Annotated in this window: 42 protein-coding genes and 3 pseudogenes (1 of these 45 running past the window's edge); 25 read left to right on the plus strand and 20 right to left on the minus strand. The window is 44.8% G+C overall.

All coding sequences use genetic code 11. From position 1 onward, the window contains the following. Positions 1 to 181: 181 nt before the first annotated feature. Together AB4323_RS03575 and AB4323_RS03580 are read right to left on the minus strand one after the other, a co-directional pair. Complete coding sequence (locus AB4323_RS03575) at positions 182 to 574, minus strand: RidA family protein (protein ID WP_017065166.1); 393 nt, start codon at positions 572 to 574, stop codon at positions 182 to 184. 103 nt (positions 575 to 677) lie between these two features. Beyond that, positions 678 to 2,111 (minus strand): amidohydrolase family protein, encoded by a 1,434-nt coding sequence (locus AB4323_RS03580; protein ID WP_017065165.1) that lies wholly within the window; start codon positions 2,109 to 2,111, stop codon positions 678 to 680. A 176-nt stretch (positions 2,112 to 2,287) separates the two neighbouring features. Here AB4323_RS03580 and AB4323_RS03585 point away from each other — a divergent pair, with 176 nt between their 5' ends. After that, positions 2,288 to 3,562 carry an amino acid deaminase gene (locus AB4323_RS03585; RefSeq protein WP_372151642.1) on the plus strand — a complete coding sequence of 425 codons (1,275 nt, stop codon included), beginning with the start codon at positions 2,288 to 2,290 and terminating at the stop codon, positions 3,560 to 3,562. Positions 3,563 to 3,735: 173 nt separating this feature from the next. Beyond that, positions 3,736 to 4,599, plus strand: a complete 864-nt coding sequence (locus tag AB4323_RS03590) for a MurR/RpiR family transcriptional regulator (protein ID WP_017062019.1) — start codon at positions 3,736 to 3,738, stop codon at positions 4,597 to 4,599. Here AB4323_RS03590 and AB4323_RS03595 read toward each other — a convergent pair. Next, positions 4,596 to 5,135: a hydrolase gene (locus AB4323_RS03595; RefSeq protein ID WP_372106675.1), complete on the minus strand. Its 540-nt coding sequence runs from the start codon at positions 5,133 to 5,135 to the stop codon at positions 4,596 to 4,598. The two genes, AB4323_RS03590 and AB4323_RS03595, sit on opposite strands and share 4 nt — an antisense overlap. Before the next feature lie 192 nt (positions 5,136 to 5,327). On the opposite strand from AB4323_RS03595, the gene AB4323_RS03600 reads away from it, so the two are divergent. The 6 genes and pseudogenes from AB4323_RS03600 (at position 5,328) to AB4323_RS03625 (ending at position 10,589) form a co-directional block, all read left to right on the plus strand. Beyond that, complete coding sequence (locus tag AB4323_RS03600) at positions 5,328 to 5,912, plus strand: porin family protein (RefSeq protein WP_372151644.1); 585 nt, start codon at positions 5,328 to 5,330, stop codon at positions 5,910 to 5,912. 232 nt (positions 5,913 to 6,144) lie between these two features. Then, complete coding sequence (locus AB4323_RS03605; RefSeq protein WP_372129510.1) at positions 6,145 to 7,767, plus strand: phosphoethanolamine transferase; 1,623 nt, start codon at positions 6,145 to 6,147, stop codon at positions 7,765 to 7,767. Positions 7,768 to 8,093: 326 nt separating this feature from the next. After that, positions 8,094 to 9,029 (plus strand): CorA family divalent cation transporter, encoded by a 936-nt coding sequence (locus AB4323_RS03610; RefSeq protein WP_017062015.1) that lies wholly within the window; start codon positions 8,094 to 8,096, stop codon positions 9,027 to 9,029. Continuing rightward, positions 9,029 to 9,604, plus strand: coding sequence for a mechanosensitive ion channel family protein (locus AB4323_RS03615; protein WP_017070158.1), 576 nt, complete (start codon positions 9,029 to 9,031; stop codon positions 9,602 to 9,604). The genes AB4323_RS03610 and AB4323_RS03615 overlap by 1 nt, the downstream gene beginning before the upstream one ends. Before the next feature lie 18 nt (positions 9,605 to 9,622). Continuing rightward, positions 9,623 to 9,822: pseudogene (locus tag AB4323_RS03620) on the plus strand (AraC family transcriptional regulator); the annotation flags it as partial. Positions 9,823 to 9,956: 134 nt separating this feature from the next. Beyond that, entirely contained in the window at positions 9,957 to 10,589 is a 633-nt protein-coding gene (locus AB4323_RS03625; protein ID WP_050647609.1) for a triacylglycerol lipase, read from the plus strand. Positions 10,590 to 10,722: 133 nt separating this feature from the next. Here AB4323_RS03625 and AB4323_RS03630 read toward each other — a convergent pair whose 3' ends face one another. Next, on the minus strand, positions 10,723 to 11,697 hold the full coding sequence (locus AB4323_RS03630) for an arginine deiminase-related protein (RefSeq protein ID WP_017061193.1): 975 nt from the start codon (positions 11,695 to 11,697) through the stop codon (positions 10,723 to 10,725). A gap of 586 nt (positions 11,698 to 12,283) precedes the next feature. Here AB4323_RS03630 and AB4323_RS03635 point away from each other — a divergent pair. Both AB4323_RS03635 and AB4323_RS03640 read left to right on the plus strand, forming a co-directional pair. Next, positions 12,284 to 14,134, plus strand: coding sequence for an ABC transporter ATP-binding protein (locus tag AB4323_RS03635; RefSeq protein ID WP_372151646.1), 1,851 nt, complete (start codon positions 12,284 to 12,286; stop codon positions 14,132 to 14,134). Between the two features lie 286 nt (positions 14,135 to 14,420). Beyond that, positions 14,421 to 15,125 carry a hypothetical protein gene (locus AB4323_RS03640; RefSeq protein ID WP_017065155.1) on the plus strand — a complete coding sequence of 235 codons (705 nt, stop codon included), beginning with the start codon at positions 14,421 to 14,423 and terminating at the stop codon, positions 15,123 to 15,125. Between the two features lie 108 nt (positions 15,126 to 15,233). Here the strand turns inward: AB4323_RS03640 and AB4323_RS03645 are convergent, their stop codons facing one another. Continuing rightward, a complete protein-coding gene (locus AB4323_RS03645) occupies positions 15,234 to 15,722 on the minus strand; it encodes an Lrp/AsnC family transcriptional regulator (RefSeq protein WP_004732526.1) in 489 nt (162 codons plus the stop codon). A 278-nt stretch (positions 15,723 to 16,000) separates the two neighbouring features. On the opposite strand from AB4323_RS03645, the gene AB4323_RS03650 reads away from it, so the two are divergent. Next, positions 16,001 to 16,171: a hypothetical protein gene (locus tag AB4323_RS03650; RefSeq protein ID WP_017061196.1), complete on the plus strand. Its 171-nt coding sequence runs from the start codon at positions 16,001 to 16,003 to the stop codon at positions 16,169 to 16,171. Between the two features lie 638 nt (positions 16,172 to 16,809). Here AB4323_RS03650 and putP read toward each other — a convergent pair. The 4 genes from putP to AB4323_RS03670 all read right to left on the minus strand — a co-directional run bounded on the left by putP (position 16,810) and on the right by AB4323_RS03670 (position 23,343). After that, positions 16,810 to 18,300, minus strand: coding sequence for a sodium/proline symporter PutP (gene putP / locus AB4323_RS03655; protein ID WP_065584497.1), 1,491 nt, complete (start codon positions 18,298 to 18,300; stop codon positions 16,810 to 16,812). Positions 18,301 to 18,483: 183 nt separating this feature from the next. After that, on the minus strand, positions 18,484 to 19,188 hold the full coding sequence (locus AB4323_RS03660) for a 1-pyrroline-5-carboxylate dehydrogenase (protein ID WP_017065152.1): 705 nt from the start codon (positions 19,186 to 19,188) through the stop codon (positions 18,484 to 18,486). An 11-nt stretch (positions 19,189 to 19,199) separates the two neighbouring features. Beyond that, entirely contained in the window at positions 19,200 to 22,337 is a 3,138-nt protein-coding gene (gene putA / locus AB4323_RS03665) for a bifunctional proline dehydrogenase/L-glutamate gamma-semialdehyde dehydrogenase PutA (RefSeq protein WP_372151648.1), read from the minus strand. Between the two features lie 181 nt (positions 22,338 to 22,518). Beyond that, positions 22,519 to 23,343 carry an AraC family transcriptional regulator gene (locus tag AB4323_RS03670; protein WP_017065150.1) on the minus strand — a complete coding sequence of 275 codons (825 nt, stop codon included), beginning with the start codon at positions 23,341 to 23,343 and terminating at the stop codon, positions 22,519 to 22,521. 240 nt (positions 23,344 to 23,583) lie between these two features. On the opposite strand from AB4323_RS03670, the pseudogene AB4323_RS03675 reads away from it, so the two are divergent. Next, positions 23,584 to 23,760 (plus strand): annotated as a pseudogene (locus tag AB4323_RS03675) (SUMF1/EgtB/PvdO family nonheme iron enzyme); the annotation flags it as partial. A gap of 364 nt (positions 23,761 to 24,124) precedes the next feature. After that, positions 24,125 to 24,907: a PAS domain-containing protein gene (locus tag AB4323_RS03680; RefSeq protein ID WP_372151650.1), complete on the plus strand. Its 783-nt coding sequence runs from the start codon at positions 24,125 to 24,127 to the stop codon at positions 24,905 to 24,907. 102 nt (positions 24,908 to 25,009) lie between these two features. On the opposite strand, the gene pdxH is transcribed toward AB4323_RS03680, so the two are convergent. After that, entirely contained in the window at positions 25,010 to 25,645 is a 636-nt protein-coding gene (gene pdxH / locus AB4323_RS03685) for a pyridoxamine 5'-phosphate oxidase (protein ID WP_017061203.1), read from the minus strand. A 167-nt stretch (positions 25,646 to 25,812) separates the two neighbouring features. On the opposite strand from pdxH, the gene AB4323_RS03690 reads away from it, so the two are divergent. The 6 genes from AB4323_RS03690 to AB4323_RS03715 all read left to right on the plus strand — a co-directional run bounded on the left by AB4323_RS03690 (position 25,813) and on the right by AB4323_RS03715 (position 35,387). Next, a complete protein-coding gene (locus AB4323_RS03690) occupies positions 25,813 to 27,735 on the plus strand; it encodes an ATP-binding protein (protein WP_372110384.1) in 1,923 nt (640 codons plus the stop codon). 84 nt (positions 27,736 to 27,819) lie between these two features. Then, on the plus strand, positions 27,820 to 29,106 hold the full coding sequence (locus tag AB4323_RS03695) for a sigma-54 dependent transcriptional regulator (RefSeq protein ID WP_017066341.1): 1,287 nt from the start codon (positions 27,820 to 27,822) through the stop codon (positions 29,104 to 29,106). A gap of 112 nt (positions 29,107 to 29,218) precedes the next feature. Then, positions 29,219 to 30,610: an HlyD family type I secretion periplasmic adaptor subunit gene (locus AB4323_RS03700; RefSeq protein WP_017061206.1), complete on the plus strand. Its 1,392-nt coding sequence runs from the start codon at positions 29,219 to 29,221 to the stop codon at positions 30,608 to 30,610. A 59-nt stretch (positions 30,611 to 30,669) separates the two neighbouring features. Then, positions 30,670 to 31,338, plus strand: a complete 669-nt coding sequence (locus tag AB4323_RS03705; RefSeq protein ID WP_019823329.1) for a transglutaminase-like cysteine peptidase — start codon at positions 30,670 to 30,672, stop codon at positions 31,336 to 31,338. Between the two features lie 5 nt (positions 31,339 to 31,343). Further along, complete coding sequence (locus tag AB4323_RS03710) at positions 31,344 to 33,254, plus strand: LapD/MoxY N-terminal periplasmic domain-containing protein (RefSeq protein ID WP_017061208.1); 1,911 nt, start codon at positions 31,344 to 31,346, stop codon at positions 33,252 to 33,254. Positions 33,255 to 33,272: 18 nt separating this feature from the next. Next, positions 33,273 to 35,387: a type I secretion system permease/ATPase gene (locus AB4323_RS03715; protein WP_372123608.1), complete on the plus strand. Its 2,115-nt coding sequence runs from the start codon at positions 33,273 to 33,275 to the stop codon at positions 35,385 to 35,387. Positions 35,388 to 35,510: 123 nt separating this feature from the next. Here the strand turns inward: AB4323_RS03715 and AB4323_RS03720 are convergent, their stop codons facing one another. The 4 genes from AB4323_RS03720 to AB4323_RS03735 form a co-directional block, all read right to left on the minus strand. Continuing rightward, complete coding sequence (locus AB4323_RS03720) at positions 35,511 to 37,181, minus strand: DUF342 domain-containing protein (RefSeq protein ID WP_372151651.1); 1,671 nt, start codon at positions 37,179 to 37,181, stop codon at positions 35,511 to 35,513. A gap of 419 nt (positions 37,182 to 37,600) precedes the next feature. Next, positions 37,601 to 39,694 (minus strand): GNAT family N-acetyltransferase, encoded by a 2,094-nt coding sequence (locus AB4323_RS03725; protein WP_372151653.1) that lies wholly within the window; start codon positions 39,692 to 39,694, stop codon positions 37,601 to 37,603. Positions 39,695 to 39,787: 93 nt separating this feature from the next. Then, the gene (locus AB4323_RS03730; RefSeq protein ID WP_017061212.1) at positions 39,788 to 40,762 is read right to left on the minus strand and encodes a ParB/RepB/Spo0J family partition protein; all 975 of its coding nucleotides are present in this window, start codon (positions 40,760 to 40,762) and stop codon (positions 39,788 to 39,790) included. A gap of 5 nt (positions 40,763 to 40,767) precedes the next feature. Continuing rightward, a complete protein-coding gene (locus tag AB4323_RS03735; protein ID WP_372151655.1) occupies positions 40,768 to 41,985 on the minus strand; it encodes a ParA family protein in 1,218 nt (405 codons plus the stop codon). A 1,265-nt stretch (positions 41,986 to 43,250) separates the two neighbouring features. Here AB4323_RS03735 and AB4323_RS03740 point away from each other — a divergent pair. Next, positions 43,251 to 45,230 (plus strand): replication initiator protein RctB domain-containing protein, encoded by a 1,980-nt coding sequence (locus AB4323_RS03740; RefSeq protein ID WP_102332336.1) that lies wholly within the window; start codon positions 43,251 to 43,253, stop codon positions 45,228 to 45,230. 380 nt (positions 45,231 to 45,610) lie between these two features. Here the strand turns inward: AB4323_RS03740 and AB4323_RS03745 are convergent, their stop codons facing one another. Together AB4323_RS03745 and AB4323_RS03750 are read right to left on the minus strand one after the other, a co-directional pair. Beyond that, positions 45,611 to 46,129, minus strand: a complete 519-nt coding sequence (locus AB4323_RS03745; RefSeq protein ID WP_102320933.1) for a transcriptional regulator — start codon at positions 46,127 to 46,129, stop codon at positions 45,611 to 45,613. Continuing rightward, positions 46,126 to 46,971, minus strand: a pseudogene (locus AB4323_RS03750) (ABC transporter ATP-binding protein). Before AB4323_RS03750 ends, AB4323_RS03745 begins: the two are co-directional and overlap by 4 nt. Before the next feature lie 227 nt (positions 46,972 to 47,198). On the opposite strand from AB4323_RS03750, the gene AB4323_RS03755 reads away from it, so the two are divergent. Both AB4323_RS03755 and AB4323_RS03760 read left to right on the plus strand, forming a co-directional pair. Further along, entirely contained in the window at positions 47,199 to 47,393 is a 195-nt protein-coding gene (locus tag AB4323_RS03755; protein ID WP_017061218.1) for a hypothetical protein, read from the plus strand. A 189-nt stretch (positions 47,394 to 47,582) separates the two neighbouring features. Continuing rightward, the gene (locus AB4323_RS03760; protein WP_032546895.1) at positions 47,583 to 48,143 is read left to right on the plus strand and encodes an NADAR family protein; all 561 of its coding nucleotides are present in this window, start codon (positions 47,583 to 47,585) and stop codon (positions 48,141 to 48,143) included. 174 nt (positions 48,144 to 48,317) lie between these two features. On the opposite strand, the gene AB4323_RS03765 is transcribed toward AB4323_RS03760, so the two are convergent. Then, positions 48,318 to 49,076 (minus strand): ABC transporter substrate-binding protein, encoded by a 759-nt coding sequence (locus tag AB4323_RS03765; protein WP_102332335.1) that lies wholly within the window; start codon positions 49,074 to 49,076, stop codon positions 48,318 to 48,320. An 88-nt stretch (positions 49,077 to 49,164) separates the two neighbouring features. Between AB4323_RS03765 and AB4323_RS03770 the strand changes: the two genes are divergently transcribed. Beyond that, positions 49,165 to 51,597, plus strand: coding sequence for a response regulator (locus AB4323_RS03770; protein WP_229647583.1), 2,433 nt, complete (start codon positions 49,165 to 49,167; stop codon positions 51,595 to 51,597). 151 nt (positions 51,598 to 51,748) lie between these two features. On the opposite strand, the gene AB4323_RS03775 is transcribed toward AB4323_RS03770, so the two are convergent. Together AB4323_RS03775 and AB4323_RS03780 are read right to left on the minus strand one after the other, a co-directional pair. Then, positions 51,749 to 52,501 carry an SDR family NAD(P)-dependent oxidoreductase gene (locus AB4323_RS03775; RefSeq protein ID WP_017061222.1) on the minus strand — a complete coding sequence of 251 codons (753 nt, stop codon included), beginning with the start codon at positions 52,499 to 52,501 and terminating at the stop codon, positions 51,749 to 51,751. Positions 52,502 to 52,513: 12 nt separating this feature from the next. After that, positions 52,514 to 53,209 (minus strand): sulfite exporter TauE/SafE family protein, encoded by a 696-nt coding sequence (locus tag AB4323_RS03780; RefSeq protein ID WP_017061223.1) that lies wholly within the window; start codon positions 53,207 to 53,209, stop codon positions 52,514 to 52,516. A gap of 362 nt (positions 53,210 to 53,571) precedes the next feature. On the opposite strand from AB4323_RS03780, the gene AB4323_RS03785 reads away from it, so the two are divergent. Next, on the plus strand, positions 53,572 to 54,888 hold the full coding sequence (locus tag AB4323_RS03785; protein WP_017066353.1) for an aspartate aminotransferase family protein: 1,317 nt from the start codon (positions 53,572 to 53,574) through the stop codon (positions 54,886 to 54,888). Between the two features lie 167 nt (positions 54,889 to 55,055). On the opposite strand, the gene AB4323_RS03790 is transcribed toward AB4323_RS03785, so the two are convergent. Continuing rightward, complete coding sequence (locus tag AB4323_RS03790) at positions 55,056 to 56,570, minus strand: PLP-dependent aminotransferase family protein (RefSeq protein WP_372151657.1); 1,515 nt, start codon at positions 56,568 to 56,570, stop codon at positions 55,056 to 55,058. A gap of 239 nt (positions 56,571 to 56,809) precedes the next feature. Between AB4323_RS03790 and AB4323_RS03795 the strand changes: the two genes are divergently transcribed. Beyond that, positions 56,810 to 57,671 carry the 5' portion of a transporter substrate-binding domain-containing protein gene (locus AB4323_RS03795; RefSeq protein WP_372151659.1) on the plus strand. It continues 5 nt past the right edge of the window, so the window shows 862 of its 867 coding nt (coding positions 1–862); the start codon lies at positions 56,810 to 56,812; the stop codon falls past the right edge of the window.

Here is a 57,671-nt window from a genome sequence, read left to right on the forward strand (position 1 = left end):
GTTCATTCTTGAACTTTATTTATGATTCATTCATTTTTATATTTCATATAATTACTTTATTGATTTTATCTATTTTAATTAAAGTAATTTTTATAAATGTAGGGTGAGAGTATTAAAGGATAATAACAGGGATGACTAACCCCTAATACTCTCTAAGTAGGTAATTGTGATTAGGTTATTACTAAACGCGATCCGCGCGGTAGCAAGTCACATCTACTTCAACCTTCACGTCTACCACTAGGTCACAGACCATGCAGATACGAGCCGGTGGGTTAGCACCGAAGAACTCTTTGAATACCTTATTAAAAGATTGGAAGTAACGAGAATCCGTTAGCACAACCTTTACGTGCATTACGTCTTCTAGGCCGTAGCCCGCTTCAGTCATGATATCGACACAGTTTTGGATCGCTAGGCGAGACTGGTCAACAATGCCACCCTCTACCACTTCACCATCTGTCATCGGTGTCTGGCCAGAAACGTATAGGAAACCACCCGCTTCAGTTGCGCGTGCAAATGGTAAATGTTGTCCGCCTGTACCTGTACCGCCTTCAACACCGTAACGTTTAATAGTCATTTTTTAACTCCACTTCTTTATAGATAATATTGGTTCTGTTCCAATATATTTAAATTAATTCGTCGTTTTCTTATTACTGTATATTTAATAAAATAATTAAATTCTAATTACGGTAAATAAAAACGCCTGAACGATTATTTTTTACTTTTCCTTTTTGGTAAGTTAACTCACCATTTACAAATACACTTTCGATTCCCTCAGCAACTGAAATAGGGTTTTCAAATGTTGCTGTGTCTTTAATATTCTTTGGATCAAATAAAACTAAGTCGGCAAATGCGTCTTGGCGAATCTCACCTCTTCCCGCGAGGTTGTAGCGCTTCGCAGACATTCCGGTCATTTTGTGAATCGCTTCTGGCAGCGCAAACAGTTTTTCATCTCGGCAGTAGTGGCCTAAGACTTTCGGGAAAGTGCCCCACAATCTTGGATGTGGATGCGGGTCATTTGGTAAACCATCAGAACCAACCATGGTCAGCTTGTATTTCAATACGCGCTTTACGTCGTTCTCATCCATGCAGTGGTAAACCGCACCGGCTGGTTGAAGCGCTTTTGCTGCGTCCATCAGTGGTAGGTTCATCTCATCAGCAATCTGCTTAAGCGTTTTGCCTGCATGTTCAGGCTTTGCTTTAGACCAAGTGATGAAGATGTCGAAATCGTCTGTCACCTGTTTCAGATCTAATGTCGAAGAGCTCGCTGAGTATGGATAGCAGTCGCAAGACACATCTTGGTGCTCTGAAACCTTGTCCATCAAATCAAGCACTTCAACAGTTCTGCCCCAGTTGCCTGCACCTGCACATTTAAGGTGAGAGATAACAACGGGTACTTTCGCGTATTGCCCGGTCTCAAACGCTTCTTCCATCGCGCTTAAGATCTCTTCGAATTCAGTACGCATATGCGTGGTATAGATACCGCCATGACTAGACAGCACTTTCGCTAACTGCATCACCTCATTCGCGTTGGCTTGCTTCGCACTTGCGTAAGCCAAACCTGAACTCAAACCCAGTGCACCCTGCTCCATCGCTAAATCAAGGTTGCTTTGCATTGCCGCGATTTCTTCTTCGCTTGCGGTGCGTTGCAGGTCGTCCATCACTTGGTTACGCAGTGTAGTGTGGCCAACTAATGCTGCTACGTTCACCGCTGGTTGCGCTTGCTCTACCGCTTGTGCATACGCCGCAAAAGTTGGGTATTTAAAATCAGCCTGCGCACCTAAAAGATTCATTGGGTCAGGTGGATCGCCAGCCAAAACCGTTGGCGATGCGCTGATGCCACAGTTGCCAACAATCACGGTTGTCACACCTTGGCTGATCTTAGGTAGGCAGTCTGGGTAACGAATTACGTTGGTATCGTCATGTGTATGTACATCGATAAATCCAGGAGCCAATGCTAAGCCTGCTCCCTCAACCAACTGGCCACAATCTTCGTGATCGATTTGACCAATTTCGGCGATTTTTCCATCAAGGATTGCTACATCGGCACAAAACGATTGTTCGCCGGTGCCGTCAAACACCTCTACATTTTTGATTATCGTATCGAACAACATTTTTCACTCTCTCAATCCACTGTGTTGATGGAGCTATATTAGAAATCCAGCCGATTATTTTCAGTGACAAAACACACATAATATTTTAATTTGTGTGATAGTTTCTATCACAAAACACATTATAGATATATTTAAACATTAAATAACAACCACTTAAATCATGTTAGGAATCAGCAATGAAACATAACCCTGCACAAAAATATGTTATAAAGTATCAAAAAGATAGTTTCATCTTGACTGAAAAAGGCCAAAAAGGGAGAGCAGTATCACAATCTGAGAACGGTGTTTATCGACTGGTTGATGAAGACATTTCGCTTCCGGTAGCAATTATCAAACAATCAGCGTTGACCAATAACCTGAATTGGATGCAATCATTCGCCGATCATCATCAGGTTAAATTGTCGCCACATGGCAAAACATCGATGACGCCTGATTTCTTCCGTCAACAGCTAGAAAATGGCGCTTGGGGAATTACCGTTGCGACACCTGCACAAGCAGAAATTGCAGCAATGGCAGGCGCAAAAAGAATCATCATGGCTAACCAATTGGTAGGTAAAACCAACATGGCGATCATCGAACAGCTTATTAGTGAGTTCGACGTTGATTTCTATTGCTGTGTGGATTCATCGGTAAACGTGCAGCAACTCAACCAATACTTCGCCAACAAAAAGCAGACGCTAAAAGCTCTAATCGAGTTTGGTGTTCCGGGTGGCCGTTGTGGTTGTCGTTCACCTCAAGAAGTTTTAGAACTGGCTCAAACCATTCAAGATACGCCTGCACTTTCGCTAGCGGGTATTGAGGTGTATGAGGGCGTGATTCATGGCGACAATGCCGAGCAAGACATTCGTACCTTCTTAAACCAAGCGCTGACCTCGGTCGAAAGCCTCGCATCAGACGGTTTAATTACCGGTCAACCTATCATCACTGGTGCAGGTTCGGCTTGGTATGACGTGGTTGCAGAATGTTTAGCGAACCTAACCGATTACTTGGCGATCATCCGCCCGGGCTGTTACGCGATTCACGACACAGGTATCTACCTAGACGCTCAAAGCAAGGTGTTGCAGCGTGCCCAAGTAAACCAAGGTTACGCGTGCGAATTGGGTGGAGATCTCGAATCGGCACTTGAGGTATGGGCGTATGTAATCTCTCGCCCAGAACCGACCAAACTAGTTGTTGGGCTAGGCAAGCGTGATGTTGCCTTTGATGCGGGGTTACCTATTGCCGAACGCGGCTATCGCAATGGCGAAGCTATCTCTGTGAAAGGGCTGACTGCGACCGCCGTGATGGATCAGCATACCTTTGTTGAAACGGACGGCTCTTCTGAAATTGAAGTGGGCGACATGATTGCATTCTCAACCTCACACCCGTGTTTAACCTTCGATAAGTGGCGCTACATTGCCATCAGCGATGACGACCATCAGGTAACAAACTGGGTGGAAACCTGCTTCTAGTTCGATTTTTCAATAAGCTAGAATCAGCGAAGCAATAAGATATACTAACGGGGCTAAGGCTTAGTTTTTAATGGATTAGTGCTCATAAAAAGCTAAAGAGCTTGCTTCTTACGAGCTAGATTCTTAATAACTAGGTAATAACGATTAGCCCCATCAACAAAGGATCAGGATTCTTGAGTTTAGAAGTAGATATCATTTCACAGATAACGGAGCGTTTTCCCGCTCTTCGTGATGCAGAGAAAAAAGTCGCTAAGCTGATCATGGACGACATTGATTTTGCTGCCAATGCCAGCATCACAGAGCTTGCTGAAAGCGCTCAAGTGAGTGAAGCCACCATTACACGTTTTGCTAAAGCGATCGGTTGCAGCAACGTACGTGATATGAAGATTAAGTTGGCTCAGACGCTAACCGTTGGCCAGCGCTTTATCCTCGAACCGGTTGACCAAACGGGTTATCAAGGTATCTACGAATCGATCAAGCAAAGCCTAGACATCAACCGCACCTTGTTCAAAGAGCAAGACGTTGAAACCGCAGTCAGCTGGCTGCATAACGCCAGACAGATCATTGCTATTGGTATGGGTGGTGGTTCAACCATTGCTTCTCAAGAGCTGCAACATCGACTGTTTCGTTTAGGCTACCCAGTGGTGTCGTACAACGATGGCTTGATGTCACGTATGGTTGCTGCTACGGCAGATGCTAATGACGTAATGGTGATGATCTCTGCGACTGGCTTTACACCAGTGATCACAGAAACGGCAGAGCTGGCTAAGCAGTACGGACTTAAGATCATTGCGATTACCCCACAAGATACACCGCTAGCAAAAATTGCCGATATCTTGTTACCCATCAAGCATATGGAAACCGACTTCATCTACAAGCCGTCGGCTTCTCGCTACGCTATGTTGGCGTTAGTGGATGTGCTTTCTATGGGAATCGCAGTCAATCACAAGAACCGTTCGCGCGACAAACTGCGTCGCTTGAAAGTTGCGCTCGATTCTTACCGAGGCGGTGGCGATAGACAGCCTCTCGGTGATTAACGAATCAAGGATAGAATGAGCTTAAATTCACGCGCGCGGCAGTCTTTCACAAGCTCGTATAAGCTCATTTCTAATCCTGTGATTTGGATACCAGCATCCATTAGTCGACGGATTGCCAGATCTTTGTTGAGTGCCGTTCGTGAGCTAACACAGTCGCCAACTACCTGAACCTTGTACCCAAGTTCCAACAACCCCATTGCGGTTTGATAAACACAAATATGAGCCTCAATACCACACACTAACCAAGTCTCTACATCCTTGGCTTGAACCGCCTCAACAAACTTGGGCTCATCACACGCGTTAAACGTGAATTTAGGTATTGGTTTAACATCACTCAAAAGGTCATTGAGTTCATCAACCGTCGCACCTAGCTTCTCTGGATTCTGCTCCAAACGAATAATTGGCAGACCCAAAACCTGTGCGCCCTTAATCAACTTTCCACAGTTAGAAATAAGTGTCTCATTCTCATCAACAAGGCGTGCAAGCTTACCTTGCACGTCCACAACCACCAAACCTGTGTTTTGTTTCATTAGCATGTGTATTCCTTGTTTTTGGCAGCCTAACTCACTACGCAACCGGATGAGCATTTTTTCTACTATGTAACGATTCAACTTACAAAGCCATACAGTAATAGCTACAAGACTACGGAATAATACTCACCAACGGTCGAAAGGTCGCAAAACAAAAATAATTGATACTGGCATGACATTTAAGAGTGAGTAACAAAAATGAACAAGATAACAAAATCAGCATTAGCACTGGGTTTAATCAGCGCAGTTTCTCTTCCAGCTTTAGCAGCAAGTACTGACGGCGGTGCGTACATTGGTGGCGGACTTAGTGTCTACCAAGATTCTGACACAGACGGTCACGGTAGCTTAGATTCAGATGGCATGGGCTACAACCTATACGGCGGCTACCAATTCAACCGTATCGTAGGTGTTGAACTTGGCTACACAGATTACGCAAACTACAAAAATAGCGCTGAAAAGCTGTCTCCGACGTCTGTTTCTTTGTCAGCAAATCTTGGTTACACATTCGACAACACAATCCGCCCATTCGTATTGGCTGGTTTAAGCTCTGTTGACCTAAACGCAAATAAGAGTGCTGGTTACGCTGATGACAGCGGTACGGGTTTCCACTTTGGTGTAGGTGTTGAATACACGCCAATCGAACACCTAACGCTACGCTTAATCTCGCAAGCGGATGCAGTAAGCGTAGACGACACGGTCCAATTTAAGAACTCTCAGATATCAGCTGGTGACCACACGCTTGCCTTCAAAAGCATTAGCTTCGGTGGTTCATACAACTTCTAATGTGATTGAACCACATAGAATAAGCTGAACATACTAATTCACTTTGCTGTTCCACCTTGTCATGAAGGTCACTCAGTAAAGTAAATTTTTTGTATCTACACACCTTAGCGTCATTTCACTTTAGCCAGTTTATCGCTCAGCGCCTTCTATTTGAGCTTTATGCATTGATATTAGAGCTTTCTTGGTAGCGAGACTAAAATAAAGGGATAAGTGACACAGGAAGACAAGACCTATGAATCTACCACGCTTAAACATGTCGATAAACAAACTCCCTTTCGTTTTGGCAGTGTATTACCTGCTTGTCATTAACTTGCCTATCTCACGCGAACTGTTCAATATTCTTAGTGCCTCACAAGCCGAAAGCATTGGGTTTATCATCTCGATCCCATTTTTCTTTCTCGCCGCATTCAACTTTATCTTTCAAGTATTCAACTGGCCGATATTCGCCAAAGCTTTTTTTATCTTGTTACTACTTACTTCCTCTTTAGTCAGCTACAGCATGTTCAACTACGGCATTTTTGTAGACTATGGAATGATAGAAAACGTCTTCGAAACCAACAGCGGAGAGGCTGCTAGCTACCTAAGCAGCTATTCTATTTTATGGTTTGTTCTGATGGGAGGAGTCCCGTCACTGCTGCTTTTATTTACGGATCTTGAAAGAGAATCTTGGAAAGATTTTGCTATTGGGAAGGCGATTGGATTGCTCTCTTCGTTGATCGTCATTGCCATCATTGCCGGGTTGTTTTACAAAGATTATGTGTCGATTGGTCGTAATAACTCTCATCTTAAAAAGATGATCATTCCGACCGAATACGTAGCATCAACAGTCAAATACATCAATAACACCTACATCAAACAGCCCATCCCCTATCAAGAATTGGGATTAGATGCTCAACTCAAGCCACAAGCAAAAGCGGCAACCAAACCGACCTTATTGGTGTTTGTTCTTGGTGAAACAGCACGTGTATATAACTACCAATATTATGGCTATGAGAAAGAAACCAATGCTCATACCAAACCCTATAATCCGATCTTTTTCTCTGATGTTCAGTCATGCGGAACAGCCACTGCGGTTTCTGTGCCGTGTATGTTTTCTAACATGAACCGAAGCAACTACGATCGCGACAAAGCCTACAACCAAGATAACGTAGTCGACATTATGAACCGCGCGGGCATTCACTCTATCTGGCGAGAGCACGATGGTGGAGACAAGGCGGTCGCACATCGAATCAAAGAGATGACTCTCGTCGCCAAAGACAGCGACCCGCTGTGTAATAAAGATGTGTGCTATGACACAGCCATGCTAGAGAACTTCGAACAAGATACTCAAGTTCTTAAACAAGATAGCATCATTTTCTATCATATCTCCGGATCTCACGGCCCAACTTACTTTGAGCGATACCCAGAAGATCATAAGAAGTTTGTGCCAGACTGCCCACGTTCTGATATCGAAAACTGCACCAAAGAGCAAGTGGTCAACACCTACGACAACACCATCTTGTACACAGATTTCTTTCTATCACAGGCTATTCAGAAGCTAGAGAAACTCACCGATAAGTACAATGTTGCGCTGATGTACATTTCCGATCACGGAGAATCATTGGGAGAAAATGGCGTCTACTTACACGGCATGCCTTATTCATTGGCACCGAAAGAGCAAACCCATGTGCCTATGATAATGTGGATGTCTGATGGTTTCGCCGAGCAGAAAGGGATAAACCAGACCTGCTTAAGAAAGGCAGGCAAAGAACAGAGCTTCTCCCAAGATAACCTGTTCGACTCTTTACTCGGCCTAATGGATGTACAAACCAAAGAATACCGAGAAAACCAAGACATTTTTGCTGCGTGTCGGTAGTGCTTTTACTTATGTAAACCATCGGAAAACTCGAGTTGCCTGAACAAGCTCTCCGCAACCTCCCCTAAAAAGAAAAGACCTCGGTCTTTTCTTTTTTTCGTCGCTAACATGGAGCCAGAGTGCTAATTTATAACGACGAAACAATGAGCTACATTTAATAGAGACAATAATGGAAGAGTCCGTCGTACTCCAAAGACCAACATGTCTTATTAGACTTCATCTCACTCACATCGCTCATTGAACTTACCACGATTAAGCTCAGTTCAATACCGCGCCTGAATGGCGCATAATATCAATGTTTACGTCATATCATTAAGGACAAATGAATGGACGCTTTCATAATTTCAAGCTGGCAATTTTCTGAGGGGGTGGCACATGAACACACCACCAGCCCAGCCTCATTCGAGCAATCAACTTGGTATCACTGCCAAAGAGATGCTGACGGTTTGAGAGAATGGCTCCACAGTAATACGGTTCCAAATGCCATCATCGATTCATTACTCACCGATGACACCCGCCCTCGGTTCGAACAATTTGGCCACGACTGTTTTTTGATGATTCTGCGAGGCATTAATCTAAACGAAGGTGCTAACCCTGACGACATGCTTAGCCTACGCATCTTATGGTACAAAGGCACTTTAATATCGACACGTAAAGTTCCTTCAAAAGCGGTCAGTAATCTGATATCTGATCTCAAACAAAACCAAGGCCCTACATCATTACCTGATGTGTTGTTGGGCATGATCCGTGGAATCAACCACAGTATTTCAACCTTCCTAGCACCCGTCGAACTATTAATTGACGAGTTAGAATCTACATCCAATATCGACATAAGATCCATTAACGCTCTACATTCAAGGCTACTCAGACTAAGGCGTTATTTGAAGCCACAGAAATACGTTTTTGAAGATTTAATGAGTGACCTACCTGCGCCATTGAGTAAGCACAACAGTCATATAAAGAACAGCCTTGATACCATCCTGAGAATTAACGAGTCTGTTGAGTTTTACATCGAACAAATTAATGTATTTTTAGCGAGCCTAAGTCAGCAACAAGCTGAAAAAATGAATAGAAATACGTACCTATTTTCTATCATTGCAGGTATTTTCCTCCCTGCTGGGTTTTTCACCGGTTTACTGGGTGTCAATATCGCTGGGATACCCGGAACAGATAACCCGATAGCATTTCCACTATTTTGCGTTGGGCTGCTCGTGGTCATAGCGGCAGAGGTCGTTATTTTGAAAAAATTGAGGTTTATTTAATGGTTGAGTTTTTGCAATCCAATATGTGGCTTAGACAAGTAGTTTTAGGTTTACTTCTTATCACTGTGTATTGGGTGATCAAACGCTTAGGTAAGAACTGGATAGAAACATTAGCGGAAAATAAGCGTGTCGAATTGAAGCGAAAGCAGTTCGTGATTAAGTGTTTCAATATTGTTCTGTTTCTACTCTTCATCGCTGTGTTTACGATTGTTCTTAACTTGGGTTTTGGTGATATTTCTCTGTTCTTGTCTTCGATATTTGCGGTGCTGGGTGTCGCTTTATTCGCGCAATGGTCGATTCTAAGTAACCTCACAGCCAGCGTACTAATATTTTTCGTCTTCCCTTATCGCATTGGCGACAGAGTAAGAGTCGCGGAGAAAGACGAAGACATCAGCGGTGTGATCATCGATATCACCATGTTCCATGTTATTCTTCGACACAGTTCGGGCAACATTATCACCTACCCTAATAACCTGATCCTACAAAAAGGCGTAATCAAAGTTTTGGTTGAACCGGAAGCAAAAAGTGAAGCAGGTGATACTGAGCTAACCAAAACTGAAAATTCAGAATCATAAGATTTACTGGTGCCTTAGATATCGGCAAGTCAAACAGATAGACACAGCGAACTGATTCGTAAGATATTAAAAGAGCTTAGTTCGACATGGATTGCAAAACTTGGCGATAAAGGACATTAGAGAGAAGCTTCAATAAGGTAAAAAGTCTAACACCCAATACTTACGCCAAACAAGGCGGATTAACCATAGATGTGTATGGTGGAGTGAGATCTGACTAACCCACCTTTTCTCTATGACGAACGCACTGTTTATAACGTACACCTCTGTCTTTTGTGCCCCATTCGTAGCAAGTTTTATTGAGTTTAGATTTGCGACTAAATATACTGGGGACATCATCAGACGGAGGACAAAAATGAATAATAAAAACAAACATATAGTTTTAATTCATGGTCTATATATGCCTGCGTTGATCATGCAGTATCTGGATAGAAACTTCAAAAAACGCGGCTTTACAACGCACAAGTTTGCCTACAACTCGCTGCGTTTCCCTTCTGCAGCCAAACGCCTCAATCGCTTCGTAAATGCTCGCTTTAATGAGTACGATGAGGTCTATTTTTTTGGTCACTCACTCGGTGGCTTACTCATTCGTCACTACTTTAAGTTTTATCAGCCCAATTTTGCCGACACCTGCATTATTACCGCAGGGACGCCGCACAATGGGGCAACTATCGCCAAAACACTGTCGAATCATGGGCTTGGTTTTATATTTGGTTCGAGCAAAATGATCTTAAGCGATGGCCTGGGTGACTACGATATTGATGTGCCGATTGGCGTGATTACAGGTACCTACGACGCCGGAGTCGGACGTATTGTTCTGGGAAGAAACCCGGGCGATGGCACAGTCACACTCGAAGACGCCAACCTGAGAGGAGCAACGGATACTTACGCCCTCAAACTCAACCACACGGCGCTCGTCTACTCCAAAGAAGTCGTAACACTGTCGGCTCAGTTCATCGAACACAGAGCTTTTAAGGACGCTTCATAGCTTATTTCCATTAGCTTTTGCGCGTTGACTCCTGTATCGAGCTCTGTTCTCTTATATGTGAAAGACAAAAACAAAAATACCACTCTGCGATAAGAGTGGTATTCAAAGATTCATTACTGAAAGTGAGTGCTTGTTACAGACGATTTACTCGCGTTGGTAAAAACACCTCACCCAACATGCATCGCACCGAACCACCGCCAATGTCTTCAATCGTTTTCACGTTAAATGGCAGCAGTTTTCCATGCGTCGAAAGCTGAGCTAACTGGGCTGGAGAAAACGCATCGTAAGCCGATTGAGACATCGCGATCACCTTGTCGCCATTCACGGTTTCAAGCTGCAGGATGTTGCCACAGAAACGGTTCATCTGATCAATTGAGATAGAGATAACCTGCTTATCTTTAGCAAGCGACTTCACCACAAAGCGGCGTTCAAACTCAGGAATCACTTCATCACAGATCACGCAGAAGTTATCGCCAATCGCCATCATCACATTGGTATGGTAAATCGGTTGGCCAGACGGTAATGCCGTTTGGAACGAGACCACGCGAGAATAACCAATGCGCTTCGCATAATCTTCTAACACTTCGCGGTCACAACGCTGAGAAAGCGCAGCGTAGATGGTCTTGTTGATATGGTCGATAACCATCACGCCCGTGCTCTCTAGATAAGAACCTTGCGCGATGTAAGACTCTAGAGACTCGCTATGGTTAACAATGCGACCCGACGCTTCTAACGCTTCAATAAGAGCATTTGGCTTAACTTCATTCTGACGGTTTTCACACGCCATAGGGAACGTGAATAAGCTTCCATCACTACAGGTACTGAACCAGTTGTTTGGGAAAACAGCATCCGGAGTTTCAACGCCCAATTCTGGGTAATCAAACTCTACAACTTGCACACCTTCTTTACGCAACGAAGCGACCATAGCTTTAAATTCGGCCATCGTTTCTACTTTCACCTCAGCTTCGGTCAGATTAACTCTGTGCTGAAATTCGTTATCACGTGCTGTTTCTTCGTTAAATTTAAACTCTTTTGGTGGCACCATAACAACGCAATTGGCGTTTTGAACATTAGTGATATGAAGTGATTTTTTGTGTAGGTTTAACATTTCAACCGTCCCTATCTTTTATTTACTTCAGAATTGTAAACAACTTGTTACGACAAGATTCACTGAAAAGAATATTTATTTGAATATTTATCCCAAACAATTCCTGCAAAAGTCAGTTTATTCGGTAATTTTTACTGCAAGATAACAGCACATCAGAAAGAACCAACTGTATGCATATTCGTTAAGTCACTTTATGGATAAATATTCTGATTCCATTTTCTCGCCCATCACGAGTTTTGATTACAATTCAATCCATTTAACGTTAGGATTATCACCGTTGCATAACAATCAATTACGTTTGAAATAAGCTTAACTTTTCCTGTCTAATTCAATCTAAAATAAGCGTCATGAAAGACACTCTTTGGACCTTTCCTGTATCGCTTAGACAAAGTTTTAGTGTTTTAAAGCCAAGTGCCTAAATAGGCGCTAGAACAAAATCCATCGAATGACTTAATACTGATAAGAACCCATGGGCGCTTATATAATTTCAAACTAAGACAGTTAAATTTCGAATCAAGACCATAAAAACAAAGCTGCACCAACGATGCAGTCGCTTATAGATGCACTAGTTTATAAAGGGAAATCTATGTACAAGAAATTTGAAGGCTTTACTGAAGCCTTTCCAAAGGGAGAGCCGATACAACCTCCTACTGGCATACTGGCATTCTGCCGCCATTACACTCGAGGTTTCGAAAAACCATTGATTTTGCTCGGGTTGATGAGCATGACCATCGCGATCATCGAAGTCGCGCTGTTCGGTTACATGGGGCAATTGGTCGACTGGCTATCAACAAGCAACCCAGACACTTTCTTAGCAGACAACGAATCGACATTGATGGGGCTCGGTATTCTGCTGTTGGTTGTGATGCCAATCTTGATCAGTGTTTACTCGCTATTGCTTCACCAAACTTTGCTGGGCAACTACCCAATGTCGATTCGTTGGTTAGCACACCGCTACCTTTTGAAGCAAAGCCTGTCCTTCTATCAAGATGACTTCGCCGGACGTGTCGCGACCAAAGTGATGCAAACCTCGCTTGCAGTGCGCGAAACTGTGACCAAGATGGTCGATGTGTTTGTCTACGTGACGGTTTACTTCACGGCGATGCTGTTCATGCTTGCTGAATCAGATTGGCGCTTGATGGCTCCGATGCTGATTTGGCTATTCGTTTACATCGGTATTCAACTGCACTTCGTGCCAAAGCTAAAAGACGTGTCTTCAGAGCAAGCGGATGCTCGTTCACTGATGACAGGTCGTATTGTTGATAGCTACACCAACATCGCGACGGTGAAATTGTTCTCACACAGTAAAAGAGAAACCAAATACGCCGAAGAAGGCATGGAAGGCTTCCTAGATACTGTGCACCGCCAAATGCGCTTGGTAACCGGCTTCAACATCTGCGTGGAATTCGCTAACTATCTATTGGTGTTCAGCATTGCGGGTATCTCTATCTACCTATGGCTAGATAGCGCAATCACCGTGGGTGCAATCGCGATTGCGGTCAGCTTGGCTCTGCGTATTAACGGCATGTCGAAATGGATCATGTGGGAAATTGGTGGTCTGTTTGAGAACCTTGGTACCGTGATTGACGGCATTAAAACTCTGTCTAAGCCTATTGCTATTGAAGACAAGAAAGACGCGAAGCCTCTGGAGGTTCCACAAGGCGGTATCAACTTCGACAATGTAAGCTTTAACTACGGTGAGAATAAGGGGGTGATCAACAACCTAAACCTCAACATCAAACCGGGTGAAAAAGTGGGTTTGGTTGGCCGTTCAGGTGCAGGTAAATCGACCCTAGTTAACTTACTACTGCGTTTCCACGATGTAGAAAGTGGTCGCATCCTGATTGATGACCAAGAGATCTCGAGCGTTACTCAAGATTCTCTGCGTAGCAACATAGGTATGGTGACCCAAGATACCTCACTGCTGCACCGTTCGATCAAAGACAACATTCTTTACGGTCGACCAGAGGCATCAGACGAAGAAGTATACGCGGCAACTAAACAAGCACACGCGCATGAGTTTATCGAAACGCTAACCGACCCGTTTGGCAACATTGGTTACGATGCTCAAGTAGGTGAACGTGGCGTTAAGCTTTCTGGTGGTCAGCGTCAACGTGTCGCTATCTCACGTGTTCTTTTGAAAAATGCACCACTATTGGTTCTCGATGAAGCAACTTCTGCACTCGATTCTGAGGTAGAAGCGGCCATCCAAGAGAGCTTAATTGAGCTAATGGAAGGCAAAACGGTTATTGCGATTGCACACCGCCTGTCGACCATTGCAGCGATGGATCGCCTGATCGTACTCGACCAAGGCAATATCGTTGAAGAAGGCACTCACCAAGAGCTGATTACACAAAATGGCATCTATGCTCAATTGTGGAATCACCAGACCGGTGGCTTTATTGCCGATGATCTTGAGCAAGCTACAAACGCTTAATTTTTGTGCTATTTTAAAAGTGCGATGTGATTCACAGCAATTTGTTTATTAGCGGTAAATTACACATGGCAGAATGTTATGTCGTAATTATATAATGACATTAACACCAAAGACGCCTCGCTTGCGCGTTCTGGAATAAGGCTAGACTTCGGGGGGAGGCTAGCCTTTTTTATGCCTGCTATTTGGCGCTCTTTGCTACCTGTCCAATAAACTTCATCGATCCTTTTGTTTTTTTCTTGGCGTTTTTTTCTTAAAATGCGCGCAATATTCTTTCTAGAGATCAACCATGAACAAAAGTGTCTTAACTAACGTTATCGCGTTAGCGCTGCTTGCTGGCGGCTATGCGACAGCAAACCAATACTTGCTTTATGCAGGCCTATTCGCCTTTTCTGGTGCCATCACCAACTGGCTTGCGATTCACATGTTGTTCGAGAAAGTACCCGGCCTATACGGTTCTGGAGTGATTCCAGCGCGCTTTGAAGAGTTCAAGGCAGCCATCAAGCAACTAATGATGGAGCAATTCTTTACAGAAAGTAACATCGACCGCTTCCTAAGCAGCGAGATGACAGGAAAGTCGCTCAATCTAGAGCCTGTGATTCAGAAGATCGACTTTAACCCTGCATTCGACTCACTGGTGCATGTTATCGAGAACTCTCAGTTTGGCGGTATGTTGGCAATGTTTGGTGGCACAGAAGCACTAGAGCCAATGAAAGCGCCGTTTGTTGAGAAGATGCAAGAATCTGTGATTGAAATCAGCAAGAGTGATTCTGTAAAAAATGCCATCAAAGACGAGCTAGAATCGCCTGCGATGATGGATGAAATCAAAGAAAACATTGAGGCGATCATCGATCAGCGCTTGAATGAACTAACACCTAAGCTGGTTAAAGAGATGGTTCAGACCATGATCAAGAAACACCTTGGTTGGTTGGTCGTTTGGGGCGGTGTATTCGGTGGTGTGATTGGCTTAATCTCTGCGGCCATTACGCTTTAAGGCGAACAAGTTTATCGGGTTGCTCTTTATCTGACGCTCAACAAAAAATGGAAGCTTATTGCTTCCATTTTTTATATCTAAATCACGTTGGTAAGCGAAATTAGGCCACTATTTTAGAGTTGCCAACAACTCAGGGTTCACGCCGAAGCCCTTTTTATGCTCTTCAATCACCACTTCACTACGTGTCTGAATCACACCAGGCAAGGTACCTAACTTTGTTGCCATAAACGCTTGGTACGCCTTCATGTCTTTCACTCGAACCTTGATCATGGTATCGAAGTCTCCCGACAATGAATAACATTCTTCCACCTCGGGCATCATTTCAACCGCTTGGGCAAACTTATCAAAAATAGAAAAGCTAGTCTGGTCGAGACGAATATGGATAAAAACTTGGACATCGAGTCCCAACTTTTCTGAACAAAGCTCAGCATGATAGCCCGTGATGTAGCCCTCTTTCTCCAATCGCTTGAGTCTATCAGAGCAAGGTGACGTCGTAAGGTTGACCTGTTTTGCCAGTTCAACAACAGGTAAACGCCCTTTCATATGCAGAATTCTTAGTATCTCTTTATCGATACGATCGAGCTGATGCTGAGACATAACATTCCTTAAACATTCTAAATTCCGCTCAGTATATTCCATACCAAGTGCAATCGAAGAAAACCTCGCTCACACATTTAAAAACTAAATGCACGGATGATATTCACGCCAGATATAAACACATACAAATAGATAAGAACCCTTATAAATCAAACTCTGGTTATTAACAAATTATTATAGAAATGACCCGATTAACAAATAAGTTGAGCCGGAAACGAAAGAAAGGATATAGGCCAAAGTGAATAATATAATTATCAAAGAGAAAGGATGACTCTATTATGAAAACGCAAGAACTCGCATATAAACCTTACGGTATTGGTTCATGGACACACGTAACGGTATCAAAAGATGTTGCTCAGGCACTAGCAAATGAATACTCAAACTATGGTTGGGATGTGAAGATTGATGGCGACGCCATTGTTGCCGAGCTAGCACTCAAAGCCGCATAGAAACGCAAAAACCTCCTAAAACGGAGGTTTTTTGATCTAAGTTAGTGAGCGCTTACTGTAAGTTAAGCTAAACCAATTTGGGGTACAGTACTTCCTGTTTCGCAACGACAATTGCACGTGCGGCAGAAGTGCTGAGTTTCCATATCGTAGTACAGGTTTCCACTAAATAGTTTTGACGTCCATTGCATCATACGGCCAGAAGCTGTCTCGGGCTCTGATTCACAACGTTTCATTATAGACTTATGTAGTGTTGTTTTTTTACATCCTTTGCAATAGAGATCAGGCATACCTTTGTCCTATAGGTCTTTAGTGGTTACTGACAATTGACACATCATGTCCAATTCGGTTCCACAATTCACCGAGCTAATGACAAAAGTGAGCGCCAAGTTCAAAAAATAGCCATTTTTCTATTTTATTTTTTGACATCAAACGCCACCAACAAGACAGACCTTTCATTTCTCGCTCAAGATCCTTCGCTTTCGATTTACATTGTAAACCCCCATTTCAATATCAGAAAACCTCGAATAAACTTAATTTGAAATAAGACAAAGGTCGTACTCACATAAAAAAATAGAGCCACCGAAGTGACTCTATTGTTCATGTCTTTTGCTAATTCATTGGTATTTTTACAATGTAAATTAGTCTAGCTCAACAAGGTTCTTCTCGAACTCAGCGTGTTGCTTCTTAACTTCGTCTTCTGGCTCGCCAGTGATTAGGCTCACGATAACGATAGAGATAGTTGATAGGATGATTCCCGGTACGATTTCGTAAACATCGAACCAACCGCCCGTGAACTGTTTCCAAAGTACAATCGTAACACCACCAACAACGATACCCGCTAGAGCGCCGTTACGGTTCATACGAGACCAGTATAGGCTCAACACGATAGCTGGACCAAATGCAGCACCGAAACCAGCCCATGCATAAGATACAAGGCCAAGAACTGAACTGTCTGGCGTCATCGCTAGCACAAGTGCAATTAGAGAGATTAGGATTACCGCGAAGCGGCCTACACGAACGATCTCTTCAGACGTTGCGTCTTTCTTCAGAATTTGCTTGTACAAGTCTTCTGCCATTGCAGATGAAGAAACAAGAAGCTGTGAATCAGCAGTACTCATGATTGCCGCTAGGATTGCAGCAAGTAGGATACCGGCGATGACTGGGTGGAACATTGCGTTAACAAGAAGCATGAAGATCTTCTCGCCATCGTCTAGTTTAGGCGCGCCGGAGTTAGTCACGTAGATTAGACCAACAAGACCTACTAGCATTGCACCAACCATAGACAGAGCAGACCATACCACCGCGATACGACGCGCTGTTGTTAGGTCTTTGTTGCTACGTGTTGCTTTGAAACGAGCAAGGATGTGTGGCTGACCGAAGTAACCTAGACCCCATGCCGCTAGCGAGATGATCGCGATAGCAGAAAGTGGCTCACCTTTCACATCATTCCATAGCGTGAGAAGCTCTGGGTTGATGTTGTGAAGATCAGTCGATAGCTGACCAAGACCACCGTTCATCGCTGCGATTGGTACAATCAATAGCGCAGCAGACATCAGCAGACCTTGAACCAAATCCGTCCAAGATACCGCAAGGAAACCACCAAATAGCGTGTAAGAAACCACACATACTGTACCGATGATTACCGCTGTTGTGTAATCTAGGCCGAATACTGTTTCAAACAATTTACCACCTGCTACCAAGCCAGAACTTGTGTAGAAAAGGAAGAATAAAAGGATAAAGAAAGCAGAAATTGTTTGGATCAGCTTAGAATTATCATTGAAACGACGAGATAGGAACTCAGGTAGCGTCAGTGACTCTGTTGTAATGCTGTAAGTACGCAGACGCTTAGCACTGATTAACCAGTTCGCCCAAGTACCAACTAGCAGGCCACCAGCAAGCCAGAATGCTTCAAAACCAGCAGCATAAGCGTAACCCGGTAGACCAAGTAGTAGCCAACCACTCATGTCTGATGCACCAGCAGAAAGTGCAGCAGGCCATGGGCCTAGCGAACGACCACCTAGGAAGTAGTCTGTCGAGCTAGAAGTACGTTTGTAAGCAATAACACCGATTGCCAGCATCATAATTAGATACGCAATGAACGTCGTCGTTATTGCAAAACTGTTTTCTATCATTTGATAGTCCTCATTTGTAAAAAGCCTTCCATGCCTAATGCAATGCAAGACACTCACCGTAAAGGCAAGCGAGTGCATTGAGTTAGGTATTGAGGCTCCAAGGCACTATGAGTTAAATCCAAAGATGGTGAAACCAACAATGGAGAAAACAAAAGTGCTTAGAGCCAATGTTACTGAAGGTTAGTGAGCTTCGCTTCCAAGTTCGAGCAAGGTCGCGTTACCGCCCACGGCTGTTATATTTATAGTTCGCGTACGCTCGGTAATGAAACGCAGCGATAAGTGTGGATCGTGAGCAACATGCATTGCTGTCAGATCCGTTTCAGCTACTAAACTGACGATGGCACCGTCACGCTTAGCAAGTTGTAAATTGATAGCTTGAGCCGTTTGTGAGTTACCTACGTAACCTGCGCTACGTACATCGCAAGACAGCAGCTGTTGAGCCGCGTCGTACGAAGCAACCTGCACCAAGTTCGTCGGTAAATTCGCTTGTTTCGCTGCATCAGCGATCAAGGTGTTGAATTGCACGTCATCACTGCACAATTGCACGCTGTTACCCGCTAATAGTGCTGCGGTAATCATCGCGGTTGCTGTTTGCAGTGCTGGCTCTTTGTCTTGGCAATCATCAACAATCACCAAAGCCACACCACGTCCTGCAGCATACAGCTCGTTTGTTTCACCAGTCGGGCCAGCCATTAGGTGCTGCTCAGAAAGCAGCGCAGAGGCCTGCTCTAGGTGATAAGTTGCCACTGCCGCCAAAGACGTAGATTGGCTTTCGATCTCTGATTTGAATGCAAGTACCTGAGCACTCTTATGATCAAAGTCGGTAAGATTCCATTGTTCCCACGCTAACAAAGCATCAGAAAAACCTGTCACTTGATGAACCATGATACTGCTCCTTATGCCTTGTCTTGTGATTGAGAAAAATGAACATCAGTAAAGCGGTATAGGTAGTGAGGACCACCCGCTTTAGGGCCAGTACCCGACAAACCTTGACCGCCGAATGGTTGAACACCAACAACAGCGCCCACTTGGTCACGGTTGATGTAGCAGTTACCCACACGAACGTGTTTTTCGATCCAACGGTAAGTTGTCTCGTTACGGCTGTGGATGCCCATGGTTAAGCCAAAACCGGTTTGGTTAATTTGGTCTACCACTTGCGCCAGTTCACTCGCTTTGAAGCGAACGATATGCAGTACAGGACCAAACTGCTCTTCTTTCAAACAGCTGATGTCATCGATTTCAAATGCACTTGGTGGAACAAAGTCACCATGTTCACAATCCGCTCCTAGAGAAAGTTGAGCCACTTTCTTCTGGGTCTTAGTCATATTTTCTAGGTGCGTCATCAACTTCTGCTTCGCGTTTTGGTCGATAACTGGGCCCACATCCGTTTTATGAAGATGTGGAATACCAACGCTTAGCTCATCCATCGCACCGTGAATTAGTCCAATCACGCGATCTGCAATGTCTTCTTGAATGTAAAGCACACGTAGCGCAGAACAACGTTGACCTGCTGAAGCAAAGGCAGAACGAATCACATCACGAACCACTTGTTCAGGCAGTGCAGTACTGTCGACGATCATCGCGTTCTGACCACCGGTTTCCGCGATAAACGGTACTGGTTTAGCGTTGCGGCTTGCTAGTGACACGTTAATGCGTTGTGCAGTTGGGGTTGACCCCGTGAAGGCAACGCCTGCAATCGCATCGTGGCTAGTTAGCGCACTGCCGATCTCTGCACCACGACCAGGTAGAAGTTGAATCGTGCCAGCAGGGAAGCCCGCTTCATTCATCAGTTCAACCGCGCGAGCCGCAATTAAGCTTGTTTGTTCTGCAGGCTTAGCCACAACCGTGTTACCCGCAACTAAAGCTGCTGTAATTTGGCCAAGGAAAATCGCTAGAGGGAAGTTCCAAGGGCTAATACAAACGAACACGCCACGACCTTGTCGAGAAGCAATTCGTGTTTGGCCATCAAAACCTTTTAGTTCGAAACCTTGTAGGTTATCCGCTTGTTTTGCGTAGTAACGACAGAAGTCGACAGCTTCACGCACTTCATCAACGCTGTCGTGAATCGTCTTACCCGCTTCTTGATGACAAATCGCCACCAGCTCAGCTAGGTTGTCTTCCATCAGGTCAGCTAACTTATCAAGCGCTGCCGCTTTGGTTTCAACCGATGTTGCGTTCCAATCAGCGAATGCAGCGTCTGCACCAGTGATCGCTGCGGAAACATGATCAAGGTTAGCGAAAGCCACCTGACCCACATTAATTCGACGATCATAAGGTGCAGTCACTTGCTCAACGTTCTGATCAGCCTTGATCATGCTTTCGGCAAGAGATTCACCGTTGATCACTGGGCCAGCAGTCCATTGATTGTTCAAAAAGCCTTTTACTTGCTCTTCAAACTGATGCGCTTCGCTTTCGATATCAATGTTCACACCGTATGAGTTCTTACGCTCAGGGAATACCGCTGGCGGCAGAGGAATCTTAGTGTTGTTCAATGTATCGAATGCCAGAAGCATATCGACTGGGTGTTGAGTCAGCTCTGCCACAGGGCAACGTGCATCAACTAGACGGTGTACAAACGAGCTGTTTGCGCCGTTTTCTAGCAAGCGACGTACTAGGTATGGCAGTAGATCTTTGTGGCTGCCAACCGGTGCGTAAATACGTACTGACTGTTGGTAAGCTTCCATCGCATGGTTGTAAAGCGAGTCACCCATGCCGTGTAAGCGTTGGAATTCAAAGTCTTTATGATCGGTCATTACTGCAATAGCAGAAACTGTATGAGCGTTGTGGCTCGCAAACTGCGGGAAGATATTGCCGCGAACACTTGGGCTCAATAGGTAACGCGCACATGCAAGGTAAGCTACGTCTGTCGCTTCTTTACGTGTGTAAACTGGGTAATCAGTAAAGCCAGCTTGTTGGGACCATTTGATTTCGCTGTCCCAGTAAGCGCCTTTTACCAAGCGAAGCGGGATTAAATCGCCCTGCTCTTTCGCTAAGCGGTTTAGCCATACTAGAACCGGTAGTGCACGCTTTGAGTAAGCTTGAATAACCAGACCAAATTTACCCCAACCTTTTACAAGGTCAGTGCGGTACAGTTTTTCGAATAATTTAAGAGAAAGCTCTAGGCGATCCGCTTCTTCCGCATCAATCGTAATCGCAACATCGAGCTCTACTGCACGGCGCAATAGCTGCTCTAGCGTGTCGCAAAGTTCAGTCAGTACGCGGTCTTCGTTCGCCACTTCGTAACGAGGATGAAGTGCAGAAAGCTTGATAGACACAGATGGCGCTGGGCTAGATTTTGAAGAGACATAAGTGTCTCGACCTACGGCTTCAATCGCCATTAGGTAATCTTTAAAGTACTTATTTGCGTCAGCTGTGGTCAGTGCTGCTTCACCTAGCATGTCGTATGAGTAGGTAAAGCCTTTGTCGCGCATCGACTTACCGTTCTTTTGCGCTTCAGCAATGCTGCGGCCAAGAACAAATTGGTGACCCATCACTTTCATCGCTTGGTGCATCGCTTTACGAATTACCGGCTCAGAAAGCTTGTTCACTAAACGGTTAACCGCTTGTCCAGCACTCTGCTCGTTCGATGAAAGTCCAACCACCTTGCCTGTTAGCATTAAGCCCCAAGTTGAAGCGTTAACAAAAACCGAATCAGAATTCTTTAGGTGAGACTTCCAATCCGCAACGCTTAGCTTGTCGCGAATCAGTGCATCAGCCGTTGCTGAATCAGGAATACGCATCAAGGCTTCCGCCAGACACATCAGCAAGATGCCCTCTTGAGTATCTAAGCTGTATTCAAGCAACAGTGCATCGATCATCTGGATAGAAGTCTTATCCGCACGGATAGCTTCGATCAAAGAAGTCGTTTTGTCTGTGATTTGCTGCTTTTCAGACTCAGAAGGGGTAGCTAGTGGCAGAAGTTGCTCTAGCCATTGGGTTTCATCCACCATATATAATGGTGAGATAAGCGTCCAAAGATCAGCAAGCGACTGCTCATTGAATTCTGGCTTTAACACATCAGTAGCTGTAAACATGCGTTTTCCTTAATCTCACACCCGAAAAGAGTTCGGGATCTCTACAATGGCTGCAGTGTATTTAGAGTATATAAGGATTACTTGTCAAAAACTCCGAGTTTTTTGCTAAAAACTCGCTTTATTAACAAAACAAACACAAGGTCACATATGAAACTTTAAAATAATATGCCGTTTTGTTTCACTATTTAACAGAAATTTTCTTTTTGTATTGGGATGGTGACATGCCTTGAAGGCGTGAAAAGGTGTGAGTAAAGGAAGATTGACCGGAGAAACCAGCCAGTTCAGCGACCTGACCAAGGCTTAGATTACCTTGTTCAATTAAACGACGAGAACGGTCGATGCGCTTGCCAAGAACGTACTGGTGAGGGGTAATGCCCATTTGCTCTTTGAATAACATATGGAACTGGCTTTCACCCAAGAACACACTACCCGCAAGCTGCGCGACGGAGATCTTGTTTGCTAAATGCTGTTCTATGTAGCGATCCAACGCTTCAAGATCAAAGCGTGAATCTTTGATTGAGGTTTCAAATGCCGAGATGTGCCTTTGCATCAATGCAATCACCGTATCATTGCACGCACGGCTTAATAACAGATCATCAGGACTGGCCTGCATCTCTTGCACCAACATATGGATAAGCTTTTGAATTTGCGCATCTAATTGGAAGTAGACGTTCGATGATTCTAACTGGTTAATCTTCTCTAGCATCAGAGGGTCATCATCGGTTGGCATAGGCATGTTGAGCACGAGAATATCCGACTGACCAACCACTCCGCCGAAAGCATGATCAGAGCTCGCTGTCACCACACAACCTTGTCCTGGGCCAACAAGATTCCCCTTACCACTCACTTCAAATTCCGCCTGACCTTTTAAACCAATCACCACCTGAGAATAATGGTGATCGTGGCAATCCATATGCGATGGCAAAGTGATGATCTCAGCAGGACGAGGGCCAGTAAGGCCTAGCGGAGAAAGGTCTAGGTTAGGAAAGGGTAAAGGTTTAGACATGACAGAAAAATACTCGGGTCAACATAGTAAGAATAATACTCTTAAATGCGCATAAGATGAATTTGTAAATGCTCATGAGAGTTATTTGCTCGCGAGAATGAAAAGATCATTATCGCGATCATCTTGATCATGCCTCCGGAAAGATGATCAAGAGTGTACAAACTACGGGCATTGTAAAACCAATCGTTCCGGCGAGTTTAGGGACTTCACAAGCAATCACACGAACACGAAAAACATTTTACAGGCTTCTACGACATGGTGGGTAATGTATGGGAATGGACAACCGTTCAGAAAGGCCTCGCGAAGGGTGGCGCGTGGAGCTTCTCTCCTGAAGAGGCAAAGGTGTTTAACGAACTGTACGTACCGCCTTCAACGGCAGCAAACTATCTAGGATTCCGAGTAGTACGAGAGCTCTAGGCTCCCTGTCACAGGCTCAAAATCCCAAATATTTACTCTAGGTTCTCAATTATCACATTGAGCAGCATTTATAGGGGAATTCCCCCCTTATGCATAAGCACTCCTAGGAGTAGATTCGTCGATAGAGTAGTAAGTCACTCTGGGTATCAAATTGATGCCTCAGTTTAATTTACCTGACCCTCGTAAATTAGACTGAAAATCTTCTACATGTCGACAAGGCATATCTTGTCTTTAGCCAGCCCCTCTTCAGGCTGGTTTTTTTTTGCCTGATTATCACCCTTTATGCCCATCGATTCTCCGTGATTGACACAGTTAGTCAGCAGTCCGTTTAACTGTCAGTCCCCCCTTATTTTTCGTACTCTAATTGCCATTGCAGCGCTATAAGAAACTGATATTATTGCAACATCGCAACACACGAGATAAAACCTTGCCAGATCCACTCAACTCCATACATCGTTCTTTATTCGAACAACTTCCAGGCTGCTGGGGCTGCAAAGATACTGACTCGGTCTTCGTGTATGCCAACCTTGCTTACAACCAATTGATTGGCTTAAAACCCAATGAGACTTGTACTGGCTTGACCGACTTCGAGATGCCCAGTCAAACCACTGAGTGCGCACAAGATTTCAGGGCTCAAGACAAACATGTAATGGATACACGCAGTACCCTTAAGATTCTCGATATTCACCCCTATCCAGACGGACGCTGGCACGCCCATATCTTTACCAAAACCCCTTGGCTTGATGATGACGACAACGTCCAAGGCACCATCTTCTATGGCCAAGAGCTTACCGATACCGCGATCTTAGAGGTTGGTCATTGGGTTTGTCAGGCCACAGGAACAAAAGGCAATCAGGCATCGCTTGCGGGGTCAGAGCCGCGTGTGTCTAAACTGCAAAAGCGGCTGACTTCGAGAGAATCAGAGGTGCTGTTCTTACTGCTTTTCGGCAAGAAACCACAGTACATCGCGTCGACGTTAAACATTTCAATCAAAACGGTCGAAGGTCATGTCGCTAGATTGAAACAGAAGTTTGATGCACGCAGTAAAAGCCAATTGATTGAGTATGCGTTGGATTCAGGATTGGGCTCAGTGATCCCAGAAACTCTGCTCAAAAAACAGATCTCCGTTGTTCTGCACAGTGACTGATTGACTGTTCAGCTGAAAATCCAGACAAAAAAATGCCGTTGATTTGATCAGTCTAATCAACGGCACTTTTGGATCTGTTAAGCAGCTAAGCGATCAAGCAGCCTAAGGCGCTAGACGATCAATATCCCAACTGTTGTCTTGGCGAGAGAACAAGAAACGGTCGTGCAAGCGGTGTTCACCACCCTGCCAGAACTCAATGCTATCAACACGAACTCGGAAGCCACCCCAGAAAGAAGGCACGGGAATCTCGCCTTTGGCAAACTTCTGTTTAAGCTCTAGATACTTACCTTCTAAAATCCCACGCGCTGAGATGCGGCTACTCTGCTTACTTGCAATCGCGGCCAATTGGCTCTCTTTTGGACGTGACGAGAAGTACTTCATATTTTCCATAGCCGTCAGCTTTTCAGCCGTGCCCGTAATATGAACTTGTCGCTCAAGTGGATGCCAAGGAAAGTGCAAACTGATTTTGCTGTTGTGCTCAAGCTGGTGCGCTTTACGGCTACCTAGGTTGGTGTAAAAAACGAAACCGTCTTTATCCACATTCTTCAGCAGAACAATGCGTTGGAATGGCTGACCATTTTCATCAACCGTAGCAACTGTCATGGCAGTAGGGTCCGTCAACTTCGCTTCAATGGCTTGCTCTAGCCATAGGTTGAATTGCTCAATCGGGTCTGCGGCCAAGTCTTTACGTCTCAATCCACCCTTAGCGTATTCGCGACGAATATCTGTCAGTTCCATTTGGTTGCTCCTTTTAATTTTTTTGTGATTTTGCGCCGTAATCCTTTGAAACACAAGTCTAAGCCATGGTTTTGTCTCACAGAAGGTGCTCTGTGTTAACAAGATCTCGGTACTCTCTCCATCATATTGATAATCTTTATACAAACCGATGACAAGCTGAGATGCGAGTGACCAAAATACTGCCTAACCTAATGACGCCCTTTGTTTTATTCTCATTGTTATTGGGAGCTGCAGGGCTGACCGCAACCCACTTTATGGCAGTACAATTCCAAGAAAAAATCGTCACTCAGCAACTCGATGAAGCGGCGAATAAAGCCAATCTACAAATCGATTCTGAACTGGATAAATTCAAACAAATCCCGGATTTGCTCAGTCATGACCCGCGCTTGCTCTCTTATTTTGACTCATCACAACGAGCAAACAAGATTTCCGCTGCGCAGCTCAATCAATTGCTGTTTGAATGGTCGAATCAAAGCCAAGCCGACACCATCTATATTCATGACCCGAGCGGTACTGTGGTCGCTTCCAGTAATTACCAAAAGCCTCGTACCTTTGTAGGTGAGAACTTCTCGTTTCGTCCCTACTTTGCTTCTGCCATTCAAGGTAACAACACACAATATGTCGCGCTAGGCGCTCGTTCGAACGTACGCGGTTATTTTCTGTCTTCACCGCTGTATGTTGAGAATCACATTGTGGGGGTTATCACCGTAAAAGTGAGTTTAGAAAACCTCGAAAACATCCTGACCAGCGACGACTTTGAGATCGTAGTACTCGACTCGAACCAAGTGGTCTTTCTATCAAGCCAAGCTCCATGGCTTTATCATTCACTGTTGCCATTAACGCAGCAACAACAAACGGATATCGCACTTCAACGCCAATACGGTCAAAGCGAAATTTCGATCATCGAAGCCTTTCGTTCTTCAAGATCTCAGTCAGAAGCTAGCAACGCCAATCAATCTAGCAACCTTCAATCCAATGAAATCCGAAAAGAGCTCACCGCCAACCAGTTATTCAAGCTTGGTGCTTTTAATCTTTACCCCGCTACCATCAGCAACAACCAGTACCAAGTCGTCGCCCTAAAAGAGACCAGAGCTGAACTTATTAAAATCTTTCAGATCGATGTCATCTTCGTAGTGATTTACAGCTTGGTGATGCTCATCGCTTGGTCGTGGCGCCAGACTTATCTCGCGAAAGTGGCGTTGACCCGACTCAACCAAAACCTAGAACAAACCGTAGATAAACGTACCCACTACTTGAAGCAATCCAATCAACAGCTGCAACAAACCCTTTTTCAATACCAAGAGTCGCAATCCAAGTTGAAACAGACAGAGCAAGAGCTGACACAAACCGCGAAATTAGCGGTACTCGGTGAGCTGTCAGCCAGCATTAACCACGAAATCAACCAACCGCTTGCAGCACTGCGAACCTACAGTGAAAACAGCTTAAAGCTACTGGAAATGGAACGAACCGATTTAGTGAAAAGCAATCTTGAGAAAATGATTGGCCTCAACAACACCATTACCGACATCATCGCGCGACTCAAAGTCTTTACTCGCAAGGTCACCAAACAAGAACATCATGTGGCGAACCTGCATCAAGCGGTCAATAACGCCACTAGCATTCTCAGTGCGCTGATGATCAAGCAAGGCATTACGCTAAGGCTAAGCACGGTGCCAGATGACATCAATATTGCGATTCATCCAACCGAACTCGAACAAGTACTAGTGAACCTGATTCACAACGCGATTCAAGCGCTGCAACAACAAGTTCTTGAACAGAAAATCTTGCAGGAGCAACAAAACCTGGAAAGCGTTGACCAACAGGCTAGCCCACAGATAGGCATCGAATGGCAACTTCATCACAACTCTTGTCAGCTGATCATTTGGGATAACGGAATTGGCATGCCAGATGACAAACTAGAACAGCTGTTCGACCCGTTTTTTACCACCAAACCGGAAGGTTTAGGGCTAGGGCTTTCAATATCGAAACGGATTATTGAAGCGTATCACGGCACGATCAGCGCGAACCGGTTAGAGCCTTCAGGCATGGTATTCTCGCTAAACATCCCGTTATATAACGATAAGCGCTAACACACCGTTGTTATTGTTAACGGAAAACGAATTTCACATTACTGCTAATCTCACCTACAGCTAAGGAATCGGCTTTTGCACTCTATGCCTAAACTCTATTTTGTCGACGATGAACCCGCCATTCGAGACTCGGTAGAACAAGCCATGCTCATTGAAGGTATCGATATCGTCGGCTTTCCCAATGCTATTGAGGCATTAAAGAAAATAGATACCACGCAAGCCGGAATTGTCATCACCGATATTCACATGCCGGTAATGGATGGCATTCAATTAACGCAAAAGTTGCTGAGCCAAAATCCTCATTTTCAGGTCATCGTACTTACCGGACATGGTGACGTGCAAACCGCGGTATCAGCGATGAAAGCCGGTGCTTACGATTTTCTGGAAAAGCCATTTGTGGTCGATGCCCTACTCACTGCCGTTAAAAAAGCCGCAGATAAGCTCGCACTGGTTGAAGAGAACAACCTATTGCGTAAAGAGTTGGCAATGCAAAATCAGGTTGGCCCGAAACTGATTGGTCAATCACCATCAATGCAGGCATTACGCCGAGAATTGATCACCCTAGATACCAAAACTAACCCACTTCTATTATTTGTTGGTGATTTAGGGACGGGGAAAAGGGTCACAGCACAATACACCCATGATTTACACAGTCATCAAACCGCGGAGCTTTGCCCTGTCGCTGCGTTTAATTTGCCACGCAGTGACGAAGCGACATTCCATCAGTTTATTTTGCAACTGTTCTTGAAGCATCAAGGTGGAACACTCTATATCCATGAGACAGAAGCACTAACTCAGGATCAATGGCTGTGGTTAGCGAACCTAAAACCTACTCTACTTCGTGAAAACTCATGCAAGACCAATGCAACTTGTATCATTATCGCAACTACAGTAGTTCCTACTACAATTACAGGTGAACTGCGCCGATTTAATTTACTACCCTTGGCGCAAAGAACGGAAGATATTGGCTCTTTGTTCAAACACTTTGCTCGTGGTGCAGCCAGTCGCTATCAACTGCCGCCACCCGTCATTACAGAAAAAGAGATTCAGCGACTCATTGCAACGCATTGGACTGAGAACATTCGTCAGCTTCGCCAACATGCTGAACTCAGAGTGCTGACTCAAATTAAGCAGCCGTCGCTCGACAGCGATACTGATGAGCAAAATGAACTCGATATGAGCATTGAAGAGCAACAACAGTCGTTGAACCAACGCACCGATAGCTTTGAACAAATTATCTTGATTGAGGCGCTACATCGCCATCAAGGTCGTTTAAAAGAGGTACAACAAGAGCTGCAGGTGTCGCGAAAAACACTGTATGACAAACTAAGAAAGCACCAACTCGATAAAACAGATTTCAAGAACCGATAAGTCTTAAAAAATATATAAATTCAAAGATTTAAATGAGCAAAATCTTAACATTTATCAAAAGTAAGAATACACTCAATAGGCTTGCACTTTTATTTAGCGAACAAGGACTGTTATGAGTCAGAAAAATTTCAGCAAATTGAACGAGACCGAGCTTGAGTATGTCGATGATAAAACAGCGGCACTACTCCTCAATACGCCCACCAGTGCGCGAATTATGTTGTGGGTGATCGTTCTGTTTTTTATTGCTGCTATTGGGTGGTCTGCATGGGCAGAGATCGACAAAGTTACCGTTGGCCAAGGCAAAGTGATCCCCTCCTCTCAGATCCAAGTGGTACAAAACCTTGAAGGTGGCTTGGTTAAAGAAATCTTAGTTAAAGAAGGCCAACGCGTTCAAAAAGGTCAACAACTGCTGTTAATCGATGACACACGATTCCGTTCTGACTTCCGCGAACGTGAACAACAAGTCGCGAACTTGACCGCCAACGTGTTAATGCTTTCCGCTTCCCTGACCAGTGTTGTCATCAATGAAGAATTCTCTGAAAAAGAATGGAAGAAAAGTGTCACTCTCGATTATGGCAAGCTTGCGTTCCCACCTAAATTCTATGAACTTCAACCTCAACTGGTTAATCGTCAAAAAGCAGAATACCGTCAAGATCTCAATAATCTGAGAAACCAGCTTTCCGTTTTTGATCAACAAGTTGAACAGAAACAGCAAGACCTAGTTGAGATTAAAGCGCGTGTTCGAAACCTAAAACAGAGCTACCAGTTTGCTCGCCAAGAACTGGATATCACCAAACCTCTCGCCGATGAAGGGGTGGTACCACGAATTGAATTACTTAAACTGCAAAGACAAGTGAACGACACTCGCCGAGAAATGACTTCGAGCGAGCTAAAAATTCCTCTTTTACGCTCAGCAATCAAAGAATCCATGCTCAGCCGTATTGACGCCGCACTGAACTTCCGCTCCGAACAACAAGAAAAACTCAATCAAGCCCAAGACAAGCTCTCTGCAATGACCGAATCTGCCGTTGGCCTAGAAGACAGAGTAAACCGTACCGTGGTGGTTTCTCCTGTAACAGGCACCGTTAAAACATTGGGTATTAATACTGTCGGCGGGGTTATCCAACCGGGTATGGACATCGTTGAGATTGTACCAACAGAAGACTCTCTATTGGTTGAAGCGAAAATCGCCCCGCAAGATATCGCGTTCCTACGCCCAGAATTGACTGCCATCGTTAAATTCAGTGCTTATGACTTCACTAAGTACGGTGGTCTAGAAGGCGTGTTAGAGCACATCAGTGCCGATACCACTCAAGATGAAGAAGGCAATAGCTTCTATATCGTGCGCGTGCGCACCGAAAAACACAATTTTGGACAGAACGAAGAGTTGCCAATCATTCCAGGTATGACCGCCTCTGTCGATATCATCACGGGTAAAAGAACCGTGCTTGAGTACATGTTGAAGCCACTATTAAGCGCTCAAAACAATGCACTAAAAGAGTAATGACGTTTGATGTTTGATAACGCCTTTCAATACACAGCAAATAGACAAGAGCAGAGGCTATGAAGTCTCGGATTTCGCTATTGCTGCTGGTCCTCACCTCTTTCACCTCTGTGGCGCTCAACAAGAGCGACCAACGGTGGATAGATGCAGTGACCAAAACCTACGGCGATAGAGCCGGAAAGCGAGTGGCAACATGGCGCTCAAATATGACGTCATACGACGGATTAAGTGAAAAAGAGAAGCTCAGGTCGGTGAACCAGTTCTTCAACCAGATGTACTTTGTCGATGACAACATACTGTGGGGAAAGAATGACTACTGGGCAACACCACTGGAATTTTTAGGCAGCAACGCCGGTGATTGTGAAGACTTCACAATCGCAAAATACTTCTCTTTGCTTGAACTGGGCGTCCCAGATAAGAAATTACGATTAGTGTACGTAAAAGCACTGGAACTAAACCAGTTCCACATGGTGTTAGCTTACTACTCAACACCGAGTGCAGAGCCATTAATTTTGGACAACTTAAACCCTGAAATTAAACGCGGTTCCAAACGCCCAGATCTAAGACCAATTTACAGTTTTAACGGTAAAAACCTTTGGTTGATCAAGTCGGCAGCAGGCAGCGGCAAGTTGGCAGGGAAATCTTCAAGATTGAGCTTATGGAACGACTTACGTTCACGTGAGCGCTCTCTAAAATTAAACAAACCCATTATCAATTACGATGAGTAGGTACAATGACTTTATATAAACAGCTTGTGGTCGGGATGGTTGCAGTGTTCATACTGCTGATGACGTCAGTTTTTATGATCGAATTCAATACCACCCGTGGATACTTAGAGGAGCAGCAACGCTCTGAGGTAAGTAATACCATTAATACTGTTGGACTGGCTCTCGCCCCTTACCTAGAAGAAAAGGACAAGGTGGCAGTGGAGTCTGTTATCAACGCCCTGTTTGATGGCAGTTCTTACTCAGTCGTTCGATTGATCTTTCTCGATAGCGGTGAAGACATTCTCCGCTCATACCCTGTAAAGCCAACTGGCGTACCAGAGTGGTTTACCAACCTAAACCTGTTCGAGCCTGTTCATGACCGCCGCGTGATCACCAGTGGCTGGATGCAATTGGCCGAGGTCGAGATCGTAAGTCACCCAGGCCCTGCCTACGATCAACTTTGGCAAGCATTCATCCGCTTACTGAGCATATTTGGCACGATCTTCTTGCTCGGTTTAGTGTCTATCTCTTGGATCCTTAAGCGCGCTTTACGCCCGCTCTCGTTGATCATTACCAAGATGGATCAGATCGCCAAGAATCAGTTTGGCGAACCTCTGGCTCGTCCAAAGACAAAAGATCTCACCTTGGTTGTCGATGGTATCAACCACATGTCGACTCAAGTTGAACTGGCATTTAAAAACCAAGCGAAAGAAGCTCAGAAGTTACGTGAAAGAGCATATATCGACCCTGTATCTCAGCTAGGTAACCGTGCTTACTACATGTCTCAGTTAACTCAATGGTTAGAGGAGTCGAGCTTAGGTGGTTTAGCGGTACTTAAAGCGGAGTTTATCAGTGAAGAGTACGATGAAAAGGGCTATCAAGAAGGTGATGCCTTGGTTCATCAACTGGCTGAACAGCTGCAAGCTTCAATTTCATCTCCAGATATCACCATCGCTCGTATTTCTAGTGACGAGTTCGGTTTCATCATGCCAAACATTGATGAGAGCGAACTGAAACTTGTCGCGAGCAGCATCGTAAACTGTATCCAGAGCCTAGGTTCAGACCCAACAGGCACTGCGAATCCACATATTGCTCTTGGTGTGACCTACAGCAACAAGCGTAAAACCAGTACTGAAATCATGTCGCTGGTGGATAACGCACTCTCAAGTGCCAAGGCGAATCGAGAACTTGCTTACGGCTACGTAACCGCAGACGATCACGGCGCAGTGATGGGCAAACAACAATGGCGTATGTTGGTTGAAGAAGCGATCATCAACGACCTCATTACCTTCCGTCTGCAGGCTGCAAACAATGCCTTTGGTAAAACGTATCACCAAGAGGTGTTCTCTGCGATTGAAAAAGATGGCGTGCGTTACGGTGCTAACCAGTATCTATACGCGCTAGAACAGCTTGAAATGAGCCACATTCTCGACCAATACGTTATTGAGAAGATGGTTGAAAAGCTCAATGCAAAAGAAGTAACCAGCCCAGTCGCTATTAATCTCTCGCCAAGCAGTATATCTCAACCAAGCTTCATCCGTTGGATCGGTAAGACGCTTGAACAGAATGCTTCAATCGCTCACCTGTTGCACTTTGAGATTCCAGAAAACTGCTTCATCAACGTTCCGCACTACACGGCACTTTTGTGTAACACCATTCGCAACGCTGAAGCGGTGTTTGGTGTCGATAACTACGGACGTAACTTCCAATCACTGGATTACATCAACGAATACCGTCCAAGCTATGTGAAGCTAGATTACCTGTTCACACATAACCTTGATGACGAAAAACAGAAGTTTACCTTAACGTCGATCTCTAGAACCGCTCACAACCTAGGCGTCACCACCATCGCGTCTCGAATAGAAACTCAGACTCAGCTAGATATTCTGTCTGATAACTACGTAGAAGTGTTCCAAGGCTTCATTGTTGATAAATAGTTGTAAGGGTTATCTCACATGCAAGATCCACTATTGAACTCACTGATCTACGTTAGCCGGTATTACGGGTTAGCTAACTCGCCCGAAGCGTTGATCAATGGGCTACCACTATCCGATGGAAAGCTAACCCCTTTCCTATTCCCACGCTCTGCTGAACGAGCAGGATTAGTGGCAAAAGAAAACCGTTCCGACTTAGAAAAGATTCCTCACCTGATACTGCCTGCGGTCTTACTACTTAAACAAGGTGAGGCGTGCGTTCTCAACAGTATCGATTTAGAGAAGCAAGAAGCGGAAATCATTACTGCGGAAAGCGGAATGGTGCCAATCATCATTCCTGTCGAAGAGCTGAAAGAACAATTCATCGGCCGCTACTTCTTGGTAAAGAAACAGTTCCGTTATGATGAACGTTCACCAGAAGTTCTAAAAACACGTAAAGGGCATTGGTTTTGGAGCACGATTTGGGAATCTAAAAACATCTACCGAGATGTGTTGATTGCCTCCATTCTTATCAACATCTTCGCGATTGCCGCGCCGATGTTTACACGCTTGGTGTACGACAAGGTAGTTCCCAACCTCGCCTTTGAAACTTTGTGGGTGCTGGCAAGTGGTATCTTTGTCGTGTTCCTATTCGATTTGCTGCTCAAATTGATGCGCAGCTACTTCATTGACGTTGCCGGTAAGAAATCCGATATTCTCATTTCCTCCAAACTGTTCAGTAAAGTACTGGGGATTCGTATGGAAGCGAAGCCTGCTTCTGTCGGTGCTTTCGCTAAAAACTTGCAAGAGTTCGAATCCATTCGTGAATTCTTTACCTCTGCAACCATTGGCTCGTTAATCGACCTCCCCTTCGCACTGATGTTCTTAGCGCTAATTTGGTTAATGGCTGGAAACCTTGTGTTTGTTCCCGTTGCTGGCGTGGTCATTTTGATCGTCTATGCATTGCTAATCCAAGGTCCACTGCGCCGTACCATTGAGGAAGGCTCTCGTCTTGCTTCGCAGAAGTACGCGAACTTAATCGAGAGTTTGGCAGGGTTAGAGACGGTTAAGCTGTTCAGTGCGCAAAGCCAATTCCAATTCCGTTGGGAAGAAGCCGTTGCTCACATGGCGAATTGGAATATCAAAAGTCGACGCATCACTGACAGCATCCAAAACACCGCCGGCTTTGTTCAGCAAAGTACTAACGTTGGTATGATCATCTTTGGCGTGTATCTAATTGCAGAAGGTGAACTTACGATGGGTGGCTTGATCGCTGCAACCATGTTGAGCGGCCGAGCGATTGGCCCGCTTGTTCAACTGTCTTTGCTTTCGACTCGTTACAACCAAGCGAAGTCATCAATGACTCTGATTGAGCAAGTCATGTCGATGCCAGATGAACAAGAAGAAGGTAAGCGCTACATCCACCGCCCTATTATTCAAGGTCATATCTCGCTCGACAAAGTGACGTTCCACTACCCTGATTCGCCCGTGGCTTCTATCAGAGATTTAACTCTGCATATTAAACCCGGTGAGAAAGTGGCGATCATTGGACGTATCGGTTCAGGTAAAACCACACTAGAACGTCTGATTATGGGCCTCTACAAGCCCACAGAGGGCCATGTACGCATTGATGACACCGATATGGAACAACTGCATCATGTCGACGTACGACGCAATATAGGCTGTGTGCCGCAAGACAGTAACTTGTTCTACGGTTCGGTAAGAGACAACATTACTTTAGGTCGCCCTTTAGTAGATGACCGTGACGTGATGGATGCAGCAAACCGTGCAGGGGTAACCGCGTTTACTCAACAAGATCCGGCAGGTTTGGAACGCCAAGTGGGTGAAGGTGGTGCCTTGCTGTCTGGTGGTCAACGTCAGTCAATTGCCATTGCTAGAGCCTTCCTTGGCCGTCCGCCAGTGTTGTTGATGGATGAGCCGACCAGTGCTATGGATAACCGTTCAGAGATGCACATCAAACACCAACTTAACCAATTGCTACCAAGCGAGACGTTAATTCTGATTACACACAAAACGTCGATGTTGGACATTGTCGATCGAGTGATCGTAATGGAGAAAGGCTGCATCATTGCAGATGGTCCAAAAGCACAGGTTCTTTCAGACCTTAAACAAGGTCGAGTGAGAGCAGTAAGCTAGAGTGCTCAAGCTACCTAAATAAATCATTATCAGTAGAAACCAAAAGGGGAGCATCAGCTCCCCTTTTTTATTTGTCAGTATCGGCACCTTAACCATACGTAACTTTGTGTTCAGCACAAAAGTCTACAAAGCAATATCCTCTTGCTCCATCTTGAATGAACATTGGATCTCGTATTGGTTGAATGAGAAAACACTTCCGCCGTGGGTTCGCTTGGTTGTGACTGTCTCATCACCAAATTGAATCGTCACTCGGGTATACACTTTTTCGTGTACCTCTACAGTGCATTCAGCAAGGTTGGTTGCAAACTCCGCTTCGAGTGTATCTAGCTGCGACTTTGTGTTTTCAATTGCGAGATTATTCTTCTCACGTTGCTGCTCAATTTCTAGGGCTTGCTCTTCGCTTCTCTCGGTTTTAGGGCGCTTCTTAAATTCTAACTCTTGGCGAATCACACCCATGGTTTGCTCTTGAGTGTGTTTATAAGTTTCCTTCAACTCGGCTATCTTTTGGCGGTAACCATCGTAGCGCGCAAAACCATGTACCTTAGTTGCGGTGTCTCCCTCAACACCTAAGAAGACACATTCTACTTTTCCGCCAACTTTGGCTTCACCACCGCTTAGCGTGCCGTGTTTTTTCAAGCTGTCCATCACGATAAGGTTGTTACCACAGCGAATGTCGTTACTCATACTGTGCACACCAAGTCGAAGGTCATTGGCCGTTTGTAGCTCGGCATTCTGTGCGTAGCTTGCTGTGATAGAGCCTTTACTGAATACCTTACAACTTTTTGGCTCACCCTCTTTGGTCGTGTGGCCGATAATGCCTTTCGCGACTTTGATATCCCCCTGAGCTTGCACTTCGGCCGATTCGATAAAGCCACCAACCGTAACACTTCCGGTCGCCTTGACGATCATCCCCGGCTCGATGTTGCCAGAGACAAAGACATTACCTTTAAATTTAACATGCCCAGTTGAGACATCGACGTTGCTGACACATAAGGCGTCATCCACTTCGATGGTTCGATCTTTAATGATGGGCAATCCAGGGTGTGAGGCGAGTAGTAAATTGGGATCTTCAGGGGAGATGTAGGTGCCCTTTCCTGGCTTGATTAAACTGTCTTGCCCAGGAAGCGGTGGGATAATTCGGCCTTGAACGGTAAAGCCAGCGATACCTTTGGTAGCGGGGGTACGTTTCATTAAGTGATCATTTTGACCAACGGTAATGGTTTGTCCCAAGTCTCGCATATCAATCTTGCCTTCGTCTTTGCTGCGAGGCTTCAAGACTTGGCGAGTAATATCTTCAACCAAAGCGGCAAACTTAGCATCCTTACCTTTTACTGGTTGTGTCCCTTTAGCGACGGGCTGAGTAAACTTTTCCCCGGGCTTAAGTTTGCTACTCATCATCAGAACTTTTCTGAGCGCTAACTTATTTATTCCTTTTGTTATTTGAGCTAGAGATAAGCACTGAATGATGTCGCTACCACGCAGTGGGTGTCCATTGTAGGGGCCAGTGACCACGAGACTCGCCAACATCTCATCATCAGACAGTTCGACCGCAACAGTGGCATTTCGAACTTCAGCAATCAAGATTCCTTCATAAGCTTCACCCTTACCTTCTTTAGCAAGAGTAACGAAACGCAACACCTCTTCTTCGAAAAGAAAATAGTTTGATGCATTCAAAGCTTCCAAGGTTGGTGGCAGCGTCTTGTTATCAAAGCTTGCGTCAACCACAATCCCGGTTGGCAGACATGCCATTACTTGTTGCTTGTCTTCCGACAATGTAACGATGTTATCCCACATTCGAATTGAGTATCCCTAATGACTCAGTTGTTATTCAGTCTATATAATTCATTCTGCGCTGAGTATCACATTATTAGAATAATCAGCGTCACATCACTTACTTTCGATTCTGCAAACATGACTCATAAATAAGACTTACACATTTTATGATCTGCTTCGCCTTTACAAATACATAGGAAAATTTTTTCAGAATATTTCGTGCGATTGAATGTTGATTCGATGTAGGGCTAGATAGTAAAGGCGAATAGCTTTAGAAGATTAAAGGCTGTAGTGGAGAGATGAAACAGAAGTGATGTAACAGATAATCAGGGTAAAAACGGATTTGAATATGGAGCTTCAGTTTACAGTGTAAATCCAAGATTCTAATTTACACTGTAAATCTAATTTGTAGCGGTCAGTCTATTTAAATGATGGCTAGCCTATTTACACTGTAAATTTGCTAGCAAAACATCGACATCTTTACGAAACTGAATCTCTGCTTGTTTACGACCAACAAGATTAAACTGTTCAACACAAGTCCCCCACTCTTTCTGCTGAACAACCTTTGCGATGAGTAAGTCAGAAATACCTATGTTTCGATCGTTACTGAGTAGAATCAAGTTCAGTACGCTGAAGCTGATCGCATCATAACTGTTGCCACCGTTCACGTAATTTCTAACTAACTGAGTTTCAAACTCGCTAACGGTTTGGACACTCTTTGGCAGCAGCGCTCGTACCATATCGGTTTCAAGTGAAACCAAAGAACCTGAAACAAGAAAACAGTAGCTACGCTCGAAATGATTTTGAACTTGGTTTATCCAGCCTTGAGAGTTTGAGTTAAGCGCCTTAACCATCAGAACCGAGTGACAGCCACTTGCCTGATCTCGCTGGTGGCCGATGTGCACAGCTTCAAATTCACTACGCCGCCAAAAAGAAATCAATTCGCTGGTCGCGCCAAAGCTTGTCGCCAGATAATCTGCTTGGCTGGTTTGCTGTGATAACTGAGCCAACATCCAACGGCCAATACCCAAACCTTGATGACGTGCTGAAACAGCAATGCGCATAACTCGAAGGCAACGACTGGTCGCCGCCTGAGTACAGCCAAGTTGGTTTGCCAGTAATACTGGAGCAAGGTGACCTTGAGGCCTGCGTTTTCCAAGTTGAATTTGAGTAATCAACTCGCTGTCCAAACCACCCTCTTCCGTCACTAACATACAACCTAAACAATTATCTTGCTGCCAAGCGGCGTATAAACGGATTGCTGGATTGTTGAGAAATTGCATTAAGTCATTTGGCGAGGTCTGATAGTGCGCATCCACGAGAAGAGAAAAACATTGTTGTAGCTGCTCAGGATTAGCCAAGCATTCTGATTTTGATAACTCGCCCAAGTTTAATTGGTTGATTGCGTCAGCAGAAAAGCCTTCGATTTCATCAACCGCCGATTCAGTGACTGATGCGTCATTACCAAGTAGGAAGCAATCAAACAACCAAGCTTCTAGCGGATCGTTGCTATTCCAACGAATCGGTTGTTCGAGCTTAAAGCCTTTCCACCCCGGACGATGCTCAGAAAGCCAAGACTCAAACTTAATACCGAACCCTCGTCCACTGCCTTCGTAACCGTGTACCGTGGTCGAAAAAACCATACGGTGATAGATGTCGACCATGGATTTAAGCATCGGAATTGGAATTGTAGCCGCTTCGTCAACAAATAGAAGGTCACAATCGGGCTTGGATTTAAGTAATTCATCTGGCGCGACGAATCTCAAACTTCCCCCTTGATGGCGAATGTGAGTAGCGTTGACCACTTCGCAAGATTCCAACCCTTGGCCAGCATGAGAAAATACCGGCTCTACCGCTTTCACTGAAGGTGCAGTAACAATAATATTAAAACCGTGACGCTCAACTAACAGCTGCGCTGCGGCAATACCCAATGTCGAGCTTTTACCACGCCCTCTATCCGCAGTGAGAATCAAAGGACGTTTACGATGTCCAGACACCACTTTTTTGACTAATTCAACAGCCGTGTTTTGCTGTTCAAATTTATCCAATCCGTTTTGGGCGCTTTGCATCTGAGGAAGAGCGTGAGTTGCTTGAACTACATCGCCGGCTTCATTGTGTTGTGAAACAGAAATCAGTTTATCGAAATGACGTTTTAACCAACATTGGCCAAAGCTTTCACTATCTTCAGAGGCATTAACTTTTGGCGGCAACACCAACAACAACCCACCACCAACTAACGAACCCAACGCGGCACTAAAACCATTCGCATCGAACTGCTCTCTAAAATCACAAACAAGAACTTGGCACTCACGACCAAGCAGTTGTTGGCCTTTTTTTACTGGAGCATGAATCACACCTTCAAATGGCGTACCGCCAACCTGGAAGATGCTCGGAGTGTTTGAATCTTGAAGGAAGGTAAAAACAGCAGAGTTTTGCCAATAAAAATCGCCATCAAAGACCACGCCGTAACGGTGATCGTTATGCTGAGCAATATTAGAAAGTGTATGTAGAAAAGTGTTGGTTGGGTTTGTCATAGTTAGCGTCCAGATTCATCTAAACACAGTTTATCACAGCCAAATAAAAAGCCGCATAAAGCGGCTTTAGAGGAGTAATGAAAAGTCGTCGACTTAGTCGAGCTTCGATTGTACGAAGGCGAGGATTTCTTCCATTGTTGCGTCATCAACTTTCTTAAGGTTCAACGCCAAGTTTGAACCCTTGCGGCTGTATGATACGCGGCCCTTAATAAGCTCAACTTTTGGAGAAGCTTTCTTCGCTGGCGCTGGCGCCAATTCAAGAATCCAACCTTCCAATGTTTCGGTCACGTCTTTGGTTAGACGAGTTACGCCTTGAGCTTCGCTACGCTGCCATACGAAACCTTCAGAAGCATCACACTTAGTCAGCAGTGTTTGCTGCTGTTCACTCGTCAATCCACCAAACTGCTTGTGCAGTTTAACAATAGTTGGACGACCAAGGTCGCTCACATTTGGGTAAGCTTGTAGCAATTCAAGTGGTAGAGCAGCTGCTTTCAATGCACCACTCACTAAAGCTTCACTGCACTGGAACATTTTAGCCAGTGCTTTCTGATCTTCAGCTTCGCCTTTATCCAGCTTCGCTTGCATCTCTTTGCCCTTCTCGTAAAGAGAAAGCGGTTTATGAGCGTTAGCTACGTCTGATAGGAACTTAGCGTGTTCGCCGTTAATGTTTTCAGCAACATAGATTAGGAACTCTTTGTCAGCCAAAATACATGACATACGACGACGGCTACCATCAAGAACTTCAATCTTACCGTCTTTGTTCTTACGACCAACCGCTGGGTATTGCTGACCACGTTCTTTCAATGTTGTAAGAACATCAGAAAGCGCGTGCTCGTTTAAGAAAGATTGCTCACGAGCGTTCTCTTCAAAAACAACCGTTCGAGTAGCCACTTCAGCCGCAGGAATTCGAACCAATTCAAATGAAACCAAATCTTCGCCAGCAACAGAAAGCTCAATCACTTGAGCCTGCTCTTTTGCCGCTGTTTGCGCTTCTTGTGGTGTTGCTACGCGACGTTTGTTTGCTTTACCAAATAGCTTTGCATTTAAGTCAGATGTTTTAATTGCCATTGTTGTTATCCCTGATTAAGTGAAGGCCAGTTGCTATGTAATACGCGCTCTAATTCTAGAGCACTTTTTTGTACTGCGTCTTGAGCAACAGCTAGAGTTTTCTTACCGCCCTCAAAGTCGCTCACCGTTAGATCGAAAACCGTGCTGTAAGTGTCGGCACAGGTTTCAAAAGCACGGCTTCTTGGAATGGTTGCCATCATTACTTGGTCATTCAACAGGTAGTTCATTTCAGTCAGAACTGACACCTGTTTCTTGTTGTCGTCTTCAAACATGGTTGGCATTAGACGAACAAATTCGAGCCCTTTCCAGTCATCCGGGAACATTTCGTAAACCGTTGGTAAGTGCTGGAAGAAGTTAACCGTTGAAGCCCAATCCAAACGCTTAGCTGCACATGGAATCAGAAGTGCGTTCGACGCGTACATTGCATTCCATACTAGAGGGTCAACGTGCGGGCCGGTATCAATCATAATCACATCGAAGTCATCGGCGATTTTGTCGATAAGCTTCTCTTTTAACAGACGAACAATATCAAGTGACTGATCTTGTGAAAGGCTTTGCCACGCTTCAGCGTTAAACATCGCATCTTCTGGGAAAGCAGAAATTGTCTTCAGGTTTGGATACTGAGTTGGCAATAGTACGTTCTTACGAAGAAACTCTAGATCGACATGTTGGCCTTCAGGCACATTGTCCAACATGATATCGACGGCAGAATAGATGCTGTCGTGCTCTGCCCCACTAATTTGTGGATTTAGGAACAGACGCAAAGAGCCCTGTGGGTCCAAGTCAATCAGACAGATACGGTAGCGCTTATCCAAATTCAGAGACAAACAAGCGGCTAAGTGAACTGCTGTCATTGATTTACCCGTACCACCCTTCTGGTTTTGTACGTTGATAATCCATGGCTTATTGTCAGCATGCTGCTTACGTTCATGGAACTTCGGCACTTCTGCCGCGTCCATCAACATGTGAGCTTCTGTCAATGAAATCGAGTAATGATTAGCGTTGTTCTTTGTGAACTGATGGCCATCAGCTTCAAGTTTAGTGATCGCTTCATCGAGCTTACGACGCGTTAAACCAGAACGAGTCTCCATCATAGCTTTAGACATTGGAGGGAAATGTTCATCACTTCGCTCTTCCAAAATAATCTCAATTCGGTCAGCCTGAACTTGTTGAGTTTGTTCGGCTAGCTGATAGAGCTTATCAATCGTTTGTTCTCTTTTCATTGCCAGTTTCCGTAATGATTAACTAAGTACAAATTGTACAGCGATTAACAACAAACACAACAAAAACATGAACATACATTTATGAGTAAAATCACATAAAATAGACCGCGTTTTTACAATTTGATGAAACATCGCCTTAGACAAACACAAAAATGACTGTTTCTATCATGTATAACCATGCTATTTCTAGTCTACATTTTAAATGTTACAGCATCACTTATTTACAATGTAAATGGAATTTCAACGAAAAACCTTCGGAACGATTGAAATACAACCGTAGATTACGGTTGGTGTGATTTGCATTCGAATTTATAGATTTTCAATCCAATAAAAATTAAAAAACACTCAATGACCAAAAAATTCAAAACAGAAGAGAAGAGAAGATGGGGTGTCAAAAAACAACAGAGGATTGGAACCTAACCGGAAGAATGATCATGGATCACATCCAGTGTAAGATAATTGATAACGCCAAATTATGAAGCATGATCAAGGCGTAAACTGAGCAATATTGATCCGAGCAACTGCACATTGAAAATGATCAACCTCCGGAAAAATGATCAAGTAAACATAGTTCCGGAAGCATGTAATTTATGAACTAAGTTACGGACAAATGCTTTTGGAATGGGGATTCAACGCCTATAAGGGCTCAATGATTGAAAATTCAATCGACACAGACCAAGAATACACAAACATGACAATTTCATGATCATGCTTCCTAGTTAAGACCCACCCGCTCTAAATACATCAAAGCAATCTATTTCCAGCGGATACAGACTAAATTTTGCACTCAATAGGGTAGGAACGATAAAAAAGTATGCTCTCTTGATCATTGTTCCGATAGATTGGCCACCACAAGTGTCCACTTAGACAAGTCAAAAGCGACTTAGAAACCGATGTTGAATTCCGATCTGTGGATAAGCTGTATAAGTATAATGATCATGCTTTCGAACCAATAATGATCATGCTTACAATGACTTAATGATCATCGTTCTGATGTTCTGTGATCATGCTTTCTTAAGTTTAATGATCATAGTTTCGGAACCTTTATGATCATGCTTTCCAAGGCGGTTTATTTTAATGCTTTAAATTCAGCCACTTATAAGCAAAGTTACGTCCAGATCATTAGATCACTTAATCATTTAAGATCATATTAATCAAAAAGATCAGTTATTTAAAAGCCAATAAATTCTCTTTATTTATGATCATTCTTTCTTTATCATTCAGGAACTATAGTGAAATTACGGTTAGTGTGATACGGATCAAAAATGAAACCAGAAGAGAAATTGTTAATTAAGGCACGAAGCCACAAAGATGGTCATTTATTTGAGGTATCTGAAACAGCCGTTGAATGGATAGAACAATATCAACACTTCAAAGGTGTCACCAAAAGCATAGTTGAGCTTCTTAACCTAATTTCACTTCGTGGGTTTAGCAGTAAAGACGGGTACGTTTCCACCACTGAGATTATTGAATCAACCGATGGTCAAGTCACTCGCGCAGCCTTACAGCAAAGGCTGAGAGCTGCAGTTAATATCGGATTGTTCAAACAAATCCCCGTTCGCTTTGAAGAAGGCCTTGCTGGTAAAACCATGTTGCATCGCTTTGTGAACCCAAACCAATTGATATCGGTGCTGGGTGCCACCAGCTTAGTGACAGAAAGCGTGAAGCAAAATGAAAAGCAAAAGCGCTCTAAAGCCCTAGCTCAAACCAAAGTAAACAAGCGCTTACTGAATGAACATGGGTTGAATACCCCACCAACGATGAAAGATGAAGCGGATCAATTCATTGTTTCGCCAACCAATTGGGCGGGGATTATTGATCAAGCGTTAGCGCCACCTAGAACTCGTAAGAGCTACCAGAAATCCATGGTTTCGATCTCTGGCACTCGCGCTGTAATCGAGACACGATCTTCTAAAAATATCATGACCGTTGACGATCTGATGACGCTATTCGCGTTATTCACTCTCACCGTTCAATATCATGATCATCACCAAGATGATTACCACCTAGACGCGAAACACACGCCGAACAAAACACCACTCTACATCACTGATATTTTGTCTTTACGTGGCAAGAAAGACAGCGGCCCTGCACGTGATTCGATCCGCGACAGTATTGATCGGATCGAATTCACGGATTTCCAACTGCATGAGCTTACAGGTCGCTGGCTTAGTGAGAACATGCCAGAAGGCTTTAAGAGTGATCGTTTCCGATTCTTAGCTAGAACCATTACAGCATCGGAAGAAGCGCCTACAGAGGGCTCTGACGGCGAAATTCGCATTAAACCGAACCTATACATCCTGGTTTGGGAACCTTCGTTCTACGAAGAGCTGCTGACGCGTGACTATTTCTTCCTATTTCCGCCAGAAATCCTGAAGCAACATACCTTGGTTTTCCAAGTGTATTCGTACTTTAGAAGCCGCATGGCACGTCGCCATTCAGATAGCATGTTGCTCAGTGAGCTCAACCAGAAATTGGCGCGTAACATCGATTGGCGTCGTTTCTCGATGGATCTGATCCGCGAGCTCAGAAAATTGGGTGAAGTCGGGGATCAAGAAGATACCTTCCTGGTTAATCTATGGGGTTATCACTTGACGATCACCGCGTTGATCGAAAAAGGGAAAACGACCGATTATCAGGTAGATATCAAATGTAATGTGGAAGAAGTATTACGTTACTCAAGAGCGCGTACCACTAACGCAGGTAAGCGTAATATGGCACCAACGCTGCCGAACCCACTTCGTAACGAAATGGTGTCTAAGCAGAAACTGGAAGAGCTGTCTGAGATTATCGATGGTGAGTTTGAACCCATTCAGCGTAAAGCACCGTCGCCAAGAGGCAAATTGGGACGTCGAGTTAAGCAGCGTAAACACTCTGTTGAGATCAACGCTGACGAGATCATGATTACTCTCTCTAAATATACCTCTGAAGAGGCTCTAGAACGCAGCATAACGGCTTTATCTGCTATGACAGGGCACTCACATGCCTCAATCAAAGAAGAGTGCTCAGAGCTCATTGAGAAGCTTGATTGGTTGAGAGTAGGGGAGGACGTTATCCCATACGAAACACTGAGTCGCTTGATTGAGCTATATAACGACCGAGATAGCACCAGCAATCGACATCTGTCCATTGAACGTTTGATCTCTGGTTTAGCGGTGCGTCGTAAAGTGTGTAAACAAGTTCATGAAGGTCATTTAGACGAAAACGTGTTCCTTGCGCTCGATGAAATGGCGATTGGCCACTAGTCATTATCCTATCGCGATAAGCCTGTTTTACCGTCGCTGAATGGATAGTTTTGAACACATTAGGTGCTGATTAAAATCGCACCTAACGCTGACAAAGTGATGACAAAGTAGCGCATCTAGTTGATTATTATTTATCCCGAATAGACAACCTTTGTCCTTTCTTGTGATTAATAGATTGGCTCATATTTTGTTACATCATACTGAATAGATTTTTGCGAGTTCCCAAGGGACTCGCTTTTTTTTGCCTAAAATTCAGTCAATCATTAAAATTCAATAGCTTACAGAGTTAAACGCCGAAGCATGATCAAGGCTCGATCATGCTTTCTACGGATCTAGCTCTGGTGAGATTCTGATTTGATGCTTGATCGAGAAGGGCTTGATCAGTGGAGATGGCGTTGAATAATTCCTTGATCATCGTTTCGGGGATGGGTTGCCATAAAGCGTACATGCGACTCGATCAATTTTTCAGACTCTGCTTTCCAACGTGGTTCTTGCTGTTGGTTCGTAAACTCCAAAGCCAATACACACAAGTGTTGTAGCCGCTGTGTACACCACTCTTGCAATCCTGCTTCTGATTTTGGGTCACATGACACCGCTTGCAGCTTACTGTAGGCAAACATTAGGTATTGGTAGGCTTTATCTTGATGGCTTGAGCTGTTGGCCTCCTGCGAAGCCAAGTCCGGATTCGATGAATCCGCGAGGTGGCGATAGAAAGTAAAGATTCTCAGGCATCCGTCTAGCCAACATGCGATGCCTTTGCTCTGCTCATCCGTGATCAATGGCCCCCAGAGCGCATCTGGAGGCGTTAAGATCAAAGGTTCTAACCGGTCCACTTGATCATGCTTTCGGTCTTTGTACCAATCTCCGATCCGCTCTAACCAAGTGTCTAGTTCATTCATGCAACGTTATCCCACTGTTTTACAAAGTGATTATCAGAAACTTGTTTGATTTCATGCTGTATTTCACTGCTCTGCTCTCGAATACGATCAGCGTCTATTGAATAGTTTGGCTCATTTTTGACGAGTTCGCCAAATGGCAGATCGGGATCTGGTACCGCAGAGATCAACAACTTAGTGTACGGGTGTCGTGGATTGGTTAAGATCGACTGGGTTGATCCCCATTCGACGATCTGTCCTTTGTACATAACCGCTGTCTCTTCTGCGATGTAATGTGCTGTGGCAAGATCGTGGGTTATGTACAAAAAGCCAATCCCCAACTCTTGCTTCATTTTTTGCATCAGGTTCAACACGCCAAGTCGAATCGAAACGTCCAACATCGAGGTGGGTTCGTCAGCAAGAATAACCTCAGCGCCAACGGCCAGTGCTCTCGCTAGGTTAACCCTCTGTCTTTGGCCTCCACTGAGCTCGTGCGGGTATTTGGCGAGCGTTTCGATGGGTAACTCCACCAGCGTTAATAACTCTTTGAGGCGTTCTGTGAGAGCCTGTTTAGTGGCTACCTGTTTATGGATCTTAAGTGGGCGCGTTAAATGGTGCTCAATGGTGTGAGTGGGATTAAGTGAACCAAAGGGGTCTTGAAACACCATTTGCACACGGCTGCGATAATCCAAGATATCTTTACGGCTTTTCAGCGTAGAGATGTCTCTGCCTTTGAACAGTATATCTCCCTCTGTCGCAGGGTAAACCTTGGTCATCAATCGTGCGCAGGTGCTTTTCCCGCAGCCTGATTCTCCGGCTAAGCCGAAAATCTCGCCTTAGCCTATGTGAAAGCTAACGGATTTGATTGCATTGAAAGAGGGGAAAATGAGAGTTGGATCAAACCATATTTCTTATGGGTAATCTTTTAAATATAATTGCAGAAAATGGCTTTGGCAAAGTTTAAATGAGGCATTTATTAATTAGCTTTGTGAAGCGTCGGAATCATCACACTTCAGTACAGAATTTCTTAACAAGCGAAAAAGCATTTGCTACAGATTACCTGTCCATTACATGGTGCTTTTCGGAGGAAAACATGTCCATTAATTCTATCAACCATGATGAAATGACAAATATTGCAAACAAGTGGGATGCTGAAGAAGAAGTATCTTTCAAACCAGAAAAGAAAATGAAGTCTGCTGAAGCTCGTCGTCGTATCGAGACTCTAAGAGAAATTAGAGAAAGCGGTTTGAGTCTGGAAGAAGCGAGGGAGCTAGGTCTTATTCACTAATAATCCCCATTGCATTTAGAAGGGTGGCACAACGCCACCCTTTGATTTATAAGTGTTTTTTCATGTTTCCTATCCAGATTTAATCAACTCCTTGATTCTTTGGCTCACTGTTCCGTTTAGCCTATCCCTTGTGATATTACGCTTTTCAGATGAAAAACACGCACATGGCATACTCTTGAACTAAGTTGTTTGACAGTCATATTCAACGCCACTAATTTTAAAGTTAAAGCAAAAATATGCGATGTCGTTGGTAAGGAGAAGGCTATGTCTAATTCTGTGGCTCAAGCTAAAGAAGTGCTGTTTTACGAACCCGAAGATCCGAACGGATACCTGTCAAATTTTGCCGCTTGTCCTATCAAGGTAGGTGATCAAGTTTGGGCAACCAGCGAACATTATTATCAAGCGATGAAGTTTGCCTCCGAAGCGCTACGTAATACCATTTTGGAAGCCAGTACACCTGCTGAAGCGTTCTCTTTAAGTCGTGACTACGAAGACCAAGTTCGCGAAGATTGGTATGACATTCGTGTTGAAGTGATGCAGTTTATTGTGACGGAGAAGTTCAGACAGAATCCACAGTTTGCGCTGTTTCTTACCAAGACCGGAGATTCGGTGATCAAAGAACATTCGCACAAAGACCACTTCTGGGGCGATGGCGGCGATGGAACCGGCGAGAACCATTTGGGTAAGATTCTGATGGCAGTGCGTCACCAGCTTCGCACTCAGCAACTGCATTTAATTGCTTCGCACTGATTCGTCGATTCAGATAGCGGCATGCTTATCATTACTCCTTAGACGCATTTAAAAGGCCGCCCTGCTATCTAGTATGAAGCAGGGCGGCCTTTTCGGTTTTAGAGAGTCAGGCATCAACGAGAGTTAACGTACGTGACTAAGCTATCCGTTGATAAGTTCTACGTTACGCTGGTGCTATAAGTAACTCTGTACGATGTCGTCAAGCTGTCCATCGTCTTTCATTTGGTCTAGGCGTTGGTTGATGAAGCTTTGCAGCTTAGGATCCATCTCAGGGTCAAACGCCAAATGGATAGGGTAGTTATTGATGACAGAACCAAACTCATGCATCTGGTAATCATCAATACTCAGTTTTTGCTCGTTTAGGTTGTATTTGATTCGTGATTCCATTTCCACAAACACGGTGTCGCCAGGTGCTCGGTTCAGGACACGAAACGCAGCAGTGTAATCTTTTACTCGAATCTCGTTGAGCTTGCCCTGTTGGATATAAGATTCCAAGTTCGGATACTCAAATCCTTTCAGCAATACCACGGCTTTCCCATCGAGATCATCGATTGTATTGAACTCAAATGGCTTTTTACCGCTGCTGAGTAATACGTGTTTTACATTGTAAATCGGGTCTTCAGATAGGTTCGCAGATTGAATATTCCCCCAACTAGGGCTGCCATAGGTAACCCAGTTTGGATTCTCTCTCGCATCGAGCTTGTCGATCATTCGATTAAAAGGGTAGGTGTGGTAGTTGATCTCATATTGGCTGTCATCAAACACGGCTTCCACAATATCTGAAACAATTCCTCTGTGAGATGACCCGTCAGTTTCGATTTGAAAAGGTTGCGCTTGGCTCGCAATAATGTAGTAGTGAAGAGGTTCGTTTGCAGAAGCATAACTGCTTGAAAACAAACTGACTATGGATGCAACGATAAGATGTTTTTTCATAACCTTCCCTAGTTATTTGATGAATGACTACTATTATACTAGTTGAGTAATTGTAGTTTGCTAGGATAACAATAATGGTAATTTGTGTATGGTGACAAAAGGAAAACGCTACGTTGGACTCTCCCGACAGTTGATCGGGATGATAATAGCGATCAGTACCTTATTCACAGTTATAGTGACAGGTCTCGGGTTGTATGTAGAGTACCAAAGTCGAGTTTCTTTTATCAGCTCTCAGATCGAGCAGGTCAAGGCTGGCTACCTTTCTGGTTTAACGGCAAGTTTGTGGGTTGAAGATCGAGAGCAATTGTTTGTGCAAGCCGAAGGCATCTCTCGCCTCCCTTCGGTCAGTTACCTTCTTATCGAAAGTCCCGATGAAAAAATTCTAGAGTTAGGTCAAAAGACCGAAGGCCAATCTTATTCTCAGTCTTGGGAAATGGTGCACCAGATGGGCGGCACAGACTTCCCGTTGGCGACGCTCACGGTGCAATCAGACTTGAGCATGATCCTAGATGACTTTGAAGAACGAGTGTTATTGTTGCTCGCCTTCGAAGCCGTTAAAATCTTCTTGTTGTCTCTCGTATGTTTAACCATCGTCTATCGTCTTGTCGTAAAACGTTTGATGACTATGTCTTCCCAAATCAACCAACAACAGGTCGAAGACAACAAACCGCGCTTTATAACGCCAACTCACTCTACTTACAAAGATGAGATATCGACTCTAGAGAGTAGCTATAACCGATCGGTAGAACGTATTCGTCAACAATATCAAGAGCTGGAAAAAGCTAAAGATGTTGCTGAGGTGGCCAACCGCAATAAAAGTGAATTTCTTGCCAATATGAGTCACGAAATCCGTACACCAATGAATGGGATTATCGGGTTGTCGTCTTTGCTCTCTGAAATGGATATGCCGAAAGAGCAAAAAGAGTACATCAACATGCTCAACACCTCTTCGCTTACGTTGCTCGACTTAATCAACGACATTCTCGATTACTCGAAGATCGAAGCGGGGCGACTAGAGCTTCAGCAAGAGCCGATGAAAATGATGGGCATTGCGGCCGACGTTGAATCAACCTTTCGAGTGAAAGCCGAACAGAAAGGGCTTCGATTCCAATTAGCGATCGACCCTAAGATCCCAACCATGGTGATTGGCGACGGTATACAACTAAGACAAGTCCTAAATAACTTAGTAGGTAACGCGATTAAATTTACCGAGCATGGCCACGTCACGCTCTCGCTTCGTTTGGAAGAGGTGGTTGAGCCTGAGCAAAAACTCAGAGTGAGGTTCGAGGTTGTCGACAGCGGTATCGGTATTGCAGAAGACAAACAGAAATCGGTGTTCGATAAGTTTCAACAAGCCGACGGCAGTACCACACGTATTTATGGAGGCACAGGGCTTGGTCTAACAATATGCGAGAAGATAGTGACATTGATGGGCAGCAAGCTTGAACTCACCAGTGTTGAAGGTAAAGGCAGTACCTTCTATTTTACGGCTGACTTTGACCCGTGTTTAGAAGCCGATGAAAGCAATATCGATTTCAATAAGGTTTCGGTTCTGCTTGTGGATGATAGCCAGCTGAACATGCGTATAACGTCTACACAGCTTCAATCCTTTGGCGTTAAGTCTGAGTGCTGTGAAACGGCAAACCAAGCGTTAGAGTTGGTTTCAGAGTCTGTGGCTAAGTCATCACCTTATGATCTCGTTCTGATAGACAAAGTAATGCCGTCCGTTGATGGCTTTCAACTGGCGAGAAGCTTAGTTGAACGCTTTGGTAGCGAGTGTCCCAAGTTAGTGATGATCTCTGCTGACCCTAGAAAGCAAGATGAAGCTCGTGCTAAACAAGTCGGTTTTGTTGCCTACATTGCGCGTCCTTACCAAGATAATCAGCTTAAATGGACCATCAGTGAGGTACTCGCGAGAGCGGCTGATACTTCAGTCTTTACCTATCCGAACAGAGGAGAGGTTGCGTTTAAAGACAATGAACCTGTGCCGTTAAGTAAACCTGCAGCGGTTGTTAAAGATGCTCCCATTGTCTCTGTAAACGCCACACCAGCCGATAAACAAGCTCCAATTCAAGCAGAGTCAAAACCTGTCGCAGTTGCCGGAGAATTTAGTGGTACAGTTTTAGTTGTTGAAGACTCGCGAGTAAACCAACAAGTCGCCAAGATGATGCTCAAGAAGCTTGGCTTTGAGGTTGATATTGCCGACAACGGTGAAATTGGTGTCGAGAAATTCAAAGCCAACGAATACGAGATGATTTTTATGGATTGTCAGATGCCGGTTCTCGATGGCTTCGAAGCGACCAAGCAGATCCGAGCGCTCGAAGAAGGGGCTGCAAAGCATATTCCAATCATTGCGCTGACGGCCAACGTCGTGCAGCGAGACAAGCATTTGTGCTTCGATGTAGGCATGGATGAGTTTTTACCTAAACCGGTTAACCAAGGCAAACTGAGAGAGATCGTAGCGAGTTTCTTGTCGAAAGAGACGGAATCAAACAAAGAACATGAGCAGCAAATTGTTTAGTTGAGTATCTCTAATCTTACTTTCATTAAAAGAGTAATGAGGCGAATTAGACATAGTCTTTTATGCCGTTGGTTATATTTGAAGTATCGTGTGAAAGAAATGATAAAGGTGGCCTGAAAAGACCACCTTTTTTGTATGTGTCGGTTTGAACTTAATCTCTATCGATTGCGAACGCAGACCATGCTTGACGTGTCGGCATCACTTCGACTCGGTTAATGTTGATGTGATCTGGCAAGGTTGCGATATAAAACATCTGCTCGGCAATATCCTCTGCTGACAACGGTGTAGTGCCTTGGTAAAGGTTGTCTGAAGCCGTCTGGTTACCTTTAGTTCTTACAAGAGTAAATTCCGTTTCTGCAATACCAGGGGAGAGGTCAGTCACTCGTACCCCTGTGCCTTGTAAGTCACAACGTAGGTTGTAACTGAACTGCTTTACGAACGCTTTGCTGGCACCATACACATGGCTTCCTGGGTAAGGCCACTGTCCGGCGATTGACCCAACATTGATGATTGAGCTTCCTGCGCCTTTTTTAATTAACGTAGGCAACAGCGCATGAGTAACATTAACCAAGCCTGTGACATTGGTATCGATCATAGTGTGCCAGTCTTTCAAGTCCACATCAGGCGCGCCTTCTGGTGCCAAAGCTAACCCAGCATTATTGACCAATGCGGTAATCGACGAAAATTCAGCGGGTAATGAATCAATGGCTTGTTTTACGGCGTCTGCGTCTCGAACGTCGAGTTGAATTACATGCACAGGCACCGTTAATTCTTCCTTTAGGTCGAGTAGCCTTTCGATTCGACGACCAGACAGCACTAACGACCAGTTATCTTCTGCGAAACGTTTTGCTGCCGCTTTGCCGAAACCAGAGGTTGCCCCTGTAATGAACGCTATCTTATCCATAAATACATCCTTCTAATTTGAAATTAACATAAGTAGTGCCATGCCGATCAAAATCGGCGCGGTCGTTGTTTTTGCAGACAAGTTCGGTACTGATAGATACAGTTTTTGCCCCAGTACATTGCCAATCAAAGCTGCCGGTAATAGCCATAAACCTGTGATGAACGATTCTTGGTTAAATGCGCCAATCCATATGAAGCCGATCAGTGAAATCGCTGAACTCAGCAGAAAAAACACAATCGCGGTGGCTCTCTGTTCACTGGTTTTAATGGTCAGGTTCATCAAATACGTCACTAATGGCGGACCTCCTGAAGAAGCGGTGGTCATGCTAAACCCCGAAATGGCTCCCGCCCAAAACGCGTGTCGTTGGTGCAACCAAGTGAGGCGTAAGTCCAAAATAATCAGCGTGCCAGCGACCAAAGACATCATCGCGATAAAGGCCTTCAAGCCTGATTCCGATATCGTGCTAATGAAATACAGCGAGAAAGGCACCGCAACCAACATGCCAATACACAGCGGCGCAATAAGCCGGATATTGATGGTGGTTTTACTTCGCTTGAGCAGAGGAAAGGCACTTAAAAAGTCCAACAAGATAGCGATGGTTACCGCTTGCAATGGTGGAACAATAAAGCTGAGGGAAAGCGCTACGATAATCGCAAACCCAAATCCTGAATAGCCTCGAACTACTCCTGCAAACAGAATCAATGTCATCGCTAATCCTAATTCCACTCTTGCTCACCTCTTTGCTTTTGATATTGCTGCTGCGTTAATTAGCGTTCGATGAGACCTGTCTCGTCTGCCTTTCAATCTATTCACACCTAAGAGTTTTGAATAGAGCCAGATCGACGATTGGATTGGGTCAGGCAGATTGTTGGATCGGGGATGAGACTTGGGCTGATGTACTGGCCCAATGTTTTGTTGAAACTGACACTATGACCTCCGCCCTGTTTGGGATGAAGATTATTCCATCCGATAGCGCAGCCTTTTCAATGTCGTGTTTTGTGTCTTTCATTCTCGAAGACGAGCCAAGCACGAGCGGCTGTGAATCTAGTGTTGTTAATGGAGACGATGAAATGGAAGTATCAACAGAACAGCTTGTGAACCAAGATATTATCGACCTCGACAAGAGCGTATTTCATTCTTGGTCGATTCAAGAAGCAGCGGAGCCTATCGCCATTGCGGGTGGGCAAGGATGCAAAATGTGGGACTACGAAGGTAAAGAATACCTTGATTTTAGTAGCCAACTGGTTAACACCAACATTGGTCATCAGCATCCACAAGTGATCAAAGCGATTAAAGATCAGGCTGATTCATTAGTGACCGTTGCCCCTGCGACCGCCAACCTCACTCGTGGTTTGGCGGCTAAGCGTATCTTGTCGAAAGCGCCAAGCTCGTTTAAGAAGGTGTTCTTTACCAATGCAGGGGCAGATGCCAACGAAAATGCGATTCGCATGGCGCGACAATTCACAGGGCGCGACAAGGTGCTATCTGCTTACCGTTCTTACCATGGCAATACAGGTACAGCTATTGCTGCGACGGGGGATTTTCGTCGAATTCCAAACGAGTATAGCCGTGGGCACGTTCACTTCTTCAATCCATTTCTCTATCGAAGCGAATTCAACGCGGCGACTGAGGCAGAAGAGAGTGAGCGTGCCCTGCAGCATTTAGAGCGAGTGATTGAATGCGAAGGACCAACGGCGATTGCGGCGATTATCCTAGAGACGATTCCGGGAACGGCTGGTTTTCTCATTCCGCCCAAAGATTACCTTATCGGCGTGCGTGAGCTGGCAACCAAACATGGCATTCAGTTGATATTCGATGAAGTCATGGTCGGCTTTGGTCGCACGGGTAAGTGGTTTGCGTTTGAGCACTTTAATGTCGTGCCAGATCTGATTACTTTCGCGAAAGGGGTGAACTCGGGTTATGTGCCGGCTGGTGGCGTGGTGGTCAGCGAACCGATCGTTGAGCACTTTAAGTCAAACTTCTTTATGGGCGGCTTAACGTACTCTGGTCACCCTTTGGCGATGGCTTCTATCGTTGCAACGCTCGATGTGATGGAGCAAGAGGGCATTGTCACACATGCTGATAACGTCGGTAACAGCGTTCTAGGGCCGCTCCTACTGAGCCTTCAAGAGTTGCACCCTATGATTGGTGATGTGCGCGGTAAAGGGATGTTCTGGGCGGTTGAGCTGGTGGAAGATCGTGAAAGTAAAACACCTTTAAGCAATGAAAAAATGGGGCAATTGAAAGCGCAATTGACCAAGCGAGGCCTGTTGACCTTCATTGTGAATAACCGCATTCACGTTGCGCCACCTTTGGTTATTCAGCCAAGCGATATAAAGAAAGGCGTTAAGATCATTGATGAAGTGTTGTTTGAACTCGCTTCTTAAGTCTCCAATAAGATAGCCAGCACAGCAACCAAGGCACTTTGACAAAGAATTCCCCGTTCTTTTCAACGTGCCAAACCTAACCTTCAGAAACGACAAAAGAGCATCGATTGATGCTCTTTTTACGTTCTTTCACTAAATCAGTCTGGTCAAACTGCTTTTAAGTGATGCTAGATCTTCATCACCTCTGACAGCTCTTTGATACCGGGTGCGATCAGATCTTTGTCGATGGCGTGAAAGCCCAACCTGAAATAAGAATTAGGATCAAATTCGGATGAAGTTTCATTGCTCAACTTCGTTTCAGGTTCGGTCATGAAGTGAGAATACCCTGTCTCAATCAAAATCCCTTTTTGTGCGGCTCGTGACGCTAAGCGTTGGCTATTGATGTGACTGGGCGTTTGTAGCCACAGAGAGTTGGCCTGCTCGCTTTGAGCCAGTCGCTTGCAGTCAGGTAGGTACTTCAAGACCGCATCGTTGATCAGCTTCCAGCGCTGGCGTGTGTTTTCCCTAAAGCGCCTCACAAAGCTGTCGTAGTAGCCTTGTTCAATAAAGTGCGCCACTTCCATCTGAACGCGGCTTGGTGCGTGTCGATACATCAAGCGACGCAGTATTCTAAGATCGTAGATCAACTCTTCAGGTGCCACGATGTAGCCTAATCTCAAGCCGGGTGCTAATAGCTTAGAGAAGCTGCTGACGTAGATGACTCTCCCTTCCTTGTCATTGGCTTTTAGCGCGGGTTTAGGATTCCACTCCACGTTGCACTCGGCGTCATAGTCATCTTCGATAATTACCGCGTCATTGGCTTTGGCCATTTCAAGTAACTGAGTTCGACGCTCATCACTCATGGTGACGCCGGTTGGAGCTTGATGGCTAAGCGTGACATAGAAGTGATCACACAGTGAAGAGTGCTCATTGAATCTCAATCCTTGTTCATCCACTTGATGCGGGTGTAACTGCGCGCCAGAGAGATTGAAGATGTGATTCGCTTCTTTGTAGCCGGGGTTCTCGACTCCGACTCGACTCTGATGGTTCATCAGCAAAGTCGAAATCAAATACAGCGCATTCTGCGAACCTAAGGTTATGAGGATCTCATCACTTTGGGCATGAATACCGCGCTGTGGGAGCACCCTTGTGCGTATCTGTTCGACCAGCATGTCGACGTCTTTATCGACCTTGTCGCAAAGCCAGCGGTGATCATGTGGGTCTGAGGTGACCTTTCTTGTCGCTTCTCGCCATTGAGCTAATGGGAAGTCATTGATAGAGGGTTGGCCAAAAATAAATGGGTATTGGTAACAACTCCAATGCGAGGGTTTGACGATGCGTGGGTATTGGCCCAATTGCAGCTTAACGCGTTTGCTCCAATCCGGTGCATTGTCGCTGTCGGCTGATTCAAAATGATCCAAACTCGCGTCGATAGTATCACTCGGATTTTGATACTTTTCTGAAAGGTAATAACCACTGCGAGGCTTACTGATGAGGTAGCCATCGTCGAGCAAACTGTCGTACACCAAGGAGACAGTATTGCGTGAAACACCCAATTGGCTAGACAGCTTACGACAAGACGGAAGCGCTTGTTCAGCCGGAAAAATACCATTCAATATCGCCGTTACCAAATAGCTACGTACTTGTTCTTGCAGGCTTCTTTTGGAATCAAACTCGATGAAACAATTGTGATTTATCGCCATGAGATACAGTCCTTATTCTCAGTGAACCTCAGTCCAATTTGTATAAAAGAGCAAGAAATGCGCCAGAGTTCATATTGATGTTTTAAGAGTGTGTTTTGCTCTCTCTCAACCCCGAAAATTACGTTGTCCCAAACTAGAAAATCGTTCTGTCCCAACCTGAAAATTAAATTGGCTCTACGTCTCCGATGCATTCCGTTCATAAAGTAAAGGCAGGCAAATAATCTCGATAAGGAAAGCGTATGAAACAGGGAATGACGATGAAGGTATGGGTTTCAACAGCGGCAGCGACAGTTGTACTGGGTTGTTTTGGAGTCGCACAAGCATCGGAGCTTGCAGCCATCGAAAAGCAAGGCTTCATGAAAGTGGCGACAGAAGACAACTACTCTCCATTCAACTATATCGACCGCGGTAAGCCTGCGGGGATTAACAAAGATTTGCTTGATGAGTTACGTGAATATTCGAAGTTCGATATCGAACAAGAGATCTTACCTTGGACAGGGCTACTCGCTTCGGTATCTGCGGGTCAATATGATGTGGCGTTAACTGGCGCGATCATTACCGATGCTCGCTTGAAGGCCTTTGATTTCACTCCACCTATCGCTTCAGCGCAGCATTACTTCTTAACCAGAGCTGACGCGGAAGATATTAATACGGTAGCCGATTTAGATGGAAAAACAGTGGGCTTACAAGCGGGCAGTGCTTTGCTAGAAAGGCTTCCAGAGCTCGAAGTGATGCTCGAAGCACAAGGCAAATCTTTGGGTAAAGTGGTGCAGTATCAATCCTACCCAGAAGCGTATTCCGACTTGGCAATCGGCCGAATAGACTATGTGATCAACAGTGTGGTTTCAGTTAACGAGGTAGTGAAGTCGAAGTCAAAGGTATTCAAAAAAGGCGAAGCAGTCTCTGGCCCAGGTTTCGTTAGCTGGCCAGTTCCTAAAGATAATCCTGAGCTTTTGGCTTACCTAACGGAATTCTTCCTACACCTTGAGCAAACAGGAAAAATGGCAGAGTTGCAGAAGAAGTGGTTCGGTGAATCGTTCGACCAACTCCCTTCAGAAGCCATCACTTCGGTTGAGCAGTATCACAAGCTAACAGCCGTTC

It is taken from the genome of Vibrio sp. 10N.261.52.C11 (assembly GCF_041471405.1).
Lineage (GTDB): Bacteria > Pseudomonadota > Gammaproteobacteria > Enterobacterales > Vibrionaceae > Vibrio > Vibrio crassostreae_C.

What these genes read in the sequence shown, in the direction of transcription:
- pdxH (WP_017061203.1), bottom strand. Translation starts at nt 25,645, where the DNA reads ATGGAACTGACAGATATTCGTCGCGAATACGCTAAGGGTGGATTGAGA.
- AB4323_RS03595 (WP_372106675.1), bottom strand. Translation starts at nt 5,135, where the DNA reads ATGCTAATGAAACAAAACACAGGTTTGGTGGTTGTGGACGTGCAAGGT.
- AB4323_RS03700 (WP_017061206.1), top strand. Translation starts at nt 29,219, where the DNA reads ATGAGTCAGAAAAATTTCAGCAAATTGAACGAGACCGAGCTTGAGTAT.
- AB4323_RS03695 (WP_017066341.1), top strand. Translation starts at nt 27,820, where the DNA reads ATGCCTAAACTCTATTTTGTCGACGATGAACCCGCCATTCGAGACTCG.
- AB4323_RS03730 (WP_017061212.1), bottom strand. Translation starts at nt 40,762, where the DNA reads ATGGCAATTAAAACATCTGACTTAAATGCAAAGCTATTTGGTAAAGCA.
- AB4323_RS03585 (WP_372151642.1), top strand. Translation starts at nt 2,288, where the DNA reads ATGAAACATAACCCTGCACAAAAATATGTTATAAAGTATCAAAAAGAT.
- AB4323_RS03705 (WP_019823329.1), top strand. Translation starts at nt 30,670, where the DNA reads ATGAAGTCTCGGATTTCGCTATTGCTGCTGGTCCTCACCTCTTTCACC.
- AB4323_RS03635 (WP_372151646.1), top strand. Translation starts at nt 12,284, where the DNA reads ATGTACAAGAAATTTGAAGGCTTTACTGAAGCCTTTCCAAAGGGAGAG.
- AB4323_RS03715 (WP_372123608.1), top strand. Translation starts at nt 33,273, where the DNA reads ATGCAAGATCCACTATTGAACTCACTGATCTACGTTAGCCGGTATTAC.
- AB4323_RS03645 (WP_004732526.1), bottom strand. Translation starts at nt 15,722, where the DNA reads ATGTCTCAGCATCAGCTCGATCGTATCGATAAAGAGATACTAAGAATT.
- AB4323_RS03765 (WP_102332335.1), bottom strand. Translation starts at nt 49,076, where the DNA reads ATGAAAAAACATCTTATCGTTGCATCCATAGTCAGTTTGTTTTCAAGC.
- AB4323_RS03780 (WP_017061223.1), bottom strand. Translation starts at nt 53,209, where the DNA reads ATGACATTGATTCTGTTTGCAGGAGTAGTTCGAGGCTATTCAGGATTT.
- AB4323_RS03640 (WP_017065155.1), top strand. Translation starts at nt 14,421, where the DNA reads ATGAACAAAAGTGTCTTAACTAACGTTATCGCGTTAGCGCTGCTTGCT.
- AB4323_RS03710 (WP_017061208.1), top strand. Translation starts at nt 31,344, where the DNA reads ATGACTTTATATAAACAGCTTGTGGTCGGGATGGTTGCAGTGTTCATA.
- AB4323_RS03615 (WP_017070158.1), top strand. Translation starts at nt 9,029, where the DNA reads ATGGTTGAGTTTTTGCAATCCAATATGTGGCTTAGACAAGTAGTTTTA.
- AB4323_RS03770 (WP_229647583.1), top strand. Translation starts at nt 49,165, where the DNA reads ATGGTGACAAAAGGAAAACGCTACGTTGGACTCTCCCGACAGTTGATC.
- AB4323_RS03670 (WP_017065150.1), bottom strand. Translation starts at nt 23,343, where the DNA reads ATGTCTAAACCTTTACCCTTTCCTAACCTAGACCTTTCTCCGCTAGGC.
- AB4323_RS03775 (WP_017061222.1), bottom strand. Translation starts at nt 52,501, where the DNA reads ATGGATAAGATAGCGTTCATTACAGGGGCAACCTCTGGTTTCGGCAAA.
- AB4323_RS03605 (WP_372129510.1), top strand. Translation starts at nt 6,145, where the DNA reads ATGAATCTACCACGCTTAAACATGTCGATAAACAAACTCCCTTTCGTT.
- AB4323_RS03745 (WP_102320933.1), bottom strand. Translation starts at nt 46,129, where the DNA reads ATGAATGAACTAGACACTTGGTTAGAGCGGATCGGAGATTGGTACAAA.
- AB4323_RS03755 (WP_017061218.1), top strand. Translation starts at nt 47,199, where the DNA reads ATGTCCATTAATTCTATCAACCATGATGAAATGACAAATATTGCAAAC.
- AB4323_RS03725 (WP_372151653.1), bottom strand. Translation starts at nt 39,694, where the DNA reads ATGACAAACCCAACCAACACTTTTCTACATACACTTTCTAATATTGCT.
- AB4323_RS03625 (WP_050647609.1), top strand. Translation starts at nt 9,957, where the DNA reads ATGAATAATAAAAACAAACATATAGTTTTAATTCATGGTCTATATATG.
- AB4323_RS03720 (WP_372151651.1), bottom strand. Translation starts at nt 37,181, where the DNA reads ATGTGGGATAACATCGTTACATTGTCGGAAGACAAGCAACAAGTAATG.
- AB4323_RS03630 (WP_017061193.1), bottom strand. Translation starts at nt 11,697, where the DNA reads ATGTTAAACCTACACAAAAAATCACTTCATATCACTAATGTTCAAAAC.
- AB4323_RS03740 (WP_102332336.1), top strand. Translation starts at nt 43,251, where the DNA reads ATGAAACCAGAAGAGAAATTGTTAATTAAGGCACGAAGCCACAAAGAT.
- AB4323_RS03580 (WP_017065165.1), bottom strand. Translation starts at nt 2,111, where the DNA reads ATGTTGTTCGATACGATAATCAAAAATGTAGAGGTGTTTGACGGCACC.
- putA (WP_372151648.1), bottom strand. Translation starts at nt 22,337, where the DNA reads ATGTTTACAGCTACTGATGTGTTAAAGCCAGAATTCAATGAGCAGTCG.
- AB4323_RS03660 (WP_017065152.1), bottom strand. Translation starts at nt 19,188, where the DNA reads ATGGTTCATCAAGTGACAGGTTTTTCTGATGCTTTGTTAGCGTGGGAA.
- AB4323_RS03575 (WP_017065166.1), bottom strand. Translation starts at nt 574, where the DNA reads ATGACTATTAAACGTTACGGTGTTGAAGGCGGTACAGGTACAGGCGGA.
- AB4323_RS03650 (WP_017061196.1), top strand. Translation starts at nt 16,001, where the DNA reads ATGAAAACGCAAGAACTCGCATATAAACCTTACGGTATTGGTTCATGG.
- AB4323_RS03600 (WP_372151644.1), top strand. Translation starts at nt 5,328, where the DNA reads ATGAACAAGATAACAAAATCAGCATTAGCACTGGGTTTAATCAGCGCA.
- AB4323_RS03610 (WP_017062015.1), top strand. Translation starts at nt 8,094, where the DNA reads ATGGACGCTTTCATAATTTCAAGCTGGCAATTTTCTGAGGGGGTGGCA.
- AB4323_RS03790 (WP_372151657.1), bottom strand. Translation starts at nt 56,570, where the DNA reads ATGGCGATAAATCACAATTGTTTCATCGAGTTTGATTCCAAAAGAAGC.
- AB4323_RS03785 (WP_017066353.1), top strand. Translation starts at nt 53,572, where the DNA reads ATGGAAGTATCAACAGAACAGCTTGTGAACCAAGATATTATCGACCTC.
- AB4323_RS03735 (WP_372151655.1), bottom strand. Translation starts at nt 41,985, where the DNA reads ATGAAAAGAGAACAAACGATTGATAAGCTCTATCAGCTAGCCGAACAA.